Annotated in this window: 48 protein-coding genes and 7 pseudogenes (1 of these 55 only partly in view); 31 read left to right on the top strand and 24 right to left on the bottom strand. The window is 69.1% G+C overall.

The window, feature by feature from the left end; translation table 11 throughout:
- A protein-coding gene (locus ACO0M4_RS29425) for a TetR/AcrR family transcriptional regulator C-terminal domain-containing protein (protein ID WP_430374118.1) crosses the window boundary here: on the top strand, positions 1-313 show its end. The gene continues 641 nt to the left of window position 1, outside the view; only the last 313 of its 954 coding nucleotides appear in the window; the start codon falls outside the window, past its left edge; it ends in the stop codon at positions 311-313.
- A 275-nt stretch (positions 314-588) separates the two neighbouring features.
- Here the strand turns inward: ACO0M4_RS29425 and ACO0M4_RS29420 are convergent, their stop codons facing one another.
- Positions 589-942, bottom strand: coding sequence for a hypothetical protein (locus tag ACO0M4_RS29420; RefSeq protein WP_430374117.1), 354 nt, complete (start codon positions 940-942; stop codon positions 589-591).
- Positions 943-1329: 387 nt separating this feature from the next.
- On the opposite strand from ACO0M4_RS29420, the pseudogene ACO0M4_RS29415 reads away from it, so the two are divergent.
- From ACO0M4_RS29415 to ACO0M4_RS29405, 3 genes and pseudogenes are all read left to right on the top strand, one after another.
- A pseudogene (locus ACO0M4_RS29415) lies at positions 1330-1515 on the top strand (GNAT family N-acetyltransferase); the annotation flags it as partial.
- 73 nt (positions 1516-1588) lie between these two features.
- On the top strand, positions 1589-1840 hold the full coding sequence (locus tag ACO0M4_RS29410; protein WP_430375377.1) for a hypothetical protein: 252 nt from the start codon (positions 1589-1591) through the stop codon (positions 1838-1840).
- 67 nt (positions 1841-1907) lie between these two features.
- Positions 1908-2855, top strand: coding sequence for an ornithine cyclodeaminase family protein (locus ACO0M4_RS29405; protein WP_430374116.1), 948 nt, complete (start codon positions 1908-1910; stop codon positions 2853-2855).
- A 64-nt stretch (positions 2856-2919) separates the two neighbouring features.
- On the opposite strand, the gene ACO0M4_RS29400 is transcribed toward ACO0M4_RS29405, so the two are convergent.
- Positions 2920-3795 (bottom strand): LysR family transcriptional regulator, encoded by an 876-nt coding sequence (locus ACO0M4_RS29400; RefSeq protein WP_430374115.1) that lies wholly within the window; start codon positions 3793-3795, stop codon positions 2920-2922.
- A 59-nt stretch (positions 3796-3854) separates the two neighbouring features.
- On the opposite strand from ACO0M4_RS29400, the gene ACO0M4_RS29395 reads away from it, so the two are divergent.
- Positions 3855-4814, top strand: coding sequence for a dihydrodipicolinate synthase family protein (locus tag ACO0M4_RS29395; protein WP_430374114.1), 960 nt, complete (start codon positions 3855-3857; stop codon positions 4812-4814).
- Between the two features lie 248 nt (positions 4815-5062).
- Here ACO0M4_RS29395 and ACO0M4_RS29390 read toward each other — a convergent pair whose 3' ends face one another.
- The gene (locus tag ACO0M4_RS29390; protein WP_430374113.1) at positions 5063-6799 is read right to left on the bottom strand and encodes a protein kinase domain-containing protein; all 1737 of its coding nucleotides are present in this window, start codon (positions 6797-6799) and stop codon (positions 5063-5065) included.
- Positions 6789-7121: a 1-deoxy-D-xylulose-5-phosphate synthase N-terminal domain-containing protein gene (locus ACO0M4_RS29385; protein ID WP_430375312.1), complete on the bottom strand. Its 333-nt coding sequence runs from the start codon at positions 7119-7121 to the stop codon at positions 6789-6791. Before ACO0M4_RS29385 ends, ACO0M4_RS29390 begins: the two co-directional genes overlap by 11 nt.
- Before the next feature lie 362 nt (positions 7122-7483).
- On the opposite strand from ACO0M4_RS29385, the gene ACO0M4_RS29380 reads away from it, so the two are divergent.
- A complete protein-coding gene (locus tag ACO0M4_RS29380; RefSeq protein WP_430374112.1) occupies positions 7484-8527 on the top strand; it encodes a PP2C family protein-serine/threonine phosphatase in 1044 nt (347 codons plus the stop codon).
- 257 nt (positions 8528-8784) lie between these two features.
- Positions 8785-9708, top strand: a pseudogene (locus ACO0M4_RS29375) (acyl-CoA thioester hydrolase/BAAT C-terminal domain-containing protein); the annotation flags it as partial.
- A gap of 142 nt (positions 9709-9850) precedes the next feature.
- On the opposite strand, the gene ACO0M4_RS29370 reads toward ACO0M4_RS29375, so the two are convergent.
- Entirely contained in the window at positions 9851-10723 is an 873-nt protein-coding gene (locus ACO0M4_RS29370; protein WP_430374111.1) for a helix-turn-helix transcriptional regulator, read from the bottom strand.
- 131 nt (positions 10724-10854) lie between these two features.
- On the opposite strand from ACO0M4_RS29370, the gene ACO0M4_RS29365 reads away from it, so the two are divergent.
- From ACO0M4_RS29365 to ACO0M4_RS29345, 5 genes are all read left to right on the top strand, one after another.
- A complete protein-coding gene (locus tag ACO0M4_RS29365) occupies positions 10855-11883 on the top strand; it encodes an aldo/keto reductase (RefSeq protein WP_430374110.1) in 1029 nt (342 codons plus the stop codon).
- A gap of 280 nt (positions 11884-12163) precedes the next feature.
- The gene (locus tag ACO0M4_RS29360) at positions 12164-12478 is read left to right on the top strand and encodes a hypothetical protein (RefSeq protein WP_430374109.1); all 315 of its coding nucleotides are present in this window, start codon (positions 12164-12166) and stop codon (positions 12476-12478) included.
- 423 nt (positions 12479-12901) lie between these two features.
- A complete protein-coding gene (locus ACO0M4_RS29355) occupies positions 12902-13717 on the top strand; it encodes an SDR family NAD(P)-dependent oxidoreductase (RefSeq protein WP_430374108.1) in 816 nt (271 codons plus the stop codon).
- Between the two features lie 443 nt (positions 13718-14160).
- Complete coding sequence (locus ACO0M4_RS29350) at positions 14161-14991, top strand: alpha/beta fold hydrolase (RefSeq protein ID WP_430374107.1); 831 nt, start codon at positions 14161-14163, stop codon at positions 14989-14991.
- A 242-nt stretch (positions 14992-15233) separates the two neighbouring features.
- Positions 15234-15947, top strand: a complete 714-nt coding sequence (locus ACO0M4_RS29345; protein ID WP_430374106.1) for a GntR family transcriptional regulator — start codon at positions 15234-15236, stop codon at positions 15945-15947.
- A 66-nt stretch (positions 15948-16013) separates the two neighbouring features.
- On the opposite strand, the gene ACO0M4_RS29340 is transcribed toward ACO0M4_RS29345, so the two are convergent.
- Entirely contained in the window at positions 16014-17486 is a 1473-nt protein-coding gene (locus ACO0M4_RS29340) for an FAD-dependent monooxygenase (RefSeq protein WP_430374105.1), read from the bottom strand.
- Positions 17487-17591: 105 nt separating this feature from the next.
- Between ACO0M4_RS29340 and ACO0M4_RS29335 the strand changes: the two genes are divergently transcribed.
- Positions 17592-18203, top strand: a complete 612-nt coding sequence (locus ACO0M4_RS29335; protein ID WP_430374104.1) for a TetR/AcrR family transcriptional regulator C-terminal domain-containing protein — start codon at positions 17592-17594, stop codon at positions 18201-18203.
- Positions 18204-18265: 62 nt separating this feature from the next.
- Entirely contained in the window at positions 18266-18451 is a 186-nt protein-coding gene (locus ACO0M4_RS29330; protein WP_430375376.1) for a hypothetical protein, read from the top strand.
- Positions 18452-19177: 726 nt separating this feature from the next.
- Here the strand turns inward: ACO0M4_RS29330 and ACO0M4_RS29325 are convergent.
- Complete coding sequence (locus ACO0M4_RS29325) at positions 19178-19432, bottom strand: hypothetical protein (RefSeq protein ID WP_208622207.1); 255 nt, start codon at positions 19430-19432, stop codon at positions 19178-19180.
- Between the two features lie 205 nt (positions 19433-19637).
- Here ACO0M4_RS29325 and ACO0M4_RS29320 point away from each other — a divergent pair, with 205 nt between their 5' ends.
- Both ACO0M4_RS29320 and ACO0M4_RS29315 read left to right on the top strand, forming a co-directional pair.
- On the top strand, positions 19638-20072 hold the full coding sequence (locus ACO0M4_RS29320) for a MarR family winged helix-turn-helix transcriptional regulator (protein ID WP_430374103.1): 435 nt from the start codon (positions 19638-19640) through the stop codon (positions 20070-20072).
- A gap of 173 nt (positions 20073-20245) precedes the next feature.
- The gene (locus tag ACO0M4_RS29315) at positions 20246-21844 is read left to right on the top strand and encodes an ISL3 family transposase (RefSeq protein ID WP_430374102.1); all 1599 of its coding nucleotides are present in this window, start codon (positions 20246-20248) and stop codon (positions 21842-21844) included.
- A gap of 91 nt (positions 21845-21935) precedes the next feature.
- Here the strand turns inward: ACO0M4_RS29315 and ACO0M4_RS29310 are convergent, their stop codons facing one another.
- Entirely contained in the window at positions 21936-22583 is a 648-nt protein-coding gene (locus ACO0M4_RS29310; protein WP_430374101.1) for a hypothetical protein, read from the bottom strand.
- A gap of 401 nt (positions 22584-22984) precedes the next feature.
- Here ACO0M4_RS29310 and ACO0M4_RS29305 point away from each other — a divergent pair, with 401 nt between their 5' ends.
- Genes ACO0M4_RS29305 through ACO0M4_RS29295 form a run of 3 tightly spaced genes read left to right on the top strand, consistent with a single transcriptional unit; the run spans position 22985 to position 32649 of the window.
- Positions 22985-30382 carry an SDR family NAD(P)-dependent oxidoreductase gene (locus ACO0M4_RS29305; protein ID WP_430374100.1) on the top strand — a complete coding sequence of 2466 codons (7398 nt, stop codon included), beginning with the start codon at positions 22985-22987 and terminating at the stop codon, positions 30380-30382.
- Positions 30379-31788, top strand: coding sequence for a hypothetical protein (locus tag ACO0M4_RS29300; protein WP_430374099.1), 1410 nt, complete (start codon positions 30379-30381; stop codon positions 31786-31788). The genes ACO0M4_RS29305 and ACO0M4_RS29300 overlap by 4 nt, the downstream gene beginning before the upstream one ends.
- A 36-nt stretch (positions 31789-31824) precedes the next feature.
- Entirely contained in the window at positions 31825-32649 is an 825-nt protein-coding gene (locus tag ACO0M4_RS29295; protein WP_430374098.1) for an SDR family NAD(P)-dependent oxidoreductase, read from the top strand.
- Positions 32650-33167: 518 nt separating this feature from the next.
- On the opposite strand, the gene ACO0M4_RS29290 is transcribed toward ACO0M4_RS29295, so the two are convergent.
- Positions 33168-33467, bottom strand: coding sequence for a hypothetical protein (locus tag ACO0M4_RS29290; protein ID WP_430374097.1), 300 nt, complete (start codon positions 33465-33467; stop codon positions 33168-33170).
- Here ACO0M4_RS29290 and ACO0M4_RS29285 point away from each other — a divergent pair.
- A pseudogene (locus tag ACO0M4_RS29285) lies at positions 33372-33818 on the top strand (GNAT family N-acetyltransferase). The gene ACO0M4_RS29290 and the pseudogene ACO0M4_RS29285 sit on opposite strands and share 96 nt — an antisense overlap.
- 184 nt (positions 33819-34002) lie before the next feature.
- Here ACO0M4_RS29285 and ACO0M4_RS29280 read toward each other — a convergent pair.
- Positions 34003-34503, bottom strand: coding sequence for a hypothetical protein (locus tag ACO0M4_RS29280; protein ID WP_430374096.1), 501 nt, complete (start codon positions 34501-34503; stop codon positions 34003-34005).
- Between the two features lie 643 nt (positions 34504-35146).
- Here ACO0M4_RS29280 and ACO0M4_RS29275 point away from each other — a divergent pair.
- Positions 35147-35875, top strand: a complete 729-nt coding sequence (locus ACO0M4_RS29275) for a hypothetical protein (protein ID WP_430374095.1) — start codon at positions 35147-35149, stop codon at positions 35873-35875.
- A gap of 111 nt (positions 35876-35986) precedes the next feature.
- On the opposite strand, the gene ACO0M4_RS29270 is transcribed toward ACO0M4_RS29275, so the two are convergent.
- The 4 genes from ACO0M4_RS29270 to ACO0M4_RS29255 all read right to left on the bottom strand — a co-directional run bounded on the left by ACO0M4_RS29270 (position 35987) and on the right by ACO0M4_RS29255 (position 41030).
- Positions 35987-36199, bottom strand: coding sequence for a hypothetical protein (locus ACO0M4_RS29270; RefSeq protein ID WP_430374094.1), 213 nt, complete (start codon positions 36197-36199; stop codon positions 35987-35989).
- Between the two features lie 1005 nt (positions 36200-37204).
- Positions 37205-38803, bottom strand: coding sequence for an aklavinone 12-hydroxylase RdmE (gene rdmE / locus ACO0M4_RS29265; protein WP_430374093.1), 1599 nt, complete (start codon positions 38801-38803; stop codon positions 37205-37207).
- Positions 38804-38988: 185 nt separating this feature from the next.
- Complete coding sequence (locus ACO0M4_RS29260) at positions 38989-39669, bottom strand: NAD(P)H-dependent oxidoreductase (RefSeq protein WP_430374092.1); 681 nt, start codon at positions 39667-39669, stop codon at positions 38989-38991.
- Positions 39670-40103: 434 nt separating this feature from the next.
- A complete protein-coding gene (locus ACO0M4_RS29255) occupies positions 40104-41030 on the bottom strand; it encodes an NADP-dependent oxidoreductase (protein ID WP_430374091.1) in 927 nt (308 codons plus the stop codon).
- 151 nt (positions 41031-41181) lie between these two features.
- Between ACO0M4_RS29255 and ACO0M4_RS29250 the strand changes: the two genes are divergently transcribed.
- Together ACO0M4_RS29250 and ACO0M4_RS29245 are read left to right on the top strand one after the other, a co-directional pair.
- A complete protein-coding gene (locus ACO0M4_RS29250) occupies positions 41182-41862 on the top strand; it encodes a TetR/AcrR family transcriptional regulator (protein ID WP_430374090.1) in 681 nt (226 codons plus the stop codon).
- A 163-nt stretch (positions 41863-42025) separates the two neighbouring features.
- A pseudogene (locus ACO0M4_RS29245) lies at positions 42026-43063 on the top strand (lipid II:glycine glycyltransferase FemX); the annotation flags it as partial.
- Positions 43064-43078: 15 nt separating this feature from the next.
- Here the strand turns inward: ACO0M4_RS29245 and ACO0M4_RS29240 are convergent.
- Complete coding sequence (locus ACO0M4_RS29240) at positions 43079-43834, bottom strand: transposase family protein (protein ID WP_430374089.1); 756 nt, start codon at positions 43832-43834, stop codon at positions 43079-43081.
- A gap of 196 nt (positions 43835-44030) precedes the next feature.
- Here ACO0M4_RS29240 and ACO0M4_RS29235 point away from each other — a divergent pair.
- Positions 44031-44712 (top strand): annotated as a pseudogene (locus ACO0M4_RS29235) (transposase family protein).
- 9 nt (positions 44713-44721) lie between these two features.
- A pseudogene (locus ACO0M4_RS29230) lies at positions 44722-44988 on the top strand (IS30 family transposase); the annotation flags it as partial.
- 74 nt (positions 44989-45062) lie between these two features.
- Here ACO0M4_RS29230 and ACO0M4_RS29225 read toward each other — a convergent pair.
- Together ACO0M4_RS29225 and ACO0M4_RS29220 are read right to left on the bottom strand one after the other, a co-directional pair.
- Positions 45063-45281 carry a DUF397 domain-containing protein gene (locus ACO0M4_RS29225; protein WP_430374088.1) on the bottom strand — a complete coding sequence of 73 codons (219 nt, stop codon included), beginning with the start codon at positions 45279-45281 and terminating at the stop codon, positions 45063-45065.
- Positions 45281-46093 (bottom strand): helix-turn-helix domain-containing protein, encoded by an 813-nt coding sequence (locus tag ACO0M4_RS29220; protein ID WP_430374087.1) that lies wholly within the window; start codon positions 46091-46093, stop codon positions 45281-45283. The genes ACO0M4_RS29225 and ACO0M4_RS29220 overlap by 1 nt, the downstream gene beginning before the upstream one ends.
- 191 nt (positions 46094-46284) lie before the next feature.
- On the opposite strand from ACO0M4_RS29220, the gene ACO0M4_RS29215 reads away from it, so the two are divergent.
- Complete coding sequence (locus tag ACO0M4_RS29215; RefSeq protein ID WP_430375311.1) at positions 46285-46602, top strand: hypothetical protein; 318 nt, start codon at positions 46285-46287, stop codon at positions 46600-46602.
- 190 nt (positions 46603-46792) lie between these two features.
- Positions 46793-47035 carry a hypothetical protein gene (locus ACO0M4_RS29210; RefSeq protein ID WP_430374086.1) on the top strand — a complete coding sequence of 81 codons (243 nt, stop codon included), beginning with the start codon at positions 46793-46795 and terminating at the stop codon, positions 47033-47035.
- A 749-nt stretch (positions 47036-47784) separates the two neighbouring features.
- Here ACO0M4_RS29210 and ACO0M4_RS29205 read toward each other — a convergent pair.
- Together ACO0M4_RS29205 and ACO0M4_RS29200 are read right to left on the bottom strand one after the other, a co-directional pair.
- Entirely contained in the window at positions 47785-48534 is a 750-nt protein-coding gene (locus ACO0M4_RS29205; RefSeq protein ID WP_430374085.1) for a hypothetical protein, read from the bottom strand.
- Positions 48535-49068: 534 nt separating this feature from the next.
- Positions 49069-49227, bottom strand: coding sequence for a hypothetical protein (locus ACO0M4_RS29200; RefSeq protein ID WP_430374084.1), 159 nt, complete (start codon positions 49225-49227; stop codon positions 49069-49071).
- Between the two features lie 64 nt (positions 49228-49291).
- On the opposite strand from ACO0M4_RS29200, the gene ACO0M4_RS29195 reads away from it, so the two are divergent.
- The 3 genes from ACO0M4_RS29195 to ACO0M4_RS29185 are packed head-to-tail and all read left to right on the top strand — an operon-like array spanning position 49292 to position 52793.
- Positions 49292-50908, top strand: a complete 1617-nt coding sequence (locus tag ACO0M4_RS29195; RefSeq protein ID WP_430374083.1) for a helix-turn-helix transcriptional regulator — start codon at positions 49292-49294, stop codon at positions 50906-50908.
- Positions 50908-51495, top strand: coding sequence for a transcriptional regulator (locus tag ACO0M4_RS29190; protein ID WP_430374082.1), 588 nt, complete (start codon positions 50908-50910; stop codon positions 51493-51495). Before ACO0M4_RS29195 ends, ACO0M4_RS29190 begins: the two co-directional genes overlap by 1 nt.
- Positions 51496-51554: 59 nt before the next feature.
- A complete protein-coding gene (locus ACO0M4_RS29185; protein WP_430374045.1) occupies positions 51555-52793 on the top strand; it encodes an IS701 family transposase in 1239 nt (412 codons plus the stop codon).
- Between the two features lie 114 nt (positions 52794-52907).
- Here the strand turns inward: ACO0M4_RS29185 and ACO0M4_RS29180 are convergent.
- Positions 52908-53486: pseudogene (locus ACO0M4_RS29180) on the bottom strand (IS5 family transposase); the annotation flags it as partial.
- A gap of 150 nt (positions 53487-53636) precedes the next feature.
- On the opposite strand from ACO0M4_RS29180, the gene ACO0M4_RS29175 reads away from it, so the two are divergent.
- On the top strand, positions 53637-54839 hold the full coding sequence (locus tag ACO0M4_RS29175; protein ID WP_430374081.1) for an IS110 family transposase: 1203 nt from the start codon (positions 53637-53639) through the stop codon (positions 54837-54839).
- Here the strand turns inward: ACO0M4_RS29175 and ACO0M4_RS29170 are convergent.
- From ACO0M4_RS29170 to ACO0M4_RS29155, 4 genes are all read right to left on the bottom strand, one after another.
- On the bottom strand, positions 54826-55197 hold the full coding sequence (locus tag ACO0M4_RS29170; RefSeq protein ID WP_430374080.1) for an IS5 family transposase: 372 nt from the start codon (positions 55195-55197) through the stop codon (positions 54826-54828). The genes ACO0M4_RS29175 and ACO0M4_RS29170 overlap by 14 nt on opposite strands.
- A 332-nt stretch (positions 55198-55529) precedes the next feature.
- Positions 55530-56042 (bottom strand): hypothetical protein, encoded by a 513-nt coding sequence (locus tag ACO0M4_RS29165; protein ID WP_430374079.1) that lies wholly within the window; start codon positions 56040-56042, stop codon positions 55530-55532.
- Between the two features lie 141 nt (positions 56043-56183).
- Positions 56184-56555: a hypothetical protein gene (locus tag ACO0M4_RS29160; RefSeq protein WP_430374078.1), complete on the bottom strand. Its 372-nt coding sequence runs from the start codon at positions 56553-56555 to the stop codon at positions 56184-56186.
- Positions 56552-57301, bottom strand: coding sequence for a hypothetical protein (locus ACO0M4_RS29155; RefSeq protein ID WP_430374077.1), 750 nt, complete (start codon positions 57299-57301; stop codon positions 56552-56554). The genes ACO0M4_RS29160 and ACO0M4_RS29155 overlap by 4 nt, the downstream gene beginning before the upstream one ends.
- Between the last annotated feature and the right edge of the window lie 231 nt (positions 57302-57532).

Here is a 57532-nt window from a genome sequence, read left to right as displayed (position 1 = left end):
GATGCTTGCCACCCTGCACGCGCACGGACTCGACCTGCAGTCCGCCTTCACCGCACATCTCACGCTGCTCAATTACTCCCGTGGTATCGCCGTCAACCTGGAGGCCGAGGCCCACAGCGGCCTCGACAGCGAGAAGTGGATGGACACCCAGGAGCCCGCGCTCCTGACGGTTCTGGACACCGGCCGGTTCCCCGCGCTCTCCCGCCTCGCCACGGCCGGTTACGACTTCGACCTCGACGCCCTCTTCGAGTTCGGTCTCCAACGCCTCCTCGACGGCCTCGCCGCACTCCTCAACGAGAGTTCCGCCGGCTGAACGCAGAGCCCGAGAGGCGCCCCAGCCACAGACACCCCGCCCAGTCACAGACACCACGCCCCAGCCACAGACAGACACCAAAAGAAGCGGCTTCCACATCGGCACCGCAGGCGAAGGGGACCGGGACGCTCACGCGAAGGTGCCCCGGGACGGTCAGGTGCGAATCGAACGGGCTCACCGGGAGGATCGTTCGCCACCGTGCGGACAGCCCCCAACAGCAGTAGGGGCCCGACCCAAAGGCCGGCCCCCCACGCGCTCACCTCAGGCCGGGCTGATCAGCCCTCTTCCCACGAGACGCTGCCCACGCCGGTGGAGGCGATCCCACACCTCCTGCCCGACGAGCCGGACTGGCCAGGGCTGAGCGTCACCCAGTCCCCGTAAACGTCCGGCGCCATCCCGCACACCACCACGACCCGGAAGCCCACGACCTGCGCGGTGTCGTTACGGCACTGAGCCCACCCCTCACGCCCGTCCGGGGTGGAGGTGCTGCAGGACAGAACGTTCTGTGCGCCGACGCCCTTGGTGGTCACCTTCTGCGGCGCGGCCTGGTCCGCGTGCGCGGTGGTGGCGCCCACCATCGGCACGGCGGCTACGGCTAGCGATGCGGCGATTGCGCTGACATGCTTCAACTTTCCCCCTAGAACTTCCAGTTGGCCCGCTACCGGACCAAGTGCCAGGAGACCAGAACACCTCCTGGCGGGGCCAGTGAGCACAGGGAATGGGTGCGGTCCAGTTACACCTCCTGCACACCCGAAGGGCCAGGTTCCGGCCTGCCAGGCCACTTCAGCAGCAGAATCACGGACTGAGGGTTGGAGCCCAAACTGCGCGCCAGAGTGGCCAACTGACGCGCCAAGTCACCACGATGTGACCGGTCGACACAGCTGTCACCGCTTGGACAGCCGACCTGGGCTTCAACGGCGCAACGGTCGCACTCCTTGTCACCAGATGGTCGACCTTGTTCTCACCTGCTTCGAGTTATCACCCCAGTTGCCGTGATGCGCGTGACGTTTCCGCAGGTGCCACAGGCATGGGGACGCGGATACGCCGCCGAGGCGTGCGCGGCGGCGCTTAGCTGGTTCGCCGACGCGCTTCCCGGCGAGCCGGTGGTGCTCTGCACCCAGACCGCCAACGACCGCTCGATGCGCCTCGCGGCGAAGCTGGGGTTCACCGAGGTGCAACGGTTCGAGGCGTGGGGCGCCGAACCCGAGCATCGGCTACGCCGACAGTCCCCACCGGCGCGACGTCAAGGTCAGCCCCGGAGGGCGGGTCGCGGTCATGTGGCACGACGCGGTCCCGGATCCGGGCGAGGAGACGCGGCTGACCGCCACCTCCCCGGCGTTCACGCAGGTACTCCGCCTCCACCGCGATGACAGCAAGTCCGCCGACGGCGATGACCCGCGCTACGTGAACACGGCCACCATCCGTACCGGTCTCAAGCCGGGCCGCTACCCCGTGACGATCGTTTCCCACCACCACCGCGTGATGAAGGTCGGCTACGTGACGGTGACGGCGCGGCAGGTGCACTGACCGACGGGGCAACCCCCTTGCGGTGGAAGGGGACACGAGGCCACGGAATCCGTGACAGCCTCGCGTCATGACCCGGATCCTGACCCGCACCGACCTCCTGGAACTGCTCAACCCCCGCGACTGCATCCAGGCACTCCGGGACGGTTTCGCGACCGCCCCGCGCAGCACGGTGCCGGGCCAGCGGCTACGCACCGACCTCCCTTTCCCCGGCACCGCCACGGCCTTGCTGCCCGGGCTGCTGCCGGGCATCGACGCCTACTCGGTCAAGGTCAACGCGAAGTTTCCCGGCGCCGCCCCGGCGCTGCGGGGCGTGATCTGCCTTCACAGCGGGACAGACGGCGCCTTGCTGGCGCTGATCGACTCAGCCACTGTCACCGCCTGGCGCACCGGCCTCGCCGCGGCCCTGGCCACCGACCTGATCGCCGGGCCGGGCAGCGGCGGTGCTCACACGGTCGGCGTGATCGGCGCCGGAGCCCAGGCCGAACTGACCATCCAGGGCCTGCGCACGCTGCGTTCGTGGAACCGCCTGGTGGTCCAGGACACCGACGGGCAGCGCGCGGCCGACTTCGCCAAACGGTACGGCGGTACCGTGGCGTCCACGCCCAGGCAGGTGGCCGCCGAGGCGGATGTCGTGGTACTGGCCACCTGGTCGCGCCAACCCCTGCTCCAATTACGTGATCTGAGGTCGGGTCACCATCTGACCACACTCGGCGCCGACGAACCCGGCAAGCAGGAACTCGCCGCCGAGGTCCTCAGCCGCGCCCGGCTGATCGTCGACGACGTCGCCCTCGTCGCCACGCACGGCGCTCTCGCCAACGCCGGCCTGCCCGCCACCACGGCCGCGGCCTGCCTCGGCGAGGTGATCCGCGGCGACGCTCCCGCCCGCGACCACAGTCAGCAGATCACCGTCTACGCCCCGGTCGGCCTGCCCTGGCAAGACCTGGCCCTGAGTTGGCTGGCCTACCAGCAGGCCGAGACCACCGGATCGGGAACGACCCTCGACCTCCTGTCCTGACCCGTCACCCGCCAGCCTGAGCAAGTCCCCTGGCGGGGAGGCCACTTAAGCAGGCTCGGCCCGCTCACAGGAGCTCTGGTGGGAGGGTCATGCGCAAGGCGGCGGTGACGGTGGCGACGGCCGGGTGGTTGGCCGCGCCCGCGCGGTGGACGGTGCGAGTGCGGCGCGACATCGCCAGTCGCGTGAGGCTGAGGCCCGGTGGCGGGGCGGTGGTACCGAGGTGGGGAATGAGGGCGACGCCCTGGCCGAGGGCGACCAGGGCCAGGACGGTCGCGAAGTCGTCGACCTCGTGGCGTACGCGAGGGGTGAAGCCGGCTGCCTGGCAGGCTCGCATCGTCATGGTGCGGCAGAGCCTGCCGGGCGGGGCCGTGATCCACGGGCTGGTGGCGTGGTCGGTCAACGAGCTCGGTGTGCGGGCGGCCAGGTACATCGGTTCGGTGAACAACTCCCCTCCACTCATCCCAGGCTGAGGCTCGGCGGGGACGAAGTCGTATTCGTGCACCAACGCCAGGTCGAGTTCTTCGGCCCGTAGCGCGGCCGCTACACCGGCCGGATCGACATCGATCACTCTCGGCTCCAGCGCGGGGTGTTCGCGGGCGAGCGCGGCCAGGGCGGCCGGGATGATCGCACGGGTCGCGGACGGGTAGCTTCCGATCCGTACGGGTCCGGCCAACCCGGTGCGGACCGCTGCCAGTTCGGCGTCCGCCCGTTCCAGACGCTCAAGCACGTCCTCCGTGTGCCGGACCAGGTTCTGCCCAGCCGGGGTCAGCGCAACCCGGCGCCCTGTGCGCTTCAGCAAGGACACCCCGGCCTCGCGTTCCAACACGGACAGCTGCTGGGAGACCGCGGACGGGCTGAAGGACAGCGCCTCGGCAACGGCGGCGATGGTGCCCCGGTGCGCGAGTTCCCGGAGCAGACGCAGACGGCGAACATCAAGCATCGGCTCAGCTTACGAGCACCATCGAGAATGCGAACTGGACCTGTGCAGTACCGGTCACCATGCTCAAGGACATGGAACTGCACGGCATTTACGTACCCGTGGTGACCCCGTTCGCCCAGGACGGGACGGTCGCGCTGGACGCGTTGGAACTACTGGCCCACTCGGTTCTGGCCGAGGGCGCTGCCGGGCTCGTCGCACTGGGCACGACGGGGGAGCCGGCCGCACTCTCACCGAACGAGAAGCGACAGGTGGTGGAGGTCTGCGCCCGGGCATGCCGGGAACACGGGGCGACGCTGATCGTAGGCGCCGGGGGCAGCGACACCAGGCAGAGCGCGGCGGCACTGGATGAGCTGGCAGGGGTCGCCAATGCTGCGCTGGTCCCCGTACCGCCGTTCGTCCGGCCCTCGGCGGACGGGGTGCTCGCGCACTTCACGCACCTGACCGAGCGGAGTCCGGTACCGTTGGTGATCTACCACATCCCGCACCGGACCGGCCAGGCACTCGGAGCGGGCACCCTGCGCCGACTGTGCCGGATGCCCGGGGTGGCCGGGGCCAAGCTCGCGACAGGCTCGGTGGTGGACCAGGACACCGTCGAGCTGCTGGGCGACCTGCCGCCTGGCGTCGCCGTACTGGCCGGGGAAGACACCTTCCTCGTCCCGCTGCTCGCCCTCGGCGCGACAGGCGGCATCCTCGCCTCGGCCCACCTGGCCACCGCGCGTTTCGTCGAACTGCTCGACCACTGGGACAAGGGGAACCTGGCACACGCCCGCCCCCTCGGCCACCGGCTGGCGGAACTGGCCCAGGCGGTCTTCTCCGAGCCCAATCCCACGGTGGTCAAGGCCGTACTGGCAGCCGAAGGACGGATCCCGACACCGGCGGTCCGGCTCCCGTTGCTACCCGCGAGCGAGGCCGCAGTGGCACAGGCACTGACCTGCCTCAACGCGCTCGCCACCGGAAACCGGCACCGGCGAGACGAAGAACACCCGCACGCAAGGCGAGCCGGAAACCTGCCGACGTGACCCGATTCGAGGTGGCCGCGGTGCGCTTCCGGGCGGCGTCTTGAACGCATACACAGAAGGGGGATCCATGCAGCACCGCAGCACATCAAGTTCGCAAACGCCCTTCGACGCCTGGCGCCACGTCATCAACTCACAACGGAACCAGTGGACTTACCGGCACATCAAGGCACAGGCATCGCCAGCCGGCACGGCCCGCAGCTCCCGGGCCGGCCCCGGGGCCGCGGCCCCACGAACGCCTTCCGGATGCGCTAACAGCGCACCGGCCAGCCGCTCTGGCGGATGACGTTGTCGGCGGACATCCAGCCCGCGTTGTTCGTCCCGCCGATGCGGACGTAAAGCCACTTGTGACCGTAGGAGTTCTCGACGGAGCAGTGGAACCACAGCTTCGTGCCGGACTTGATCGCGGCCACGGAGGAACAGACCTCGTAGGGCCCCGTCAGGATGTGGTGATCGCCGGACAGATAGCCGTACGTTCCCGGCTCCGGGTCGTGGTGGCTCCAGCCGCTGCAAGTCGGCGGCGCCGAAGTGGGCTTGGTTGAAGGAGGAGCGGACGTCCTCGGCGTAGCACCGGGCTTGGCCGACGGAGAGACGGAAGAGGAAGAGGGAGAGGGAGAGGGCGAACCGGACGGATCTCCGGATCCCGTGGCCGACGAGGGGCCGGGGGAGTTCACGCCGTCGACCGTTCCGCCGCCGCTCGGCTGAGCGCCGCCTGCCGGGGAGCTGACTCCGGGCGCCGCCTGCGGCCCGCCACCGCCCGCCTCGCCGTGCTGCCCGGCCAAGGCGTACGTGACACCGCCTCCCGCGAGCACGACGAAGGCGGCCGCGCCCACGATGAGGGTACGACGTGGGCGCCGACCGCGGCCGGCGGCGGAGCCGGCACCGGGAGCGTGACTCGCGGTCGGCACGCCGTGCTGCGCAAGGGGCGGCAGGCCGGACGGTGGGTAGCCGGCGTACGGGGGCTGGGAGGTGGGTTGGTGCAACGGCGGCGCGGCACCGAATCCGGGCGGCGGCGCCGGGACGGCGGCCGGGGGAGGTGTCGGGGCAACGGCCTGTGCCGGCGTGGGGGCGGAGGCCACGGGGGCCGGCGGCGCGAGGTTCATCGTGTCGCCCGCGGCCGCCCGCCGCAGCATCTCCCGCGCCTGCTCGGCCGTGGGCCGGCTCCCCGGCTCCTTGGCCATCAGCGCCCGCAACACCGGCGTCAGCGGCCCCGCGCGCCGGGGCTCCGGCAGGGGCTCGGTGACGATCGCCGACAACGTGGACCACACGGACGTGCGGCGGAAAGGCGACGTGCCTTCCACCGCCGCGTACAGCGTCATGCCGAGCGACCAGATGTCCGACGCGGGGCCGGGCGCCATGCCCCGCGCGCGCTCCGGCGGCAGGTAGTCCAGGGAGCCGACGAGCTGACCGCTCTGGGTCAGCTTGGCCATGGCCTCGTCGCCGGAGGCATCCATGGTGGCGATGCCGAAATCGGTGAGCACGACCCGCCCACCGTGCTCCAGCAGCACGTTCCCCGGTTTGACGTCCCGGTGCAGTACGCCCACCCGGTGCGCGGCGTCGAGCGCGTCCATCAACTTGGCGCCGATCGCCGCCACCTCGTGCGGCTCCAGCGTGCCGCGCGCCGTCAGCACGTCGTCGAGCGAAGGCCCGTCGACGAGTTCCATGACGATGACCGGCAGGCCCTGCTCCTCGGTCACGTCGTGCACAGTGACAACGCCGCTGTGCCGGATACGGGCGGCGGCCTGTGCCTCCCGCTGCATCCGGGTCCGCAGATCGAGCAGTTCGGGCCCGGAGGCGTCGGTAAAGGCCCGCAGTACCTTGACGGCGACCTCACGGTTGAGCAGTTCGTCCACGGCCCGGGCGACCACGCCCATGCCGCCCCGCCCGATCGTCGCGGTCACCCGGTAACGGCCCCCCAGGGCCTTGCCTATCAGCTCTTCGCCGCTCGCCCCGGCCGTCACCGCACGCTCCGTTCCTTCACCGCTCATCGCTGTTCAACGTTCGCACCTGGCGCCCCAGGGTAAGTGGATGCCGAACCGGAGACGACCGCGGCCAACCCAGGAGACGATCTCCAGCTTCCGCGCCCGCAGTCCGAGGGAGGCCAGGATGCGGCAGCCCGCTGGCGCCGGTCAGCAGCTTGCGAACGTACCTCTGCTGGCCGACGGCGAAGACGATCGCGCCCTGCGGGCAGTCGAGCACCCGGTGCGGGGCTGAGGCCAGCTCCACCACGCGCAGGTGCGGGCCCAGACGGCCCCGGCCGCACCTACCTTCTCCACCAGAAAGCCCCGCTCGCCCCGGCCACGGCGGCATCCGGCCCGACGGCAGAGCCCGCAGCACCTACGGGTCCGCCACCTCGGCCATCCCCTCAGGCACCTGACTGGGCCCGGCGCGCACCGCTCCCGGTTCCGGACCGGGCGGACCCGCGCGCCGGCCGTCGCGCAACACGGTCCCAGGCGCTGACGCGGCGGCGGGCGAGCGTGAGGGCGGCCCGGGGAGGGCTGCCGGGGGTACGCGCAACGGTGCGACACCACCAAAGCCAGTGGTCCGGCCCGGGGCAATTGGCCGACTCCGATCGACCAGAGCGCTACACCCCCCTTTGTATAGATATTCTGTGATGTGTGATCGAGTCTGGGCGGCCACGGCTCCGCCGCCGCCATGGCCGGGGACAGCTTGTGCGCCTGTCGCCGGTGATCCTGACCGTCGTCATCGCCAGCCTGGCATACGCCACTCCTCCGGAAATGGCCTTCAGCCGCCTCCTGCCCGCAGCGCCGGCCCTCGCCGCCGCCATGTGGCCGGTCCTCCCCACCGTCCTGCTCGGGACGGCCTGCCTCCTTTTGATGATCGGCCTCAGCATCGTCTTCCCCGGCCTGGGCACGTGGTGGACGGCTTCGGGAATCATCGCGGTCACCGTGGCGGCCGCCTACGGAAGCCATGTCCGGCTCCAGCGAGAGCGGACCCTCTTTCAGGTACGGCTCGTCGCCGACGCCGCGCAGCAGGTGGTACTGAGCCCGATGCCCCGCCGCTTCGGGAGCATCGAGGTCGAGTCGCTGTACCTCGCAGCCGCGGCGGAGGCCCGTATCGGCGGGGACTTCTACGAGGCGGTCGACACGCGATACGGGGTCAGGCTGCTCATCGGTGACGTACGAGGCAAGGGCCTGCCGGCAGTGGGGGCGGCCGCGGCGATCGTCAACGCCTTCCGGGAAGCGGCCTACAGCGAGGCCGACATGGTCAGCGTCGCGCGCCGACTGGACGCCAGCAGCACCCGCTACAACGCCGCCTTTCCCCCCGAGGGACCGATGGAGCGCTTCGCCACCGCCCTCCTCGTCGAGATCCCGCACGGAGACAGACACATCGAAGTCCTCAACTGCGGACACCCCCCACCACTGCTCCTGAACCGCGGGAAACTCCGCGCCCTCGAACCCACCAACCCCTCGCCGCTGCTCAACCTCGCGGAGCTGATCGGCGATCACTACCACATCGACGCCTTCGACTTCGCCCCCGGCGACCTGCTGCTGCTCTACACCGACGGGGTCACCGAGGCCCGCGCCCGCGACGGCGGGTTCTTCCCCCTGGCGGCCTGGATGAGCCAACAACCCCCGACCCCACCCCACGAACTGCTCACGGCCCTTCACCGCGACCTCCTCCACTACAGCAGAGGCCGCCTGAACGACGACATCGCCGCCCTCGCAGTGCGCCTGCGCGACACGGAGCCCTAGCCCAGAGATAGGCCACCTTCTTCAGCCGCCACGCTCGGAGGCGGTTGAAGATATCGGGCGGGCCGGGGCAACAGGCATGAGGCGAGGACCGAGCGGGAGAAGTGGCCACGACAGCCCGCAGCCTGCCGTGCCCGGACCACGGCCCGCCCGGCACGAATGCCCGGCCGCGCCCACACCGCCGGAGCACACCAGCCCCCCGAGCAACGACTTGGTGGGCACGCCCGCACCGTTCGGCCACAGCCGAGCACCCGTACACGATGCCTGCACGCCGTGCGGGCCCACAGGACGGGCCCGTCGGGGGCGCCCATAACCTCTCTTCACGTGAATTCCCTGCCGAGAGAGGAGCCCCCGTGATCGTCGTCGAACACGAGCTGACGACCCCCTGGGAGGCGGTCTTGATGGAGCCGACCGTGGGCAACGGCACGGGTGTCGTCGTACTGGCTGGGTCGAGCGGCCGGGTGGACCGCCAACGGGCGAGGCTTCTTGCCGAGCAGGGTCTCCTCGCTCTGGCCATACGCTGGTTCGGCGGACCGGGGCAGCCGGCGGGGATCTGCGAGGTGCCCCTGGAGACGTTCGTCGCGGCCGTCGACCTGCTGAAGTCTCGTGGGGCGGAGCGCGTCGGCATCCTCGGCGTATCCAAGGGCGCCGAGGCCGCGCTGCTCACAGCGGTCCACGAGCCGCGCGTCAACGCGGTGGTGGCCCTCTCTCCGACGTCGCTGGTCTGGTGCAACGTGGGGCCGGGACTCGACGGGCGGGAGCGGCCGTACCGGTCCTCCTGGACATGGCAGGGGCAGCCGCTGCCCTTCATCCCGATGGACGGCGACTCCTGGCAGCCCGTGGAGCAAGGCGACGGTCCGGTGGCGATCCGCGGCTGGTACGAACTCAGCGAGCGGACCTTCGCCCGGCATCTGGACGCCGCCGCGATCCCGGTGGAGAAGACGTCCGCCGACGTGCTGCTCGTCGCCGGTGGCGACGACGCGATGTGGCCTTCCCTGCGGTATGCCGAGCAACTGGCCGCGCGACGCCGAGCAGCCAACGCCCCGGTCCACGTGGTGGCCCACGACGATGCCGGACACCGGCCGCGCTTCCCCGGTGAAAGCCCCGCCGCGCCCTCGAAGACCTTTCTGTACGGCGGGACAGCCCAAGGCGACGCCCTGCTCGGCGAAGCGGCCTGGGCACCCCTCCTCGGCCTGCTCCAGCGGGGGCAGACCAAGGCCAGCACCCCTTGCGCCACGGCCTCCGCCGCATCCCATACCGCAGCGACACCATCGACGAATGCCTGCCCGCCACCGGACTCACCCTGACGACATCACACCCACAAACTCAGTAACCAACAGTGTCTGCGTGGGGTTCGACCCTGCCCGACAGCGCAAGCAGTGCCGCTTGGGACGGCGAGTCCGGCTCGGCCGCGTACAGCAGCAGCGTCAGCTCATCGTCCGGCGGCGGCAGTCGCATCGCCTGGAAGTGCAGCTCCAGCGTCCCGTACTGCGGATGCCGGATGCGCTTGACTCCGTGTCCCTTCCCCTCGACCTCCTGTGACGCCCACAACCGGGCGAACTCCCCGCTGTGCTCCCGCAGTTCGCCGACCACATCGCACAGCCGCTCGCTGTCCGGGATGCGGCCGGCCTGGGCGCGCAGCACCGCGACGACCTCGCGGCGGAGCTGCGCAACCTCCGGGTGCCTGGCCTCCACGTCCGGGTGAAGGAACATCAGCCTGGCGATGTTGCGCTCCTCCGGCGACCGCTGCGCGAAGCCGCACAGCAGTTGCTCGCCCAGCCGGTTGCACGCCAACACATCCATGGCACGGCCGTAGACCAGGGCCGCGACGCCGTCCATCGCGTCGAGCACCGCCCGCAGGCCGGGCCGCACGACCTGCGGTACTTCCCGGACCGGCCGCCGCGCGGCCCCGCCACGCGCCGCCCGGTGCACCACGTTCCGCAGGTACTCGTGCTCGGGCGCGGTCAACTGCAGCCCGCGGGCGAGGGCGTCCAGCACCTCCGGTGAGACGTTCCCGCCACGGCCCTGCTCGATGCGCGTGTAGTACTCCACACTGATCCCCGCCAGCCGGGCAGCCTCCTCGCGGCGCAGCCCACGCACCCTGCGCCGTGCCCCGCCGGGCGGCAGGCCGACGCCGGCCGGGTCGAGGGCCGCCCGGCGGGCCTTCAGGAACGCGTTGATCTCCGGCTCGGCATGCATCGGACCATTCTCCGGCATGTCGGCTCCAGCCTGGCCCTGCGGGTACCAGGACCCGCCGGGTCTGGCTGGTGCGGGGTCCGGCGGGCAGGGTGGATTCCGACACCAGATACACGAAGGGCATGGGAGCAGGCATGAACCGCAGGATCCTCGGCGGCACCGGCATATCCGTCAGTGAGTACACCCTCGGCGCGATGATGCTCGGCGCGTGGGGCACCAAGGATCACGACGAGGCCGTCCGCATCGTGCACACAGCCCTCGACGCCGGCATCAACACCATCGACACCGCCGACATGTACTCCGACGGCGAGTCCGAAGTGATCGTCGGGAAGGCCCTGAAGGGCCGCCGGGACGACGTCGTCCTCGCCACCAAGTTCCACAACCCGATGGGCCCGGACGCCAACCACCGCGGCAACTCCCGGCGTTGGATCGTCCGTGCGGTCGAGGACAGCCTGCGCCGCCTTGGAACCGACTGGATTGACCTCTACCAGGTGCACCGCCCCGACCCGAACACCGACATCGACGAGACCCTGTCGGCGCTGTCCGACCTGGTGCGCTCCGGCAAGGTCCGGGCGATCGGCTCGTCGACCTTCCCCACCGGGGAGATCGTCGAGGCCCAGTGGGTCGCCGAGAAGCGCGGTCATGTCCGCTTCCGCAGCGAGCAGCCGCCGTACTCGATCCTGGCCCGCGCCATCGAACGGGACGTGCTGCCCGCCGTGCAGAAGTACGCAATGGGTGCGCTCACCTGGAGCCCTCTCGCGGGCGGCTGGCTGTCGGGCAAGTACGGAGGTCCCGACGGCGCAGTACCGAGCCAGGCCACCCGCTCACGTTTCCTGCCGCAACTGTTCGACACGAGCCTGCCCGGCAACGCCGCCAAGCTCACCGCGGTCACCGAGCTGAGGAAGGTGGCCGCCGACGCGGGCCTGACCCTGCCCGCACTCGCCACCGGATTCGTCCTCTCGCACCCCGCGATCACCTCCGTGATCATCGGCCCCCGCACCCACGACCAACTCACCTCACTGCTGGACACCGCGGGAACGGTGCTGAGCGGCGACATCCTGGACCGCATCGACGAGATCGTGCCGCCAGGCACCGACCTCAACCACGACGTCACCCACTACGACCCGCCCGCACTCAAGGACAAGGCGCTGCGCCGCCGCTGACCTGGACCGCGGAGCGCCCACAAACCGGACGCTGTCGGCTCATCCGGCCCGTTGCTCCACCCCGTCGATTCTGTGATCGGCGGGGTGGAGTGGCGTACAGGCGCTGGCTAGGAAGAAGCTGCTGTACCACTGGTCGAGCCAGGACTTCGGTAAGCGGGTTGGAGCCGCGCTGGCCGCACGGCAGGCCGACGCCACTCTCGGTGTCGGCCTGACCTGTTTCCCCGTGCCGAGTCACTGTTCCGTTCCTGGCTGGGGTCGGCGGCGCCGGCACCGCCCGCAGATGACCGACGCGTGGCTGGCGGTCCACGCCGAGACCGTCGCGGCCGCGGGCCAACCGGCGCCGGACGCGGGCTGCGCCTGGCCGGCTGCGAAACGGGCATGGTCCGTGGCGCCCGCCGTCGCGCCGCCCGCGCTGGTGCGCGCCGGGTTCGCCCCCACAGGCCGCCGCCGTGCCGAAGGAGGCGGCCCGCGTGGCGCTCGGCACACTGCCGCCCCCGGCGCCGACGAGGTCCTGCCCGAGACGGCCGAGCGCGCCGACGGCAGCCGGGAGCCGCTGGCGTCCTGGCTGAGGGTGCGGGACCGGTCGCCCGTTTGACCCACGCGCTGCGCACCGACCGGCGATCAGGGCCAGCAGGGACGTGGCCAGGTGCTCCAAGTAGGCACGCAGGCATAGGACTTCGGCAGCGGCGAGGATGGTGAGGCGGTCACTGGCTGGACTCCCTCTTGGGCAAGCGGGCCGGTTGCCGGGTGAGGCAACCGCGGTTCAAAAAGCGCAGGACCGCGGTTCAGGAGCAGGACCATCTCGATGCGGCGTGCTTGTGCCGCAAGCCTGAGCCGTCACACCGTTCCAACGATCAATTGCCGCTGTTCGCCGCGGCCGTTCGCTGCGGTCGTTCCTGACCCCGCACTCGGTCGCGGTGCCGATGGCAGCGGCCCCCGGTCGGCCCGGCGGTGCCGGTGCTTCGTATGCTCGCGGTGCGGGGAACCGGAAGCTGACCACCTTCGGAGGCGAACGACCATGTCGGAACAGCGTGTTGTCCTGGTGACGGGCGGGGGAACGGGAATCGGGGCAGCCACCGCCCGGCTGCTGCGCACGGCCGGGCACCACGTCGTGATCTCCGGGCGGCGGCCCGAGCCACTGCGCCGAGTGGCCGAGGAGACCGGAGCGCTGGCCCACCCTTCCGACGCCGCCGACCCCGAGGCCGTGCGCGAGCTCGTCGAGACGACGGTGACGGCCTACGGGAGACTCGACGGTGTGGTGCTCAACGCCGGAATCGGGCGGGGCGGCGCGGTCGGCGACACCACGGTCGAGGACTGGGAAGAGCTGATACGGACCAACCTCACCGGCCCGTTCCTGCTGCTGCGTGCCGCGCTGCCGCATCTGCTGGCGGCCCGCGGCGCGGTGGTCGCGGTCGCCTCGGTCGCCGCGCTCCGCAACAGCGCCGGCAACGCCGCCTATGCGACGTCCAAGGCGGCATTGCTCCACCTCTGCCGCTCCCTCGCCGTCGACTACGGGCCGCAGGGGCTGCGGGCCAACGCGGTGTGCCCGGGCTGGGTGCGTACGGAGATGGCCGACCAGCGGATGGCGCGGTTCGCGGCGGAGGCGGGGCTGGCCGGCGGTGCCGAGGCGGCATACGAGGAGGCGAACCGGCTGACTCCCGCCAGGCGGCCGGGCGATCCGCAGGAGGTCGCCGAGGCGATCGACTGGCTGCTGTCGCCCGCCGCGTCCTACGTCAACGGGGCCGCCCTCACCGTCGACGGCGGGGTGACCCAGGTCGGCGTCGGCGGAGCCGCCTTCGACTACCGGATCGAGGCGCGCACCCCGCACCTGTAACCGACTACCTGGCTCTGCTCACGTCGAAGAGCAGCGTTTCGAGAGCAGTTCGGGAGGCAGCGCCCGCGCCGGATGTGCTACTCGTCATCGCCATGCTCGACGATGACGAACTGCGCATCGCTGACGCCCGCTTCGGGCGCATCACGCTTACCCGCACTCTCACCGAACCGCGCACTGGGACAGACCCTGCTCCGGTGACGAAGCGGAAGACCACCGCCCTCGCTCCCATCTGCCCCCAGAGACACGAACAGCCACGGGCCGCGGCCGTCGACATCTGATCCCTGAACGGCCGCACCAACGCCGGCGGTCGGCCGCGGACGGAGCCCCCTCCGGCGTCCTCTGAGATCTCAGATTGCTTTACAGAGATCTCATGAGATCTACTGGCACCAGACCGCTACCGCACGGCCAAAGATCTCTGTACGTGGCCAGCAAGGACTTGAGCAATGACGATCTTCGAACCGATCACGGGCCGCTACGTCGCGGTCAACGGTGCACGTACCTACTTCGACGAGGCTGGGGAAGGCATCCCGATCGTGTGTATTCACCCGGGGGCCACCGACTCTCGGGTCTACAGGCACCTTCTGCCGTTGCTCGCTGAACGCGGATATCGCGCGATCGCCCCCGATCTTCCCGGGCACTGCCGTTCCTACCCAGCGCAGTGGCAGCCGGGGACTTCTATCCACGACCACGCCGAGTTCGTGCACGCGTTCGTGCGCACGGTGCTGCCTGGAATCTCGCCGTTTGTACTCGGCGCCTCTGTCGGGGGCCTGACGGCACTGGATCTTGCCGCTCACCATGGAGACAGCTATCGAGGGGTCGTCGCGATGCAAGCGGCGTCGTGGACACCGCTGTCGGCCGAGGCTGCTGCGTTGCTGGCAGGTCGGACGAGCCCGCCCGATGCCGGCTGGACGGATCACCTTGAGTATGCGGCGGTGGCCTCGGCGAGCAAGAAGCTGACATCCGGGCAGGAAGTCGAGCTTCGGTGGCTTCAGCGCAGCACTGCCCAGCAGGCTGGGCAGTTCGACGGTCAGGCGTGGGCTTCCCACGATCTGCGCGGCCGGCTCGGCGATGTGCGGTGCCCGGTCCTGCTCGTGCAGGGCACCGACGATTTCTTCGTGCAGGATCAGTTGGTCGATGACACGGTCGCGGAAATGGGCTCGGTGGCACAGTTGCTGCGGGTGCCTGACATCGGGCACTATCCGCCGCTTGAGAATCCGGAGTGGGTTGCGCAGATCGCAGACACTTTTGTGATGCAGACGACGACGGCGGCCTGATCGCCTGTCCTGGGCCCCTTACGTTTCGCCACCCTCAGGCCGACGGATTCGACTGCGCACCCGCGACGTCTACTGAGGAAAATGCCGACGGAGAGGGCCGAGCAAGACAGAAGAGCGGCGGCAACAGGCCGCTGCGCCAGGGGGCGCGGGGCCGTTGGCGAGTAGGGATTTCCTCACCCTGCCTCCCGACCGCTAGGACCCAAGATCTTCTCACTGGGATATCAAATTCTTAGGATGGGTACGTGAAGTATCTGCCCGCCATTCTCAGCGCAGACCACGCCAGCCTGAACGCCACCGAACGTGCGTACCTTGCGATCAAGCGGCGGATCATCGAACTGGAGCTGGAGCCAGGCGCCCATGTCACCAAGTCGGACCTGACACACCTGGCCGGGGCCGGCGCGATGCCGGTGAGGGAAGCCCTGACTCGGCTGCAGCGCGACGGGCTGGTCCAGGCACTGCCACGCTCGGGATACCGCATCCTGCCTGTGACCCTGAAGGGGGCACGGGAGCTCTGCGCGTTCCGGCAACTGCTGGAAACCGAAGCCGCCGGCCTCACAGCCAAGCTCGGCTGCCCGGCCGACGATCTCGCCCGAATGGAAGAACTCCTCGAAGTCACCTACGAGTTGGGCAACGCAGAGAGCATCGACGCCTTCCTGCGCGCCAACCTGGAGTTCGACACGATCATCGCCAACAGGTGCGGCAATGACATGCTGGCGCAGTCGATCACCCGGGTCTTCGACGAGCTGGAACGCATCCTGCGGATCACCCTGAAGTCGCTGCCCTTCTCTGCGTCGGCCGCACATGAGCGACACGCGATTCTGGATGCCATCCGTGAGCGCGATCCTGCTGCGGCCCGCACGGCCATGGAGGCCCGAGCACGGGCCTCGCAAGAGCAGATCACCGACACGCTCATGTCCAGTTCATCGATCACCGAGGCCAGCATCCGGGTCTCTTGAACCCCAGGAAAAGCCCCAGGCGTGGCCGGCCGAGCGGAGCCGGCGGGTGGGCTCATCGAGCGGCGTTCAGCGGCACAGGGTGCGCAGGGTGGTGAGGCAGTCCGCGGCCCGGCGCTGCGGGTCGGTGTCGGTACTGGCCCAGGCGATCCGGGCGTCCGGCCGGATCAGGACGGCGGTGACGTCCCGCCAGATCGCGTGCGCCGCCTCGGTGTTGACGGTTCCTGCCCGCTGCTCCAGGCCATCGGTGAGGCACGGTGTCCGCGTCCCGCCGAGGTCGAGCAACAGTGGTCGGCCGTGGTGCATCAACGGGTGGGCGGTGGGTGCGTCGGCCGTGTCCAGGGCGAGGCCGGCCAGTCGGGTGCCGTGCAGCGGGTGCGCGCCGGGTGTGGTGTCGGCGGGGAGCGGGTCGTCGAAGCCGGCGATCCGGCGGGCCCACTGGCGGTTGGTCTGCGGTTCGGCGAGCGCGGCGGACCAGACCTCGCGCAGGGCGATCTGCTCCGGGCTCGCCGCGGCGAACAGGGCGAGCTGCGCGCGGGTGTTGTCGATGACGGCGCGGGCGGCCGGCCGGCGCTCGGTGTCGTAGCTGTCGAGCAGTCCGTCGGGCGCCCGGCCCTGGAGGGTGGCGGCCAGCTTCCAGCCCAGGTTGGTGGCGTCCTGGATGCCGAGGTTCATGCCCTGCCCACCGGCCGGGAAGAACATGTGCGCCGCGTCCCCGGCCATCAGCACCCGTCCGGCCCGGTACCGCGCGGCCTGGCGGGTGGCGTTGCCGTAGCGCGACAGCCACCGGGGGTTGCGGATGCCGAGGTCCCGTCCCAGCAGCGTGCGGGTCTGCTCGCGCACCTCCTCCAGGGTCAGCGGTTCGCCGGTCCCGCGGTGCATGGTGGCCGTGGAGAGCCCCGCCAGCCGGTGGACGCCGTCGCCGATCGGGGCCGCCAGGAACGAACCGGCCGGCCCGGTGGCGGCGAGCGGCGCGGTGGGCGGATCGTCGAGTTCTACGTCGGCGAGCCACCCGGTCAGCGTGGTGTCCTGGCCGGGGAAGTCGATGCCGGCCGCCTGTCGTACCGCGCTGCGGGTGCCGTCGCAGCCCACCACCCAGCGGGCCCGCCCCGTCCGGTGGGTGCCGCCGGCCCGGATCACCACCTCGACGGCGTCCGGCCCCTGGGTGAGCGAGACGACCTCCTCCCCGCGCAGCACCCGGGCGCCCACGGCGACCGCGTGCTCCTCCAGGAGTTGCTCGGTGACGGACTGACCGAGCGCCAGCATGAAGGGGTAGACCGCCCCGACGGTGGAGAAGTCCAGCCGGGTGGTCGCCGCCCCGAAGTGGCCGGTCGGCACCGGGGTGCCGCGTTCGATGAACCGCTGCGCGAGGCCGCGGGTGGCGAAGGTGTCCAGCGTGCCGGCCTGCATGCCGACCGCGCGCGACCGTCCGTCCGGTGCCGCCCGGCGTTCCACGACGGCCACCTCCACCCCCTGCAGGCGCAACTCCGCGGCGAGCCAGAGCCCCACCGGGCCGGCCCCGGCGATGAGCACGTCGAGCATGACAACCACTTCCCCTCGCTCTTGTCCAATGGACAAGAGTGAGCATGTCTTAGAATTGTCCATTGGACAACAGGGGCGCGGAAGCCGACCGGGAAGGCGCATCGGATGGGTACGACACAGGGCGAGATCGTCGCCGCCACGCTGACGGTCCTCGACGAGCACGGACTGGACGGGGTGACCATGCGCGCCGTCGCGGCCCGGCTCGGCGTGCAGCACAACACCGTCCGCTGGCACGCCTCCACCAAAAGCCGCCTACTCGAACTGGCCTCCGACGAACTTCTCGCACACTGCCTCGACGAGCCGCTGCCCGAGGCGTTCCCCGACCGGTTCAAGGAACTGAGCCGCCGCTGTCGCGCGGCGCTCCTCTCCCACCGCGACGCCGCCAGAATGGTCGCGGGCGTCTTCGCCGCCGAGCCCCGCACGCTGCGCTACGCCGACACCGTGATCGCCACCCTGCTGGCGGCCGGCCACTCGCCGCGCACGGCCGCGTGGACCCACTGGTCGATCTTCTACCTGACCCTGGGCCTCACCCAGGAACAGCAGGCCGCCCAGGAGAGCGCACCGGCACTCCGGCCGGAACAGGTCCCGGCCGGCACCTACCCGGCCCTGGCCGCCGTCCTGCCCCACGTCGGCCCGGACAACTTCGACCAGCGCTTCGAATTCGCCCTCGAATTGATCATCGCCGGCCTTCCCCGGGTCGAGGAGCCAGTCGGCTAGAAGTTCACCGAAGATCAGTGGTTCTGGCTCTGCGTCACGCGGCGTGGAGCCAGACTGCTGGTGTGCAGGGACAGCGGGATGGGGAACTGGTCGGGCTGGACGTGTGGGAGACCTGCCGGGAGCTGATCCCGGTGGGGAGCGTGTTCGCGTTCCTGGCCGAGCACCGGGAGACGCTGTTCCCGGGGCCGATGTTCGCGGACATGCACCCGTCGACGAACGGGCGGCCGAGCATGCCGGGCAGCAGGTAAGCCAGCCGGCTTTCTCCAGCTCCTGCCACCGGCACGCTTCACCCCGGGCACCGGGTCCGGTCATCATCGCGTCACAACCATGGGGAACATCGAGGTACTTGGTGTGCAGGGTCTGGACGTCGGGGTTCTCCTTCCACTGATAGGCGCCGTTCCCCACTCCGTTGACGCGACAGACGATGACGACGTCGGTGATGTAGAGGTCCTGCTCCGACTGGAAGCCGTGTTCGCCGTCGTTGTTCCAGGTTCCAGACCTGGATGGCGGGTTGGGCACCACACGCGGCGGAGGCGCCCGTGACGCGTACGCCGCTGTCGGCGAGGGCACTGCCTGTGGCCAGCCAGGCTGTGAGCACGGTGGCCGCCGCAACCGTGAGGAGCTTCAACTTGGACGATGCCGTTGCGTGTTCCCCGCTTCCCGCTTCCCGCTTCCCGTTTCAAGCGCCGTCGGATGAGACGGATGCCGACGCACTGTGTGGCAGCGGGGAGTTCGGGCATCGCGCGGCTTCGCCATGCCTCGACAAGCGGAGCTGACGGTGGCCTCCTCCGGGGCGGGGCGGCGTCAGGACGACCGCAGGCCCCGTGGGTCAAGCCCGGCGGGACAGCCTCGGAGGGGAAGCTGCGATGGCCGGATCGTCACCGACCAGCGCACCGCTCGACGATTCGACGCCTGACGGGTTCGCAGTGTTCGCTTCCCCGGGCATCAGACGGCCGCCGGCTGCACGCGCAGCGTTACGCAGCCTCGGCGAGGATCCGCTCCACTGCCGGGGAGCGGGGCCGGAAGACGTCGAGGAGGCCGATGGTGCGCAAGGCGGGGGCGAGTTCCCGCATCTGCGTGACGAGGGCTGCGTACTCGGGAGTGCCCTCGGTGAGGTCATCCAGTCGTAGGGCGTTGGCGACGAATGCGGCCACCGAACCCTTGCGGACGGTCAGCCCGTTGATCGCGGTCGAGTCGATGCCCTCGGGCAGGACATCTTCCGGGCGCACGGCGGGCTGGTGCTGGTGTGAAGGCGAATGCGACATGACTGTCCTTTGTGTGTTTGCACGTTGACGTGCGTTGGCGTGCTGGAGCATTTGCGTGCTTGATGTACGTGCTTTCTGCACGCAATTTACGGTAGCAGGACTCCGTGCTTTTTGCACGTATCATCGAGGGGTGAGCAAAACGACACGTGATAGCACGTCCGCCGCCCGCGTGGCTGCAGCCATCGGGGCATTGACCCTGCGGGCCACCCGTGCCGGGCTCTACGGCCGGTTGACCTCCGAGGTGGAGGGCGTGGACGCCACGACCTACCCGGTGTTGTCCGGGCTCGCTCGCGTGGGGCCCGTCACCGCCACCAAGCTCGCCGAGGCGATCGGGATGGACCGCACCGTCACCACCCGCTACGCGACCAGGCTGCAGGAGGCCGGGCTGGTCGCCCGTCGTCCCGACCCCGCTGACGCCCGCGCGACCAGGCTGGTCCTCACCGTTGAGGGGGAGCGGGCGGTCACGGCGTTGCGCGGGGCGATGGAGTCCTTCGTGGCGGAGGAGATGGCGACGTGGCCGTCGGGTGAGGCCGCCGCCTTCGCCATGCGCCTGGAGTGCCTGACGCAGTCGCTCGCTCAGGGCGAGGCGGACCGTTCGCGCTGATGCGGGTCACTGTGGGTTCTCCTCTCCATTGAGTGGCTTTGTTCACGAGAACCGGTTCTGGCGCAGCTTCCGTGCAGCGGACACTCTGAGTGACGACTGAGCGTCGTGGAGCGGCTCCCGAAGTCGCCCGAAATTGAGCCGTGGTCTGGGCGGATGGGCTGAAAGTCCAGGCCGTGGAAGAGGTAGTGCTCCGGCTGAAGGAGCTGTTGTTCCCGTCGATCGCGGACGTCGCGGTGCTGTCGGTGGACGTGAATATCGAGATAGTGCGCGTTGACGCGCAGTGCACAACGGTCGGTGCCGCCTGCCCGGTGTGCAGGGCTTGGTCGACCCGGGTTCACAGCTCCTACCTGCGGTTTCCCGCTGACGTACCGAGTGCCGGACGACGTGTCGTACTCCGGTTACGGGTTCGGCGGTTTCGGTGCCGGAACGCGGCGTGCACGCGCCGGACCTTCGTGGAGCAGATATCTGGTCTGACCCGCAGGTATGGCCAGCGCACCGAGCGGTTGCGTTCGACCCTGGCCGCAGTGGGTCTTGCCCTGGCAGGCCGGGCCGGCGCTCGGCTGGTCGCGGTGCTCGGAGTGTCCGTCAGCCGGAGCACGGTCTTGCGCCTGGTCGACGCGTTGCCCGAGCCGGAAGTTCCCGCACCGCGGGTGGTCGGCGTCGACGAGTACGCCACCCGCAAGGGCCGCCACTACGGCACGGTTTTGGTGGACGTCGAAACCCGCCGTCCAATCGATCTACTCCCGGACAGGGAAGCGTCCAGCCTGGCCGCGTGGCTCGCTCAGCGGCCCGGAGTCGAGGTCGTCTGCCGGGACCGCGCACCGTTCTTCGCCGAGGGCGCCGCGGCGGGAGCGCCGCAGGCGGTGCAGGTCGCGGACAGGTGGCACCTCTGGCACAACCTGAGCGAGGCTGCTGAACGGAGCGTCGCCCAGCACCGCGGCTGCCTGCGGGTCCTGACACCCACAGCACCTCAACCCGAACCCGAGGCCGTTCCGGCAGCGGACCCGTCCGGTTCGCCTTGGCCACGAGGTCACCGGTTCGCCGACCGGACCCGGGCCCGGCACGCCGCCGTCCACGCCCTGCTGAAAGCAGGACACAGCCAACGCTCAGTCCAGCGGCAGCTCGAAATGACCTGGCGCACCGTCAAACAGTTCGCCGACGCCGCGACGCCGGAGGAACTGTTTACCGGGCAGTGGCAGAACCGGCCCTCCATCCTCGACGAGTTCAAGCCCTACCTGGACGACCGCTGGAACAAGGGCTGCACCAACGCATGGAAGCTCTGGGAAGAGGTCGTGCCGCTCGGCTACAAGGGCAGCTACCAGCGCGTTCGCGCCTATCTGCACGACAAGCGGACCTCACCGCGGCCGGTGACCGCCCGGCCGCCCTCGCCCCGAACCGTGGCGGGATGGATCCTCCGGCACCCGGACACCCTCTCCGAATCCGAGCAGCTCCAGCTCAAGGCCGTCCAGGCGCACTGCCCTGAACTCGACGCTCTGACCCGCCACGTCCGTTCCTTCGCGGCCATGCTCACCGGCCGCCACGGCGAGCGCCTGCCGGACTGGCTCGACGCTGTCCGACAGGACGACCTGCCCAGCCTCCACACCCTCGCCGCCGGCATCGACCGCGACCGCGACGCCGTCATCGCCGGCCTCACCCTGCCCTGGAACTCGGGCGTCGTCGAAGGCCACGTCAACCGGATCAAGATGCTCAAGCGCCAGATGTTCGGCCGCGCGGGCTTCCAACTCCTCCGCAAACGAGTCCTGCTGTCATGACGCAGCGGGGGCCGCATCACACGAGCCCAAAGAGCCGAGGGCTGGTCGTGGCGCCTGACTCCCTCGGCTCTCCTCAACCGCCGATCCGCGTCTATGCGGTGGTCTTCTTCAGGCAGGTCTTGAGGTCGGCCCGGGCCGGGGCTACCGCGTCCTGAGCGGAGCGGGCACTGGTCCTGCTCTGCTGGGCCTTCGCCTTGAGGGTGTCGTAGTCCTCCTTGGCCGTCGTAGCCTTCCTGGCCGCTGCCGCGTCCTTCCCAACCGTGTCAACCAGTGCCTGGACTCGGGCAACTTCAAAGGGGTGCCCGCCCGAAGTGTCCTTGAGGAACTGCTTCCCGGCAGCGGTGGCCTTGTCCGCCTCGTCGGCCACCACCGCAGCGTCGCCCCTGTCCACCCCGTCAGCGGCAGCGTCGGCCGCCTTGATGACCACGTTTCGGGACTTCAGCTGCTGGGCGTTTGAGTTGCCTGGCGCGAGGAGGCGGTCCATGGCGTACGAGAGGGCGTACAGGTGCTCGTCCGTCTGGTTGAGCGTCTGCCTGTCCCGTGCCGATTGGGAGAGTGCGTCCTGCGCCGCGTCGGCATCCTTGTCCGCCGCGGATGCCTTGTCCTCGGCGTCCATGTACGCGAGCTGTTCCTTCGCACAGGCCGGTGCTTCCGCCGCGTGCACAGTGGCGGCGACCGGAGCCGTAAGCAGCAGGACTGCTGCAAGGGTGGTGGTACCCCGGGCAAGCGAACGCAACATCATGAAAACTCCAGACACGGGCCTAGGCCGTACAGCCCCCGACACAGCGAGGTGCGGAGGCACGGGCAGTACCTCCCGATAACCAGACATAAACGCCCGCAGTTACGGCTGATCACGGCCAGGCACCCAGCCGCCATCGCATCCTGGTGTCGTTACGGAACGTGATCACGTCACACAAGTTGAGCCAGAACCGGTTCTCGTGAACAAAGCAATCCGATTGACCGCCAATGCAGGACAAGCCCTTGTCCCAACTACTTGACTGCACCTCACTCTCGCATCCCCCATGCAAGTGAAATCATGAATTTCCTCTTGATCAATAACCATATGCCCCTCCGTGGTCCGTCTGAATAGGAGACAGCGGCACACCGAAAAAGCCAGCCGGCGCTGTTGAGGAGCAATTCGTGGCACAGGAACGGTTCCATCCGGCGGAAGAGCCGATCGCGGTCGTCGGTGTGGCCTGTCGGCTTCCTGGTGGCGTGTTCCGGCTGGACGACTTGGCGGAGCTCCTGACGGCCGGGCGGGACGTGATCACCACGGTTCCGCCGGATCGCTTCACTGCGGACGACTTCCTCGACGGCAGCCGTCGCCGGCCGGGCCGGACGTACACCGTGGCAGGTGGCTTCCTAGACGACATCGCGGGCTTTGACTGCCGGTATTTCTCCTGGATCTCCCCGCGGGAAGCCTCGCGCATGGATCCGCAGCATCGGCTGCTGCTGGAACTCGCCGTGGAAGCATTCGACGACGCGGCCATGGACGAAGCCCGCCTCGCCGGAGCGGACGGCAGCGTCTTCATCGGCTGTTCCAGCCGGGACTTCGCCAGCTTGCAGGCATTCCGCCCGGAGATGGGCAACGCCTACTCGGTCTCCGGCATGGCGGCGGGCAACGCCGCCAATCGGATCTCCCACCTGTTGGACTGGCGCGGGCAGAGCGTAACGGTCGACACCGCCTGTTCTTCCGCCCTGACTGCCGTGCACCAGGCGTGCGAGCACCTGCGGGCCGGCAGATCGGGACTCGCCCTCGCTGGCGGCATCAACATCCTGCTCGACCCGCAGGTCTTCAACGGGTTCTGCAACGCCTCGATGCTCTCTCCGACGGGACGGTGCCATGCCTTCTCGGCGGAGGCCGATGGCTATGTGCGTGCCGAAGGCGGCGGCCTGCTGCTGTTGAAACCCCTGGCGGCGGCCCTCACGGACAACGACCGCGTGCATGCCGTGATTGTGGCTAGCGGCACCAACAACGACGGCCGCACGGCCGGTCTGGCTCTGCCGAGTGCCGAGGCCCAACAGGCATTGCTGGAGCAGGTGTACGGGAACGCCGGGATCTCCCCGGACCAGCTCGTCTACTTGGAAGCCCACGGAACCGGCACGGCGGTGGGCGACCCCATCGAGTGCGCGGCCATCGGTGAGGCACTGTCCCGGTACCGGACGGTCGGACCGCTGCCAGTGGGATCGGTCAAGTCCAACATCGGGCACATGGAGGCGGCTTCCGGTGTCGCAGGTTTGCTCAAGGCGGTGCTGGCGCTACGTGACCGGACCGCTCCAGCTACCCTGCACGCTCTGCCGCTCAATCCCACGATCGACTTCGACGGACTCGGCCTGAGGCCGACAGTTGAGCCCGAACCGCTGCCGGTCACAGGGCAGTCCGTCGTGGGTGTCAACTCCTTCGGTTTCGGCGGTGCCAACGCCCATGTCGTGCTCGCGCCGGCAGCAGCACCCGCAGGCCAGTCTGCTCCCAGAACCGCGGTCATCGGCCCGCTACCCGTCGTGGTCTCGGCACGTACCGCCGAGGCGCTGTCCGAAGCATGCGTCCGCATGGCAGACCGGCTCGACGACTGCGGGGTCGAGGAGTTCTACGACGTCGCTCATACCTCTGCTCGGCGCCGCACCCTCCACCCACGCCGCACGGTAGCGGTGGCAGCGACTACGGCCGAGGCCGCGCAGGCCCTGCGCGGTGCCGCACGTGGTGAGCGCCCAGCGCCCGGTCTGGCTACCGCTGAGGCCGTCGCGGACGGCAAGGTGGCGTTCGCGTTCGCTGGCAACGGTTCGCAGTGGGCGGGAATGGGAGCCGACCTACTGAGCGCGGAGCCGGTGTTCAGGGACGCTGTGGAGGAAGCGGACGCCGCCCTGCTCGAACACCTCGGCTGGTCCGTCATGGCGGAGATGGCCGCCGGCGAGGGAAGCTCCCGCATCCGCGCCACGGAAGTGGCCCAGCCCCTGCTCTTCGCCTTCCAGGTCGGGCTGGTGGAACTGCTCGCCGCCCGAGGGGTACACCCCTCGGCGGTCACCGGGCACAGTGTCGGCGAGATCGCCGCCGCTTACACCGCGGGCGCCCTATCCCTGGAAGCCGCGGCACAAGTGGTGGCCTGCCGCAGCCGCGCCCAGGCGCCCACCGCAGGACAGGGCACGATGGCGGCAGTCGGCCTCTGTGAAGAGGACACCCTCAAGGAACTCTTCCGGTACGGAAGCCGCCTGGAGCTTGCCGGCGTCAACAGCCATACCGACACCACCGTCGCGGGAGACGCCGCCGTACTCGCCGTCCTGGGCGAGGAACTCAGCGCCCGCGGTGTCTTCTTCCGCCGCCTGGACCTGAACTACGCCTTCCACAGCCAGGCCATGGACGTCATCGAGGAGCCGTTGCGTGCGTCCCTGGCCGGGCTGCGCTCCGAGAATTTCCGCCTGCCCTTCGCCTCCACCGTCACCGGCGCCCTGCTGGAGGACGACGAGCAACTGGACGCGGCCTACTGGTGGCACAACGTGCGCCGCCCGGTGCTCTTCGGCTCCGCCGCGGACACCCTGCTGGACCTGGGGTGCGACGTGCTGGTCGAGGTGGGTCCGCACGCAGTCCTTGGCCCCTATCTCCGACGTCTTGCACTGCGTCGCCACGACCGTGCCGTGGCCGTCGTACGCACATGCACCCGCCGTGGCGACGGGGCAGCAGCGGTCCGTACGGCAGTGGCCCACACGCTGGCCGCCGGAGCCAACTACAACGCCCACGCTCTCTTCCCCCGCCAGGGACGTGTCGTCAGCCTCCCTGCCTATCCGTGGCAACGGGAGCGGCACTGGAACGGCACACCGAAGTGGTGCAGCTCGATCCCCAGCGACGGCCCCGTGGATCGTCCGCTGCTCGGCCAGCGCGCCGCGGTGGCCGCTCCGACCTGGCACGGCTTGCTGTCATCGGCCCGCATGCCCTGGCTGGATGACCACCGTGTGGGCACCAACACCGCGCTACCGGCCACCGCCTATCTGGAGGCGGCATTCGAGGCCGGCGCCGAGGCCCTGGAGACAGCCGTGCTGGAGACCACGGACCTGCTGATCACGACAGCCTGTGTGCTGCCCGGCGAGGACAGCACGGACGATGTGCTCCTGCAGACCTCCCTGGAACCGCAGACCGGTGCGGTGACCGTGGCGAGCCGGACCGGGCGGACGGGTGCCTGGCAGTCCCACGTCCGCGGCCGCGTACGGCGTCTGCACCGCCCCACGCCCCAGCGCGTCGCCCTCGCCGACATCACGACACGACTCAAGCCAAGGGCGGCGGACGACCACTACGCCGACCTGTCCCGGTCCGGGCTCCCGTACGGGCCCGCGTTCCAGGTGCTCACCCACCTGTGGACAGGGGAGAGGGAAGCCTTGTCCGCCTACCGACTCCAGGCAGACGCCACCGACTACTTGGCCCACCCTGCCCTGCTGGACGGCGCGCTGCAGACCGGAGCAGCGCTCCTGACCGCACCGGACCGCGGCCAGGCGTACCTGCCTATCGGCATCGAGGCTGCCCGGTTGTGGCGACGACCAAGCGAGAAGGGCTTCCTCCACGCGACCGCCCGCACGATCGGTGACCGGGAGGCCGTGTGGGACGTACGGGTGCTGGACAACGACGGCGAAGTGAGCCTGGAGCTGGCTGGCTGTCGACTACGCCGCTTCGCCCACACGGACAGCAGACCATTGACCCACTCTCAGGTCGCCCTGCGTGCCGCCCCTCACCTCGACGAGCCCGCGGCACCGGTCCACCTGCCGGCACCCCGCGATCTGTTGTTGGCCACGCGGGATGAACGGGTACGGCTCACCGCCGCCGCAGACGACCGGTACCCGCAATTCGCGGAGCTGAACTGGCGTGTCCTGGGCCACTACGCTGCTCAAGCCTTCGCCGAACTCCTGCCCCAACATGCCGAGTTCGGCACGGAAGAACTGACGGCCGCAGGAGTGCGTCCTGCATACGCCCCATTGGTCTCACTGCTGGTCCGGGCCGCCCGTGACATCGGTCTGCTCGCCGCGCCGGCCGATGCCGGACGCTGGCGGTTCACCGGCACACGCCCCGACCCCGATGAGCAGGTCCGCGCCCAACTGCGGGAGCTGCCTGACTGGGCGGCGACGTGCGCGGCGTTCAACCTGTGCCGGCCCCGCCTGGCCGACGTCCTGCGCGGTGCCGCCGATCCGCACGAGTTGTTGTTCGGAAACGCCGATCAGCACCTGATGGCTCAGCTGTCCAGCGACGCGCCCCATCTGAGGCTGCACAACCTGTATCTGCGTGGCGTGATCGCCAAGATCGTCGAGTACTGGCCCGCGGGTCGCCCGCTGCGGGTGCTCGAACTCGGTGCCGGAACCGGTGGCCTGAGCGGGGCGGTCCTTCCTGAACTGCCGCCCGACCGCACGCACTACGTGTTCACCGACAGCAGTTCGGCCGTGTTCGCACGTGCCGAATCCCGCTTCGCCGACTACGACTTCGTCGAGTACCAGACCTTCGACCTCAACCATGACCTTGCCGAACAAGGCTATGCGGAGGGCGGTTTCGACTTGGTGCTCGCCGCGAATGCACTGCATAAGGCCAGCGATGTCCGGCGCGCCGCCGAGCGGGTGGCTGGTCTGCTTGCCGACGGCGGACTGCTGCTCGCGCTGGAGAGCCTCGATGCCGACCTACTGGGCTCGTTGTTCGGAGTCCTCGACGAGTATTGGACCTGCGAGGATACGCGCCGTGGTCACACACCCCTGTTGTCGCGCGAGGACTGGACGAACTCTCTGGCGGGCGCCGGATTCGCCAATGTAGGGCACACCGGCGTTGCACCGGACCCGCTCCGGACGGACACCACGCTCATGGTGGCGCGTCGTGGCGTTCGGCCGGAATCAGCGACCAGCGCCCCTGCCGTGTCGCGCACAGGCGGCTGGAGCGTCATCACAGAGCCCTCCGCGTGGCAGTTGGGCGAAGCATTGGCGGACCGGCTGGACACGCCACTGGGCGCCCTCCAAGAAACCGCGCAACTGCCCTCGGCAAACCCCGATGTTCCACCCCGCCTGGTCGTACTCCTGGATGCGAGCCTTTCCGCTGTCGACCCAGACGCACCCGCGAAGGTGGAGGAACTGACGGTCACCCGGGCCATGTCCCTGCGTGCCCTCGCCGCCCGACTCGCGCCAGTTCAAGGCGAGTTGTGGCTGGTGACACCCCCCACCGGGCTCTTTCCTACTCCAGAAAGCCCGCTGTCTGCCGCGGATGCACCGATGTGGGGACTTGGGCGGGTACTGGCCACCGAGTTCCCGGCCGTACAGGTCCACAAGGTCTCGTTGGAGCGCACCGCCGATGTCGACCGCGACGTCGACCGTCTCGTTCGTGAACTCCTCAGCGCCGAAGCCGCCCCCGAGATCATTCTCACGGCCGAAGGACGCTTCCGGCCGCGCATCGGCGACGCGGGGATCCCGGCACGCCACCCCTCCGCGGGCACCGGCTACCGGCTGAAGCTGCGCGACCCCGGGCTCGCGCACCAGTTGAGATGGGTCCACGACCCCGCGCGCCAGGCGACGGAGGGCGAGCTGGTGATCGAGGTGAAGTCCGCCGCGCTCAACTACCGTGACATCATGATCGCCACGGGGCTGGTCCCGGACGAGGACGCCCCCGCCTGCGGCGGACCCCGCCTCGGCCTGGAATGCGCCGGCATCGTGACGGCGATCGGCCCCGACGTGACGGATTTCGCCCCCGGCGACCGTGTCTACGCCTCCGGCCACGGTTGCCTCGCCTCCCACGTCGTCGTCCGCTCCGACCAGGTAGGGCGCATGCCCGACGGCATGCGCTTCACCGAGGCCGCCACCCTGCCCGCCGTCTTCCTCACCGTGCAGTACGCACTGGAAGTAAAGGCCGGGCTGCGGCAGGGAGAGACCGTTCTGGTCCACGGCGGCGCGGGAGGCGTCGGGCTCGCCGCGATCCAGTACGCACAGGAACTGGGTGCCAGGGTCATCGCCACCGCCGGCACGCCCGCCAAGCGGGAACTGTTGCGCAGCCTCGGCGTCGACGCTGTACTCGACTCCCGCCACCCGGGCTTCGCCGAGGCCGTACGGGAGGTGACCGGCGGGCAGAGAGTGGACGTGGTCCTCAACTCCCTGGCCGGGGAGAACATCGCCCGCGGACTCGAATGCCTGCGCCCCGGCGGGCGCTTCGTCGAACTCGGCAAGCGCGACCTATACGCCAACTCGCCGCTGCTGCTCGGCCCGTTCCGCAACAACATCGCCTACTTCGGCGTAGACATCAGCAGCCTGCCCCAGCAGGACCCCGAGACGGCCGCCGCCCAGTTCACGGAGCTGACACGGCGGGTCACTGACGGGCGCTACCGCGCTCTGCCCCACCAGGTGTACGCCGCCGACCAGGTCCAGGAGGCGTTCCAGAGCCTCCGGCACTCCAAGCACTTCGGCAAGGTCGTCATCGACTTCACGCAGGCACCTCCAGTGACGCCCGCCAAAGCTCATCTGGACCTCGATCCCGCCGCCAGCTACCTGGTGACGGGCGGCTTCTCGGGCCTGGGCGCCGCCATTGCCGAGTGCCTCGTCGAGGCGGGAGCACGCCACCTGGTGCTCGTGGGCCGACGAGGCGCTGCCACTCCGGAGGGCTCCGCCCTGCTCGAACGGCTCACGGCAGGCGGAGTCGCCGTATACGCCCACGCCGCGGACGTCGCCGACCCCGAGGCCGTCACCCACATCCTGGCGCAGGCGGAGGAGACCGGACACCCGGTGCGGGGCGTCGTCCACGCGGCCATGCACATGGACGATGCCCCGCTCGCGGAGACGACCCCTGAGCGCTTCGCCGCGGTCGTACACCCCAAGGCCACCGGCGCCCTCGTCCTGGACCGTGCCACGCGCGCACGCGAGCTCGACTTCTTCGTGCTGTGCTCGTCCGTGTCGGCGCTGATCGGCAACCTGAACCAGGGCCCGTACTGCGCCTCGAACGCGATGGAAGAGGCCGTCGCCCGCGACCGGAGCCACGCAGGACTGCCCGGCCTGGCCGTGGCCTGGGGCGGAATCAGCGGCACCGGTTACGCGGAGCGTGCCGGATTGCTCGACCATCTTGAACGCTTCGGCGTAGGAAGTCTCGATTCGAAGGAAGCGTGGGAAGCGCTGCACGAACTGTTCGGCATGGCAGGAACAGTGCTCGTCGGCCGGTTCGACTGGCAGCGCCTCAGTCAGCTCTTCCCTGCCTTCAGTGCCGGGTTCCTGCGAGGGACGGACGCAACCGGGACCGCGGCGGGCACGGAGAGCCCTGAGGACGTACGGGTCCGGCTGGAGACCCTGCCCCTCGAGAACGCAATCGACGCGGTCGGCGAGATCCTTGTCGAAATCGCCGCGAAGGTCCTGCAGAAGTCACGCGACCAGATCGACTGCACCAGCCCTCTTGCCGGGATCGGTCTGGACTCCCTGATGGTCGTCGAGCTATCCGTCCTGGTCCGCAAGCGCCTCGGCTGTGACATGACCGTTCTCGAACTCTCCTCGGTGGGCTGCCTCGACGACCTGGCCCGCCGCGTACTGCCGCTCGTCCGGGAGGAACGATGACCACAACACGCCACACCGCGAACGCGACGCCGGCCGCGTCGACCTGTGACCTGTCGGCCCTTCCTTGGTGGCGCCCCTGCCTCGTCCAGGCCGTGGGCTTGGACAAACACACCAGCCCCGCCCTCTCCTCCTTCGCACGGGAACTGCTCGCCGCCTTCGAGGAGCACGGGCACACGGTGGTGACTCAGTCCCACGGCGACGTCGACCTCCTCCTGGTGCCCGCCCGTATCCCCGACGGCCCTGCCCCACTGCGCGAGCGTCTGCCCGAACAGACGCCACCGGTGGCGGTCACGGCCTGCCAGGCCAACGGCCTGCACGTCGGCTCCCGGCAGGTGGTCGTCCTAGCTGCGGTTCCGGAGCGGCTGAGCGAACTGCCGCATCGGGAGGTCGTGGAGATCGCGCGCACCGCCATGGCCCGTATGGCATCGCCCAAGGTCCTGTTCGTGACCCGCGGTGAGCGCTCGGGCGAGGTCCTCGAGGCCACTTTGTGCACCTTGGAGGGCGGCCACCCCACGGAAACCGACCGTGTCACCGACCGGATGCGGGACCGACTGGTGGCGGCGGCCTGCGCCCGCGAAGTTGGTGACGCCTACGAAGTGATCGCCGACGCCGTTCCGGCGCGGGCGTGGGAGGAGAGCCCCGCCCCGACACAACTGGCCCGGGCCGGCCGCATCATGGGCGAACTCGGTCTGCTACCGCCGCCGGTGGACATCCAACGCTACGTGTCGCCCGAACTGGCCAGGCTGTACGAGACGTACATGGGCTGGAAGCGGATGAGCGAGGGCATGCTCTTCGTCGTCGACCCCGGGCTCAACGCTCTGGTGGTGAGCGCTTCCGGTAGCTGGGACGTCGACAAGCGCGACCTCAGGCGGGAACACGTCACCATCGTGGCACTCGACCCTCCGGACAGCCCCCTGCGTGTTCTCGCCCCGGAGGGGCAGCGCCCCTTGGGGCCCTCGGTGGAGGCATGGGAGGTCCGTGGCTTCCTGCACTCCGTCCCCAGGGTCCGGGTCGGCCGAACAGCACAGGGCATCTGGCAGCCATGCCCGGACGGCGAGCGCGAGGTGCCACTGATCCGGGCCGGTCTGCACGCCCACGTCGGTGTCGTCAGCGCCGACGACACGCACATCGAGACCGTACCGCCGGACCGGCAGACATATCCCTTCGGCTTCGGCTGCGGCAGCGACCTGACGGCCCAGGTGGCCGCCGACACCGTACGCCGCTCGCGAGCCGTCCACCATCCGGGCGACCGGCGTTGCTACGTGCGCTGGCCGATGCTCTACCACGGAGAGATGGCCGTGGAACTGTGGAAGCCCGGCCTGCCGGCCGAACCTCTCAGCGGGCTCCTCGACGTCTTCTCCGGATCCGTTGACTTCCGCGTCGACCACATTGACCAACCCACCTGACGACGCCAACCCATGCCTCGACCAGCCGGACCACCCATGCCCCTCGCGCTTGTGACCGGCCCTACGGCGGGCATCGGCCGCGCCTTCGCTGAGCGGCTTGCCCGCGACGGCCACGATCTCGTCCTCGTCTCACGCTCACCCGACACCCTCGAGAAGACTGCAGGCGAGCTGCGCACCGCACATCAGATTCACGTGGAAACCCTTCCGGCTGACCTCTCCACTGTGTCTGGTTGCCATCTCGTCGAAGACCGCCTCATCACCGGGCAGCCCGTGGACCTGCTGGTGAACAACGCGGGCACGTCCCTGCCCAGACCGTTTCTCCACAACGGCGTCGACGCAGAGGAGCACCTTCTCGACCTCAACGTGCGGGCCGTCCTGCGCCTGACCCACGCCGCCCTTCCCGGCATGCTCGCACGGCGTTACGGGAGGATTGTGAACGTCTCATCGTTCACAGCACTCGGCCCAGGCGGACTGTCGACTGCCTATCCGGCATCCAAGGCATGGGCCCTGTCGTTCACCGAGGCGCTTGCTCGCTCCGCCCAACTGCGCAGCGGGCGTGTGCACATGATGGCTGTCCTGCCAGGATTCACCCGAACCGAACTCTTCGACCGCTCGGGCTTCGACATCGCGCACCTTCCCCGCTGGATCTGGCTGACCAGTGAGCAGGTGGTCGCCAAGGCCCTGCGCGATCTGGAACGTAGACGCGTCGTCAGCATCCCGAGCCTGCGCTACAAAGCGGCGTCCTGGGCTCTTCGCTATCTGCCCCGCCCTCTCCTGCGCCCCACGTCATGGGACTTCTCGGCCCCGAACGGATTCTGGGGTCCACCCTCACCTGAAAGGGAGTACGACGCAGCGGTGTAACGGGGAGGCGTATATCGGGGCGTGCCGGTGTGCGTGGAAGGCGTCGCTGACTTCGTCGGCGAGGTGCTCGACGTTCCCGCATGCGTCGTCGAGCTGGCGAAGGGCGGCGAGCATCCGGTGCCTAAAGGGCCCCTCCACGGCGGCGCCTTGCCGTAGTTGGTGTTGTCCGGAGGATCTCGCGGAGGCGGGCGGCGTACTGGTCGACCAGGCGGGATCGGCCGGCATCCGGCGGCCCGTGGGCGGAGCCGCCCAGATGCTGCAGCATGGCCCACTGTGGGCCTGCTGCCTGCTGCCCGCTGCCCGCTGTGGTCCGCCCGCCCGTGTGTCGCCGCCACGCGGCCTGTCGAACGGTCGGGGTTGTCGCGGCACTCCGGCTCGCGTCCGCGTCTCCCCGCCTTCGTGTTGGCGAAGACGGGGAGAGCCACCGGAGAGGTGTGCGCACAGGTCATCCTGACCGCCTTCGACGCATTCCGCATCTTCGCGTGCTTGACCTGTGCTCCGAATGGCCGGAGCAATAGTCAAGAGTTGTGGATGAGTTCCTTGCTCGTGATTCCTGTCCAGACCTGGCGGGCCAGGGCGGCGTGGGGGTCCTCCGCGCCGTCGACGACGAGGTCGCAGTCGTTGCGTACGGGTTCGATGTGTCGCTCGTGAGCGTCACGTCGGTGGTTGAGGTAGTTCCGCAGGAGGACGTCGAGGGGGAAGCCGTCGCGCAGACACTTGCGCTGGATCTTTCGCGCCAGTCGGAGGTCTGCGGGCAGGTCGACGAAGACGTCGAAGCGGGGGTGCGGCGTCTGCGGATCGGCGTGGCGCGCGAACAAACCGTCGACGACAACTACAGGCGCATGATCGCTGGCGCTCCCGACCCGGCCGTCTCCTGGCTGAACTGGGTGATCCGGCTATGTGACGAGTCCTGCCTCACGGGCACCGTTCAGGCGACAGGCAGCCCCTCCGGCCACGGCCCCATCGCCGAGATCGCCTGGGTGGTGGGGACTCCATGGCAGGGCAGAGGCATCGCCACCGAAGCAGCCCGGGGACTCGTCGCCTGACTCGGCCAGCAGCCGGTGCACACCGTCATCGCGCACATCCACCCCGAACATCGGGCATCCGCCGCCGTCGCCACTGCCGCCGCGCTCACACCCACCGACGAACGGCACGAAGGCGAGATCTGATGGCACCGGAGCATCAGGACGTGTCCGATGGATCTTGCCCGTGCGCGAATTCTCCCTGAACGGGTAGCAGCGGGTCAGCGCCCCACCCCTCCCGCGGACGGGCGGCAAATGCAGCCGGTCAGCACCTGACGGCAGCCCGCTGCCGCTTCGGCGTCTCGCCGGCGGGCGCCTTGTCGTGAGGTGGTCAGGCTGCGGTCCGGGATATGGCCTGTTCGAGAACCTGGTGCATGACGTGGGGGTGCCGGCCCTCGGCCGGGGCCCACAGGGCACGTGCTCTTTCGCCGTCCAGTTGAATGAAGGCGGCCAACAGCAGTGTGTGTGGCCGACGTTGGAAGAGTAGCTGGCCGTGCAGTCCGAGGGTGGGGTCGGCAGAGAGGAGCAGGACGTCCGGGGTGCTGTGCCGCACCGGCCAGCCGAGCACGAACCCTTGACCCTGGGCCGGGCCGAGCTGCAGGCCGAGTGCGGTCCAGCCCTTCGTGAGGGCCTGCCGCGTGTCAGAGGGTGCGTCTTCCAGGACCGTGCGCGCCCATTGCTCGGCGGTGCGGTCCTGAGCCGGGTCGAGGTCGGGGACCAGGGCGTTCTCGTAGTCGATCCAGGCAAGTGTGCTGAGTGCGTGCGCGTCGGGCGGCACCGGGACATGGCACACCCGCTCCGGAGCCCCCGGATGTGACGTGGAATCAACCACGACTACTCCTCATGTGTGATGTTGGGCTGTCGAACGTTGCAGGTGGCGGCGCTCAAATTATCCCGGTGGCCGCCGAGGTCGCGGGCAGGAGCAGGGCACCGAGCGCGCCCGCAGCGCCGTAGATCCGAAGCCTGCGCCGATCATCACGCCGGCGGCTGTGCAGCGCCGTGGTGGGGCCGGGGAGCGGCGGTCAGCAGCTCTCGTCCTGGGCGGCGCTGCTGGGACGTTGCGCCGACAGAACGAGACCTGGACCTGCAGGCCCAGACCGGTCGGGCCAGGGGAGCGGTCACAGGCTGTCCCAGGGCCCAAACGGAGTTCCGCACCCGGGAGGTGACATCATGTTGAGCTGGGGTCGCGTCCCGCACCGAGGTTTTCCCAGGTCCGGCGGGCGGGCAGATCGTGCTCGACTACGGCCGGGGGCCGGCCATACGGCGTACCGGGAGTTCGTACGGAACGAGGCCACAGCGCTCTGGGGTGCCACTTGGGCGTGAGCTTTTCGGCCGGCGGGGAGAGGCGGGTAAAGGTGGCGACCAGGACGAGTCCGGGCGGCGGGACGGACGGGCCGCCGCTGCCGCCACCGGGTGCCGGCCGATCTGCCCGGCGGTCCCCGGGCCGGGCGTGGCTCGGGGGGTTGACGTGGCTCATGGTGGCCCTGATATCGGCAGCGGCCTGCTACGTCGCGTTCGCCGTGGTGCTGCCCACCGACGCCAAGCTGTACCGGGACTACGCGACGGCCAAGCACTGTCCTGCCCACGCGCCGGAGGAGGGATGGGAGAACTGCCTGCGTACGGTCCGGTTCACCGTCGAGCGCACGAGGGTCGACCACGGCGTGCGGAACTCCACCTTCGAGGCGACCTTGTCCGGCGCGCCTTTCTGGAGCAGGATCGTGCGGTTCCGCGGTGAGGAACCGCTGCTGGCGCACCTCCGGTCGGGAGACCAGGTCAGCGGTACGGTCTGGCGCGGCGACGTCGTGGCGGTCGGTAAGGGGGGCCTGCGGCAGGCCACCTCCCGCGAGCCCAGCTACGACCCGCAGTTGACCGCCGCCCTCGGCACATTCACCGGTCTCCTGGCGGCCCAGGGGCTCGGGTTCGGTGCCGTGCGACTGGTCGGGCGCCGCGGCCACGAGCCCTTCACCTGGCTCCCGTATGGCCGGGCGTTGTTCTCCGTCATGGCGCTCCCCTGCGCGGCCGTGGGGGTCCCGGGCTGGTGGCTCGGCTTTCCCTGGTGGGTGATTCCCGTCGTCGCCGTACCGGTCGCGGCGCTGTCGGCCCGGTGGCTCTACCGGTTGTGGCGCCCTCACCGCCAGCCCACGACGGTGGAGCCGTCGAACCAGGGCGGCGGTCCGTTCCGTTACGAGACCGGACTCTTCTGACGGACTGGGCCCTGGGCCGATCGGGGATGGCAGGGGCATCCGGCGCAGGAACGTGAACGCGCACGGCGACCGCCCCGCATCCTCACGGTGGCCGTCGCCGCGTGGTCGCTGTCACGTGGTTGCCCAGTTGAGTCCGAGTTCGGCGAGCGCGGCGAGTTTGTCGGTGACGCACAGCCTGCACAGCCCGAACACCGCGCGCCGGGCGCCGGCTGGTTGGCCGTCCTCGAGTTCGACGATGCGGTGTGCTGCTTCTGGCCCCGGTGCCCGGGCGGGCTTCTGCCCGGTGCCGACGGGCAGGTGGCGCACGCCCTTCTGACCGGTCATCACGACCTGCTCGGCGATCCGGCCCGCTGGCAGCCGGCCGAGGTACGCCCCGGCCGGGGTTGCCGTACCTGTTGCTCGCGGCTTGTTCGCGGCGCCGGCGGTGTGCTGGTCGTGGTGCGCCTGGCGGCCGCCCGGCCCCGGCGCCAGCTCGACTGGCCGCCGTGGTTCGCTTGCCCGGGCTGCTGGAGCGACAAGCCCGGCCGGCCCGCGACCGCCAGACCTCGCACCACTGTGGTCGGCAGTCGCCGCTGCGTCTGCTACTGGGCCAGTCCCTGGCACAGGGTGACGATGTCTGGGCGTACCTGGCCTTCCGCCGCTCGGCACAGTGGCCCCAGCTCCCGCCCTGTCACCGGTGCTGGAGACGGTGCCGCCGGTGTCGACGAGGGCTGAGGAGTCGGCACTGCGGCGACTGGCCGTCGCCGAACGGGGTGCCGCCGGGGCGCGGTTGTCGACGGTTGGGCCGTTGGCCGCCGAGGGCTCACCCTTACCTTCGCCGGTGCCGGTGCCGACGGCCGGGCCGCGGGCCGCCGAGCCGGCCCGGGCCGTCGGTGCCGGTGCTCGCTCGTCGAGGGCGCGCCCCCACGGGTCGACCCCGGGGCCGCTGTCAGCAACTCCCGGCCTGGCCCCGGGGACTGCGACCAGGACGGCGACGGAGGAGGCGAGGTCGGGCCGGGGGCTGCGACCCGCCGACCGTTCGTCGGCGGCCGAGGTTCCACCGCCACGCATTCGCACAGCACCACCAGCGCCTCGGCCCCGACCAGCCACCACATGCCGTGATCGGTGATCACGGACTGACAACGGGGTGTGGCTCACCACGTCACCGTCAGGGCCTCCAACCGGGCCTGGGCGGGCCGGGCGCGGCCGGGGCGCGGCTGGTTCGGCGCCCGCACGGAACGCCATCAGCCGGCCTCCCCGCGGGTCGGCTGCGTGCTGCCCGCTGGGCTGTCGGCCAACTGCCGCCCGCCTGCACCGAGTCGATCCGGTGGGCGCACCGCCGGCCCCCGCCTACCGCGCCAGGACCGCCGTGAGCGCCCGGTGCAGGGCCCGGGCCGGATCGGCCGGCGCTTCGGCGGTCCGCCAGGCGACGACGCCGTCCGGCCGGACCAGGCTGGCGCCCGACGGTCCGATCCCGTAACGGGTGAGGAACTTGCCGGCCGAGTCGGTCAGTTGCTCGCCGATGACGTGGGGCCGCACGGTCGTACCGAGGCGCGCTGCGACCTCGGCGGCGACGCCGGACCAGAATCCGCCCTCGGCACCGCACAGCAGCACGAAGTCACGCCCGAAGAGGTGCACCGTGGACGTCGTGCCGCCGCCGTGGTGCAACCACACGTGCGGTGCGCGGAATCCCGGTCGGCCGCTCGGCCGGTACGGATCCTCGGAGTCGGCGGGGTCGTGGTCCTCGATGAGCACCGCGGACGAGCGGTAGTGGAAGCCGAGCGTCACGGGGAGCGTGCCCTGTTGGTCGGTGGCCGGCTCGGGTTCGGTGTCCTTGCCGGCCGGTGCGGCCCCGCGGCCGGCGAGCAGCTGCAGCGCTGCGGCGACGACCCTTTCGGCCATCGGGCGGCGCTCGGCGTCGTAGGAGTCGAGCAGCCCCGCCCCGGCCGACGAGTCGAGCACCGCGGCGAGCTTCCAGGACAGGTCGTAGGCGTCGCCGATGGCGGTGTTGCCCCCCAATCCGCCGCTCGGAGGGGTCACCTTCGCGGCGTCCCCGGCCAGCAGCACCCGCCCCACCCGGAACCGGTCCGCCACGGTGGCCGCCATTTCCCACGGCTGCACGGCCTTGATCTCCGGTCGGAGGTCCGGCAACTCGGTGACCCGGCGGACCAGTTCGGTACAGCGCTCGGTGGTGAAGTCCGCCGGTGACGGACCATCGGCGGGGTCGTAGGCGACGCTGTAGAGGTGTCGGCCGGCGGTGTGGTCGAGGGTGAGAAAGATGCCGCTGGCCCCGTCGCCGTGGAGCACGTGCAGGGTCGGTTCCCGGTCGGCCAGGTCACCGAGGTCGGCGTCGAAGATGATGCTGATGTTGTGGCCCAGGCTGCCCGGGCCGTGCCGGTCGACGCCGAGTGCGCCGCGCACGCCGCTGCGGTTGCCGTCGGCGGCCACGAGATAGTCCGCCCGCACCCGGCTCGGTCGCTCACCGCAGCGCCCGCGGAGCACGGCGGTCACGCCGTCGTCGTCCTGGTCGAAGGAGACCAACTCGGTGTCGAAGCGCAGTGCGGCACCGAGCTCCTCGGCGCGCCGGCGCAGCAGCGGCTCCAGCACGTCCTGGCCGGCCGTGCCCAACGCGGCCGGGGAAAGGGCGTCGAGGTCCGCGGGGTCGGCCTCCGAGCGCTCCTCGTGCAAGGTCGGCCCCCGCAGACCGGCTGCGATCCTGACCCGGAACGTGGGTTGGCCCGGCGTGTGCGTCGGAACGTCGTCGGCGATCCCGCCGAACCCCAGGAGCTCCATCGTCCGTTGGTTTTGCCCCACCGCCCGGGGGAACAGCGAGGTCCCGGAGCGCCGCTCGACCAACAGCACGTCGACTCCGCGCCCCGCCAGGAACATCGCGCTCGCCAGGCCGGCCAGTCCGGCCCCCACGACCAGTACGGACGTCCGCTCCGCCACGGCCCTTCCCCCTTGCGCGATGCCCGCTTGTGCGCGGGACGGATTCCTGTCAACTGCCCTCCACTCTAGGGGCGTTGTCGAAGAATGTGCGGTCCGTGCGGGAGTCGGAAGGGGAGGGTGGGCGTCCACCAGTCGGGGAGGCGGTGGGGGGTGAACTACCGTGCGCGTGCGGTGCGGTTCGGGGATCAGTGCGCGGTGGCTCGTGCGGCCGTCGCGGTGCGCGCGACGGCCTCGCGGACCGTCTCCAGTGCCGCGGCGCGGTCCTGCTCGGTCAGGTGGGCCGGTCCGTAGGTGATCACGGGGTCGAGGACCTGGTAGCCGACGAACTCCAGCATGCCGCGGTGGATGTGGAACAGGAAGTCGTCCATCGCGCCGAGGGCGCCGCCTGCCTGGAAGGACTCGCTGGGGCCGCCGGTGGTGAGCAGCAGCATCGCCTGCTTCCCGGCGAGCGCGGCGTCACCGAAGAGTCCGTAGTCCCCGCCGAAGACTCCGCCCATCACGAAGACCCGGTCCACCCATCCCTTGAGGATGGCGGGCAGTGAGAACCACCAGAGCGGGAACGACAGCACGAGCAGATCGGCGGCGAGCAGCCGGTCGAGGTGATCCCGGACGGTCGCGTCGAGTGTCCCGTCCTTGATCGCGCGCTGCTGCTCGGCCTGCGGCTTGAAGTGGCCGTCCACCGGCGCGAATTCCTCGCGGCCGAGGACCGGGGCCCAGGCGTCGGAGTAGAGGTCGAGCACGTCGACCCGGTATCCGGCGTCGCGCAGGGCCCGGGTCGCGGTGGTCATCTGGGCGGTGCTGAACGAACGGGCCTCGGGGTGGGCGTGCACGATCAGGGCGGTGGGCGCAGCAGCGAAGGTCGACATGACCTCATCATATCGACGTATCGCGATGCGTCAATCGGATAGTGATGTCGATCGCCCCGGTCAGACGCTGGCGTCGATCGCCCGCGCCACCTGGGTCAGTCGCGCCTCGTTGCGCCGGTAGTGGGTCCACTTGCCCACCCGGGTGGGCAGCACGAGCCCCGCCCGTTCGAGCGTGCTCATGTAGCTGGAGACGGTGGACTATGCGAGTCCCGCCTTCGCCTGGATGCGGGTGACGCACACCCCGACCGCCTGGCGGTCCGCGATTGAGTGGCTGACGGCGGGCACCGGTCAATGCGGGCTATGGCAGTTCGGGTCGGTACGGCGTGGTGGCCAGCGCCAGTGCGCGGTCCGGCCCAGGTCGCGCTGGCGAAGGCCACCGCAGCCGTGGCCGCCTTGCTGCGGACCGCTGGTTGCGGGCCGAATCGTCCGCCATGTCAGGGCACGGTGAGGACGATCTTGCCGCGCGCGTGGCCGGTGGCGCTGACGTCATGAGCTGTGGCGGCCTCCTTCAGCGGGAACACGGCGTGCAGCGGGACGGTGAGGCGGCCGTGGTCGGCGAGGTCGGCCGCCAGCGGTAGTCCTGCCCAGCCCGGCGACTCTCCAGCTTCGGAGCGGAGGTACCGCACTCCGTGCCGGTCGGCGTCGAAGTCTGCGATGGTCACCACGCGGTGCGGGTCGCCGGCGATGGCCACCAGTTCGGCAAGAGAGCCCTTACCGGCCGCGTCTAGAACCACATCGACACCGTGCGGAGCCAGTGGGGCAAGGCGATCGGCCAGCCCCGCCCCGTAGGTGACCGGTACGACGCCGAGCTGGTCGAGGAAGCCGTGGTTGCCTTCGCTCGCGGTGCCGATCACGGTGAGGCCGCGGGCCTGGGCGAGTTGCGCGGTGATGGTGCCGACGCCTCCGGAGGCGCCCTCGATCAGCAACGTCATGCCGTCGGAGGCTCCCAGGGCCTCCAGTACGCGCGTGGCTGTGTCGATGTTGCCGGCGGCGCCGCCCGCTTCTTCGAAGGACCACGAGCGCGGCTTGGGTGCCCATGCCTCCAGCACGGCGTACTGGGCCGCGGCGCCTCCCTGATCCACGAAGGGGACGAGGCCGAAGACCGCATCGCCCGCGGCGGTGCCGGTCACCCCCTCTCCCACCTCGTCGACGATTCCCGCGGCATCCATGCCGGGTATGTGGGGGAAGTCCACGGTGGCGATGTCCCGCAGCATCCCTGAGCGCAGGTACCAGTCAGCAGGGGTGACGCCGGTGGCACGCACCGTGATGCGGACCTGACCTGGCCCGGCGTGTGGCTCTTCGGCCTCCTCGACGCTAAGGACCTCGGAACCGCCATAGCGGTGGTACTGCACAGCAAACACGGACAACCTCCGTACACATGCACGTCGTTCAGCAAGAGAACTCGCAGCCGCTCACCTCTGCGGCAGAGAGGTGACCGCGGGGCACCGCGGCACCAAGTCACGCTAACCCGCTAAACGGTCGACCCCTTCCGTTTGTGATTAAGTGGGAGACATGCCTGGCCAACTGTCTCGGAACGCGCCCCCCTCCACCTCCGGCCCGCCCGCACCAGGGCAGAGAGCCGACGCCCGGCACAACCGCGCCCGGCTCCTCCAGGCCGCCCGCGAGGCGTACGCCCTCAACGGCACCGACGTATCTTCCAGCGCAATCGCCCGCAGAGCGGGCGTGGGTGCCGCCACCCTCTACCGGCACTTCCCGACACGCGGCTCGCTGATCGCCGCTGCGTTCTCCGAACAACTCAGCCAGTGCGTCGCAGCCCTCGACGAGGCCCTTCAGGACGACGATCCCTGGCGCGGACTTCGCAACGTCCTCACCAAGGTGTGCATGATGCAGGCCCAGGACCGCGGGTTCAGCGCCGCGTTCCTCGCCCAATTTCCCGACGCGCCCGACGCCCATCGTGAGCGTGCCCGCGCCGAGGCATGCCTCGCCCAGCTGGTACAGCGTGCGAAGGACACCGGACAGCTGCGCAAGGACTTCGACCCCAGCGACGTCACCCTCCTACTCCTGGCCAACAACGGCGTCGTTCGAGAGTCCCCGGCGGCCTCCATGGCCGCATCCCGCCGCCTGCTCGCCTACTTCCTCCAGTCCTGCCTGCCGACGGACGGCACCCCCCTGCCCCAGCCCGCGCCACTCCGCCTTGACGACCTCTACAAGCCACCGCATCGAACGGAGTGACCGCCAGCGTCCGCCAGGGGGCACGCGCCCTGACGTGCATGTTCCTCAGACTCCACCACCGGCACTGCCGCCATGTCTGCTCGACATCTCGGAGCCTCATGATCACCAACCGCCTCCGAAGACCGTCGACAAACGCTGTTCCTAGAAATCAACGAAGCCACACCTGGCCTTCATTACGGCCCAGCCCTCGGCGAGTCACATACAGGTTCCCTCCTGGGGATGTGAAGCCGGACTGGCCGGCGGAGAGTCTGGGCTGGTTCGATGACAACGACCGTCTCGTCGGCGCGGGACTGGTGCTTTTCCGGCCCTCACCGAAGCTCAAGCGGTACCTCGCATATCTGCCTGAAGAGCCGGTCATTGACTGGGCTGCACCAGATCTTGAGCGGTGGCTGGAGCCGATGCTCGCCTATCTCAAGGCCCAGGGAGCGTTCTCGGTGAAGAGGGGCCGCCCGTCGTCGCCCGCCGCTGGAGTGCGGAGGCGGTCAAGGCCGCGATCGCCGACCCGCAGGCCAGGCGGCTGCGGGAAGCCGAGGCCACCGCGCACGAACCGCGGGCTTTCGACATCGCTGACCGGCTTCGGCGGACGGGCTGGCAGCAGACCGAGCCCGGCAGCGAGGACGGGTTCGCCGTCAGCCAGCCGCGCTATGTCTTCCAAGTCCCTTTCACCGGACGATCGCTGGAAGATGTCCAGCGCAGCCTGAACCAACAGTGGCGCCGCAACATCAACCAGGCAGAGAAAGCAGGTGTCAAGGTCATCCTCGGCGGCTTCAACGACCTGCCCGCCTTCTACGACATCTACGTCGAGACCGCCGAACGCGACCGGTTCATCCCACGCCCGCTGACCTACTTCCAGCGCATGTGGACCGCGCTGACGGCCCAGGACCCCAACCGCATGCGCCTCTACCTCGCCCACCACGAGGGCGAAGCGCTCGCGGCGGCGACGATGCTGACTGTCGGTGAGCACGTCTGGTACTCCTACGGCGCCTCCCCCAACCGAAAGCGCGAGGTCCAGCCGAACAACGCCATCCAGTGGCGGATGATGTCTGACGCCCACGAGCTCGGCGCGAGCCTCTACGACTTCCGAGGCATCACCGACACCCTGGACGAGAGCAACCACCTGCTGGGCGTGCTCCGGTTCAAAGTCGGCACCGGCGGCCAGGCCGTGGAATACCTCGGCGAGTGGGACTTCCCCCTCAACAAGGAGGCTTTTTCAACCTCAGGTTGTGGCGTGGTGGAGGACGAGGATGGCTTTCACGATGTCGGTGATGCGGTTGGTGCTGCAGCGGAGTTTGCGGAGCAGGCGCCAGCCTTTCAGGACGGCCATGGCCTGCTCGCCGACGCAGCGGATCTTGGCGTGGGTGGTGTTGTGCCGGCGCTTCCACTGCTTGAGTCGACGGCCCCGGAACGGGACCCGGAGCGGGTGGCCGGCTCTCTGGTAGGCATTGTCCGCCCAGTACTTCACCTCTGCTTGGGCGAGCGCGTCGATGATCCCGTGAGTCCGTGCGGCGGTGAGGTCGTGGGTGGAGCCGGGCAGTGCCGCAGACGCCCACAGCAGTCGGCCGAGCGGGTCGGCCAGCACCTGGACGTTCATGCCGTGGCGCTTGTGCTTCCCGGAGTAGTACGGCCGGTCGGCGGCGATCCGGTCGATCGGCAGCAGCGTGCCGTCCAGGATTACGAACGCCTTCGTCCGGGCCGACGTCATCGCTTTGGCCAGGGATGGGGCGCTGTCGGCCAGGACGTCAAGCGTCTCGCGTATGTAGCGGTACACGGTGGCGATGCTGATGCGGAACCCGGCGGCGAGCTGGGCGTAGGTGTCACCGCACCGCAGGTGGGCCAGGGCCAGCAGGGCCTGGCGCCCGGCGGGCAAGCGCCGCCACCGCGTCCCGATGGAGCGCTGCCGGGCCCGCAGTTGCCCGGTGAGGTACCGCAGGGTGCGGCTGGACAGATCGATCGACGACGGGTAGACAAGCACGCGAAGCTCCTGGCAGCACGGGCGATCTTGGTCGTGGACCCGTCTACCAGGAGCTTCCTCACGTTGTACAGCAGCCCAGCTGGACTGCAGGCACATCAGGTTGGAAAACCCTCATTAGCCTCACCTGCGGAGATGCCCCGTGTTCTCCTGTCCTGCCGCATGCGACCTTGAGGAAGAACTCCTGGAGTTGGTGACGATGGTGATCGTTGCTTGTGGTGGTGACCGTTCTTGCGCGTTGCGCCCGTATGACCGAGCTCGATGTGTCTTGGTCTACCTGCGAAAGCACGACACTCTCGAACAACTCGCGGCCGGCTTCGGGATCGGTGTGGCCACAGCCTGGCGCTACGTGCACGATACGATCGGGTACCTCGCCGCATTCGCGCCCACGTTGACCGAGGCGCTCACCAGCCACCAAGCCACGGCTACCTACTGCTGGACGGCACCGTCGCCGAGACCGACCGCGTCACCGCCGACGGACACTTCTCCGGCAAGGTCCGTCGTGAAGGTGTGAACCTCCAGGTCGTCACCACGGACGAGGGGAAGCTGCTGTGGCTCTCCCCGGCGGTGTCCACGACATCAGGGCCGCCCGCGAGCACGACATCGTCACCACTTGTGCCGCATTGGAGCTCGAAGTACTCGCCGACAAGGGGTACCAGGGTGCAGGCGGCACCGTCATCACACCGATCAAGCGCCGCCCGGGCACCGAACTCCCCGACAAACACAAGAAGTCGAACAAGGTCCACGCCGCACTGCGGGCACCCGTCGAACGGACCATCTCCCGGATCAAGCAGTGGCGGATCTTTCACCACGCCCGTATCAGCCCGAACAGGCTCACGTCAGTCGCTGCAGCCATCCTCACTCTCACGATCTACACGTGAAAAAGGCTTCAGGGCAGCGAAATGGGCGCCCACGGCGCCTTCACCGTCGCCACCGACATCCCGGTCTACTTCTGCGACCCGGACAGTCCCTGGCAACGCGGCACAAACTAAAATACCAACGGCCTGCTGCGGCAGTACTTCCCGAAGGGCACCGACCTCTCGGTCCACACCCGCGAGCACCTCGACGCCGTCGCCACCGAACTCAACGGCCGACCACGCAAAACGCTCGGCTGGGAAACCCCAGCCGAGCGCCTGCATAAACTGCTCGCGGCCTGATCAAACTAACCCCGTGTTGCGACGATCCCTAGAAACCGCCGTGATGAGGGTGGCCGTTAGACGTCTTGCGTGCACTACGCCGTGAACTGGTCATCCTTTACTGTTTCGATGAATGCCGACCACTGCGAAACCGGGAAGATCAGCGCCGGTCCGGAAGGGTTCTTCGAGTCACGGACGGGGATGAGTCCGGATTGGCTAAAGGTTCGGGTGAACTCTACGCACTGCCCACCATTTCCACCACTATAACTACTCTTGACCCACTCTGTGTTAGAGAGGTTCGGGGTTGCGCTCATTACTCGTATTCCTCCGTTAGCTTGGCGATGAAGCCTAGCGAGTCGTCCGGCGAAAGCGCGACGGCCCTCAATCGATCGAATGCATCTTGCGCTTCGGTTATGGCTGCCTCAGAGTCCGCGACATGTCCGCGATATTGCGTTTCTGAATACAGCGCGACAGATCCGTCCGGCTGTTCTAGCAGGGTAAACGGGAGATGAGATGGGGGTGCTCCGGCTGAGAACTTGAGAACCTGGATCGTAATGTGTGGCGATTTCACGAGGTGCAGCAGAAATTCAAGCTGTCCGCTTAGTACCTTCCGCCCGCCGACTTCTGTTCTGAGGCACGCTTCATGCAGGATGACCCAAAGCAGGGGCGGGTTCTTTTGCTCCATCACATGACGCCTGCCCATTCGGGCATCTACCGTGACTTCGATCTCGCTTGGTTCCTCGCGCGGATGGGACGCCCGAACGACCGCCCTTGCGTATTCGGGAGTCTGCAACATCCCCATGGGCAAGGTTGACGAGTAGTCCAGAATTGCGGTCGCTTTGCGCTCCAGGTCAACGTACGGCCCGAACCGCGCCGGATGGTCTTCCTTCCCCTTCGGATGTAGGCGTTCGAATAAGCCGTTCGTTCCGAATACGTGATCGCATCCACGGGCGAACTTCTCGCTCGGCATCACCTTCCCGGACTCGACCTTGCTCACGTACGCGATCGAGTAGCCGGTCCCCGTCGCCAGCCGCGACTGAGTGATCTTGCGGCCTCGGCGGACCGATTTGACCTCGAACCCAAAACGTTGAAGTGGATTCAAATGTTCAGGCTGATTGTCAGCCACCACGCCCCTGACCTCCCCTGATGGCGGTCCCCATGAGCCGTTCAACGCTCCTCATTTTTGAACGGGAGTCGTTCAACAAGTCCAACAGTACCTGGACTGTGGTGAGTTGATGAACCACCAGAACGCCAAAGACCCCCGCGACGCGGCGAACGTCCGGGGGCGTGGCCTTCAACCCTGGGAGGTTGACGACAGTGCTTCACACTATCCGAACGATCTTCGAATCGCTGTTGGGGCTGTTACTGCCCTCACGTGGGCGTCACCGGTCCGCCGGCGCCCCGCCCGCCGCTGAGCACCCGGACACCCCCACCCTCGCCATCCCCCGCGTCCCCGTCGAGCAGCGGTGGCTGCGGGGTGAGGACGTGGCGTTGATCCGGCCGTACGTCCTGACGCCCGAGCAGCGCCAGGAGCGGCGGTTGCAGCGGGGGCGGCGCCGGGCGTTGTGGCTCTCAGTGCACGGGATCGACGCGGGGTCACGTTGGATTCACGGGGTGGAGGTGGGGTGCCGATGACTGGCATGAGCGACCCGGTTCACCTGCCTGACCCTGGTGTGGTGTCCGAGCCCAAGCCCGTTGGTGGGTGCGACGTGTGCCGCGCTCTGGCTCAGCAGCGTGAGCGAGCGCGGGCCGTTAGGAACTGGTCGGGGGTGAGCGACTGCAACGTTGAGTTGCGTCGTCACCCTCACCCCTGGGCGGTGCGTGCATGAGCGCGGACGCCTGGACGCGGTGGCGTCAGCAAGTGGCGGAAACATTGACCCGGCACCGTGAGTTTCCGGAATTGGATCGCCAACTCAACGCCATGCACGCGGACTTGAAACTTCGCGCCTGGGTGGATGAGCTGACGGACGAAGAGGTGCAAGAGATGCTGCATGGTCTCTCCGCGTGCATCGACGCCATACAGGGCTCGGCCGGGGAAGCGTCGGAGCTTCCGGAGAGCACGTCATGACGGGGCGTAAGAGGGGGCAGCAATGGGCGCTCCAAATCGATCCGGACTGGAGCGTGAGGCACGTGGGGAAGTGCCTTATCTGCGGGGAGTTCTGTGTCGATACTTCCTCCCCTGGTGAAGCCCGAGAGTGGTGTGTCAGTCACGCACGTGACACCGGTGATGATCGCTTTGAGTTGGCAGCGTTTGAGTACATCAGCGCCATCTCGGCCGAACATCCTCCGTCGGTGAACGGCACTTCACCGAGTGGCTAGTCTCGTACCTGCGTTCCTGGCAGACGGAGCTGTCAGGAACGGATGGACCCGTTAGCGTGGGGCTGACGGGTCCTTTGCTTTCAGTGCGGGGTTTCCCTGTTGATGTGATGCCAGGTTCGGTACGCAATGGAAGGATGCGGCGGCTCGCAGGGCGAACGCCGCCACCTCCTCGACATCGCCCGCCCGTTCGCGCTGCTCCGCCAGCCACGATAGGGCTTGACTGTCTCCGGCGTCGGCGGCCAGAAAATACAGCCGCTCCGCGCCCTCCGTGTCCCCCTGCCCTCTCACACCGCCGCGCCAGTTGAGTCAGGGCCTGGGTGTTCCCGGCTCCGGCCACGCGCAGCGCAAACCTTTCCGCGCCACGGCTATCCCCGGCCTTCTCGTACAGCCACGCCAGACTCGTCAGGACCTGGGTGTACCCGGCGTCGGTGGCCCGCAGCGCGAAGGGTTCCGTGCCGCGGACGTCCCCGGCCTGAATCCGCAGCCACGCCAGCTGATTCAGTGCCCGGGTGTCTGTGGCATCAACGTCGGCAGCCCGCTCGTACAGAGCGGCGGCGACGCGGTAACGGCCCCGGAAACGGGCCGCGTCCGTGAGCGCGTCCAGGTCCGCCGCACCCGCCGCGTGGTCGCGGACGGCGCGCCAGAAGGACTGGGCGGGACTGTGCGGCGGCGGGCCGCGCGGGTGTGGGGGCCGAGGTAGTCGCTGAGGCGGTAGATGCCCGGGAGGGCACACATGCGGTCGGGAGTCGCCACGGGTTCCAGCGCCGAGGCCACACCCCTGACCTTCTCCCGCGCGTAGTTGAGGGCATGAGCGAACCAGGCATCGGGCGCGGCGGCGCGCTGCTCCTCGGTCAAGTAGGCGGGGGCGGCGGCTTCGAGGAGCGCGGCCGGCAGAGGCGAGGCGTGGCCGAGGCGGCGGGCGTCCATGGCCGCGGTGATGATGGCGTGTCCGTACGGGCCATCGGGTTCGGTCGGCTGCTGGTAGTGGTCGACCAGTTGCGGGCCGACCGCGAGGGTCTGGGTGATCCTGCCACCGGTGATGGCGGCGAGAGCCGCGGCCAGTGAGGGATCGTGGCGCACCCGCGGATCGTCCAGGGACTCGGGGGTGAAAGCGGCCGGGACGTCGACCAGGACGGCCTGGTCGAGCAGTGCCCGGGCGTGGGGATGGGCGTCGGACCCTCTTTGGCTGGGCCGAGGGGTGGCGGCGAGAACGTGGTGGTACTCGGGCCACAGCGTGCCCAGGAGCACAATGGGGCCGGGCTCCTCGTCCAGGCGGCTGCGGAGCGCGCCCGAGGGACCCGGCGTCGAGCAGGGCCAGCAGCCCTTCGCAGGTCTTGGGGAAGACGAGCTGCCAGCCGGGCAGGCAGGCCCGGACAGCCTCGAAGGCGGTACGGGTTTTGCCGGTGCAAGACGACCCGCGCACGAGCACGACGGCCGCCTGCTCGCCGCGGGCCGCCGTGCGCAGGTGGTGGCGCAACCGCCGGTCGTGATCGCGCTCGACGTACACCGGCAGCACGAACATCCCATCGCCGGCGCGGGTGTTGGCGCCGTGGATGGCGGGGTGGACGCCGAGTTGCTCGGCCTGCCACTCCTCGACCGGACGGGGCCTGTCGGGCCGCAGAGTGCCCCGGGCTCGGGGCAGGTGCACATGGACACGGTAGGCCCTGCCGATGGCGACGCTGCCGCCCTCAGCGTGGGTGACCACACCTCCAGGTGGAGGCGTGAAGGAAGACAGGACGGGAGGTGATTCCGTCGTGGTGTGCTGTTCTTCGCCCGGTCCGTTCAGCCCTGAGACGGATACGGCGCCGAAGGGTGGCCGATCTGCACACCCCCGTTCACCACCCCAGCCGCGATCGAGCCCTCTTCGGCGCGGACGATCGCGTCGCCGCCAGCGGCTTCCCGGTCGACGCCCTCGGGTGCTGACAGTGGCTCGCTCGTCAAATTGTTGACTATTCTTCGCCGAAAAAAGGCCCAGTACATGCCTAGATTGCGGTAGCTTTGAGGTATGAGCGATGGTCAGCTGGATGATGTTGAGGCTTTGCTGGAAGAAGCGCGGCTCATGGCGTGGATGCCAGCTCCCGCTGAGCGTCTGCGCCTGCGTGAGGCGGCGGGGTTGTCGCGGGCCCAGGTGGCGGCCGCGGTCGGGGTGGGTCGGCAGACGGTCGCCAACTGGGAGTCGGGCGAGACGGATCCGCAGCCGCCCGGTCGGGGGAAGTACCTGAAGCTGCTGAAGGGCCTCGCCGAGATCCACCCCGTCCCTTCCCCTGAGGCCGCCGAGGTCGCTGAGGTCGCCGCACCGCACGCCCCCGTCGCATCGGCAGCTCCGCGGCCGCTGCCCTCTGCCGCGGAGCTGCCGCCGACCGCGTTCCGCCCCGACGGCCTGGTGGTGCAAGGCGAACCCGAACCGTGCATCCGCTGCGGCGTGGTGACCCCGTTCAAGGCCACCGACGGCCGTTCCCTGCACCCCGGCGGCATGTGCCAGCCCCCGACCACCCCACCCGCGCCTGCAGCGCCCCACGCCGCCGGGCCCCCGGCGGCCGCTGCGCCCGTGGTCCCGCCGGCTCCAGCCGTGCCGGCGCGGCCGTCGCCGACACCTGCTCGGGTGTCGTCGCGACCGCAGCGCCGGGCCCAGTCCTCCGCCCGCGCTCAGGCCGAGACCCACAGCCTGATCGCCGGTGCGGTTCATGAGGAGTTGGAGCGGGCGGAAGGCGATGCGGATGCCGGGCTGCAGGCGTTGGTCAAGCGGGCGATCCCGGACGTCATGCGGTTGTTCGAGGAGACCCGGGCGACCGCGCGCTACCAGTACACGGCCTACCCCTCCCTGCCGGACATCCTGCACAAGCCCTCGAAGCGGGAGCCGGACCTGATCTGGGAGGCCCGCCCCAACTTCCACCACCCCCACTACTCCCTCAAGGCCCCCGGCGACGTCCGTGTCACCGCTTTGGACGCGAACGCCGCGTACCTCTCGGCCCTCAAATGCTGGTTGCCGATCGGCAAGTTGGAGCACCACACGGGTGACGACGGCGTCGATGCGAAGCGTGCCGGCGTCCACCTGATCACCCCGGCCCCGTGGCAGCACCCCCAGCTGCCCGACCCGCTCGGGGACCGCGAGGAGCCCGGCGCGCTGTGGATCACCGACGCCACCTTGCGTCTGCTGCTGCGCTTGTCGGGCCCGAAGTACGGCCTGATCGAGGCGCCGACGGTGCACGAGTCGTGGACGTCGGGTGCGACGGAGAACTTCCTCGACGCCCTGCGCAAGGTCCTTGCCGCCGCACGGGAGGATGCCCTGGCGCAGGACGACTGGATCACCGAGGGCTACGTCAAGGCGATGTACTCGAAATTCATCTCGACGATGGGAGAGTCGATCCACAACCGCGAGATCCAGCGCCCGGACTGGATGCACATCATTCACAGTCAGGCCTACGCCAACCTGTGGGGCAAGGCGTACAAGGCACATCAGGCCGGCCTGGAGGTGATCGCGATGATGGGTACCGACGAACTCCACGTCACGGGTGACTGGCGGCAGGTCTTCACCGAGGGTCGCGGCCTGACCCAGATGAAGATCAAGCACAGCGACGCCAAATCCTCCGGTGAGTACACCGTCGGCCAGGTGATGCGCTAATGGCGCTGGATTCGCGGTGGCGCAGGATCGGCCACTACGGCGCTCGGGCCCTGCCCGGCTGGGTCTCGGTGGCCGAAGGCATCGACAGGATGGTCACCGGCATCGAATCCCCCGTCACCTCCGAGCGTGGTCTGTCCGCCCGCCTGCGTTACTTGACCGCCTCCGACGCCGGCTACGAAGCCATGGACCGCGCCGGCATTCACGTCCGCCCCCGCACCCTCATGGCGTGGTTGGCCGAGGAACGCACTCCGAGCAAGGCGAATCTCGCGCGCCTGGATGTGGCGTATTGGGACCTGCGGCGTCGCAACGTGGTCGCCGACCTGAAACGTCGCCTCGCCAACCGTGGTCGCGGCACCCGCGTCGAGATCGATCCCGCCGACCAGTCCCAGGTGGATCCGCGTCACCGCCGCGAGGTGGAGACGCGTTCTATCAACGTCCGCGGGCTGATCTGGGACCGGGCCGTGGACGCATGGATTGCGCATGACGCCCGTGAACTCGAAGCGATCTGGGACGAGATCATCCAAGGCGGCCTGGGCACTGACTGGGACGCCTACACCTACGTCTCCTCCGTCGGCTGGGCCGCCTAGTACTCCAGCAGCGGTTCGTGTCCTGAGCTGTAGTTCATCGTTGACTGGGCATGGTGGGGATGACGGATGGTGCGGCCTGGGCCGCTGAGTTGGAGTCGGTGTTTGCTCGGGTGGCGGGTCGGTTCGCTCGGGCGGATCTGCGGTGGCGGATGCGGGACTACCTGCGTGGACTGCTGGCTCCGGTGGCCCGCAAGAACGGCTGGCAGCTGGCTGAATACGCAGGTCACCGTAGCCCGGACGGATTCCAGCGGCTTTTGAACTCGAGCGTCTGGGACGCGGATGAGATCCGTGACGATGTGCGGGACTACGTTGCCGGGAAGCTCGGCCCCGGCGGTGTGCTCATCCTTGACGACACCGGATTCATCAAGAAAGGCACCACGTCCGCGGGCGTGGGGCGGCAATACACCGGCACATCCGGAAAGATCGACAACTGCCAGATCGGAGTCTTCGCCGCCTACGCCACCGAGCATGGACGGGCCTTGGTGGACCGGGAGTTGTATCTCCCCAAAGCCTGGACGAGTGACCGGGAACGCTGCCGGGCGGCGAAGATCCCTGACGAGAGAGGGTTCGCAACCAAGGGCGAGCTTGCGAAGTCGATCGTGATCCGTACCTTGGCAGCGGGCCTGCCTGCCCAGTGGGTAACGGCGGACGAGGCCTACGGCCAGGAGTGGAAGTTCCGGCGCTTACTTGAGGAACTCGGTGTCGGCTATGTGGTCGCGGTGCCCAAGTCGCAGCAGGTCAAGTCCCTGGCGGGCTCCTGGAGGATCGACGAGCTCATCAGGCAGGCTCCGGAGGATGCCTGGCAGCGGCTCTCCTGCGGCAACGGTGCAAAAGGCCCGCGCCGTTACGACTGGGCGAGTGCCAGACTTCCGGCCATCAGCTTCTTCGACGGTGATGAGCCCACCCATCACCGCTGGGTCCTGGCCCGCCGAAGCCTGACCCGCCCGGACGAGATCGCCTACTACTTCGCCTACGCCCCAGTCGTCTGCACTGTCGCTGATCTGGCCCGGGTCGCCGGTATGCGTTGGACGATCGAGGAGTGCTTCCAGGCCGCGAAGAACGAATGCGGCCTGGACGAGTACGAAGTCCGCCGCTACGTGGGCTGGTACCGCCACGTCACCCTGGCCATGCTCGCCCACGCCTTTCTCGCCGGCCTCGCCGCCGACGCCTCAAAAGGGGCTGCAGAAACGACCCCACCAGCAGAACCATCCCACTCACCGTGGCGGAGATCCGCCGGCTCCTGGAACATCTCCTGCCCCACCGAACACCACACCGCCATCCACGAGATCACGCACTGACCTGGTCCCACTGGCGCAGACACCGCCAGGCAACCGCCCAACACTGCCACTACAAAAGAAGAAGCAGCTCAGGACACGAACCGCTGCTGGAGTACTAGGAGTTGTCTTCAAATGTCACGCCCACATCAGGAGCGAGGCGAGAGCGACGGCTGCTTGGTAGGACTCGGCGGTCTTGTCGTACCGGGTGGCGATGCCGCGCCATTGCTTCAAACGGTTGAAGCAGCGTTCGACCACGTTGCGCCGCTTGTAGAGCTGCTTGTCAAAGGCGGGCGGGCGCCCGCCTTGGCTGCCCCGCCGAAGGCGGTTGCGTATCTGGTCGGCTCGTTCGGGGATGGTGTGGGCGATGCCCCGTCGCCTGAGCCACGAGCGGATGGCTCTGGAGCTGTAGCCCTTGTCGCCCAGTACGTGGGCGGGACGGAGGCGGGGCCGGCCCGGGCCGATCCGTGGCACCCGGATCGCGTCCATCACGGCGGTGAACTGGGTGCAGTCGTTGGTGTTCCCGCCGGTGACGGTGAAGGCAAGCGGTCGGCCCAGAGCGTCGCAGGCGAGGTGGATTTTGCTGGTCAGGCCGCCTCGGGAGCGTCCGAGCGCGGGGCTGCCGAGCCCCGTTACCGTTTTCGTGGCCTCGCAAGGAGGCTCCCGGCCTTCGGCCCCGGTATGACTTGAGCCCCCAGTCGAGATGATCGAAAAGGTGGTGTCGCCGGTGTCGAAGGCATTGGCAGACCGCTGATTAGGGGCACGAGCGCCGATCCCGGAAGGGTGAAGCAGTCTCTTCGTAACGTGGATGCCGGCACGCTGGTGCCGCAGGTGAGGCCGGGGAGAGCGGGAGTTGGGAGCAAGTACGTGACCGGTGACGGCGGCATCGACGTCTTTCTGGGTCTGGATGTCGGCAAGGGCGAGCACCATGGGACGGCGCTGACTCCGACTGGCAAGAAGGTCTTCGACAAGCGGTTGCCCAACACCGAGCCGAAGCTCCGTGAGGTCTTCACCAAGCTCCAGGCCAAGCACGGCACCGTTCTGGTGGTGGTCGACCAGCCCGCTTCCATAGGCGCGCTGCCTCTGGCCGTGGCTCGTGACACGGGCTGTCGTGTCGCCTATCTACCGGGCCTGACGATGCGACGGATCGCCGATCTCTACCCCGGCGAGGCGAAGACCGATGCCCGCGATGCCTTCGTCATCGCGGACGCGGCCCGCTCGATGCCGCACACGCTGCGGGCCATCGAAGCGGCCGACGAGACCCTGGCCGAGCTGGAGATGCTCACCGGCTTCGACGATGACCTGGCCACCGAGGCGACGCGGACCAAGAACCGCGTGCGGGGCCTGCTGACGCAGATCCATCCGCCGCTGGAGAAGGTCCTCGGCCCCCGTCTGGACCACCCGGCCGTGCTGACCCTGCTCGAACGCTTCGGCTCTCCTGCCCGGCTGAGGAAGGCAGGGCGACGCAGACTCGTCACGCTGCTGCGGCCGAAGGCACCGCGGATGGCCGAGAGCCTGATCGAGGACATCTTCACCGCACTCGACGAGCAGACCGTGGTCGTTCCCGGCACCGACGCCGCCGCCCTGATCATCCCCAGTCTCGTCTCCAGCCTCGACGCCGTACTGGACCAGCGCAGACTCCTCGCCTCCCGGATCGAGGAACTGCTGGAGGCCCACCCTCTTTCCCCGATCCTGATCTCCATGCCCGGCATCGGGGTCAGGACCGCCGCCCGCATCCTCATCGACGTCGGTGACGGCAGCGCCTTCGCCACCGCCGGGCACCTGGCCGCCTACGCCGGCCTGGCACCCGTCACCCGCGCCTCCGGCTCCTCCATCCGCGGCGAACACCCCGCCCGGCGAGGCAACAAACAGCTCAAACGCACCTTCTACCTCGCCGCGTTCGCCTCGCTCTCGCGACCGGAGTCACGGGCCTACTACGACAGAAAACGCCGCGAAGGAAAGCACCACGTCGCAGCCCTGATCGCCCTCGCCCGGCGACGCATCGACGTCCTCTTCGCCATGCTCCGAGACGGCACCTTCTACGAAACCCCGACCCTCACCGCGGCTTGACGAAGACCATAGGGGCACCTTTTCGGGCCCCTGAAGCGTGCTGGTGGGCGCGAACAACGGTGGAGTCGACCGAGACCAGCCAGTCGATGTCCCCGGCCGCGTCCGCCTGCGCCTGAGCGGTCCGGAGCATCCGCTCGAAGGTGCCGTCCAGGGCCCACCGGCGGAAGCGGGTGTGCAGCGTGGCCCACGGGCCGTATCGCTCGGGCACGTCCCGCCAGGCCACCCCGGTCCGGAACTTCCACACGATCCCGTTGAGCACCGTGCGGTCGTCCAACCGCTTCCGCCCCCGCAAGGACTCGGGCAGCAGCGGCCGAACGAACTCCCACTCTGCATCCGACAGTTCATGGCGACGTATCACCCGACCATGATCTACCACTCAAGATCATTTGAAGACACCGCCTAACCGCGGTCGAGCCGGCTCCCCTACGACCAGGGCCTCCGGCGATCACGGCCCGGAGAGCCACCCCGCCCATCCCACACAGCAGCCGTAACGCCACTGGGAGGAAACCGTGTCGACGACCACCGCACCGCCCCGGCCGCGCTTCGAGTCCTGGCGGGACGTCCCAGACGGCATTTACGCCACCGAGACCCAGCTCAAGACCATGGACCTGCCGCGCCGGCCCGGCCCGCCGACCGCCACCGTCAAGGCCCGCGGTGGCACCCCTGCCCACAACTCGGTGCCACCAGATTTCAGTGCGCTGCGGAAACGGCTGCCTGCCGGTGCTTGGGGACGCTGCAGTTGTGCCGGTTGCAGACTGCACCGTCGGTCTTAATCGCTCGGCAGAACGCGGCGTGCTCCTTACAACGGTCGTCCCCCGGGTTGGGCGTGCTGCGGCAAATCCGTTCTGTATCGGAGCCTGCCCAGGTACAGCGCCCGAGGTCTACGGCGCGCTCAGGTTTGTGCAGTTCGCAAGGCGTGCCCGCAGCCTTAACCGGGTTGAAGCACCACCGCTTCGGCATGCTGTTGGTGGTCAGAACGGCGTCCAAGGGTTCCATGCAGAGGGGGTGCGAGAGCCGGTCGAGTCTGTCGGCCAGTTCGTGTGCGTCCTGGCTGCGCGCCAGCTCGGCCAGGGCAACCAAGAGGGACGGGGTTGCCTCGACGTACCACTGGTCGTAGTCGTCGCCGTTGATGTAGCCAGGAGAGGGAAGCAGTCGAGCAGCGGCTTCGAGGGTCGCCACGACAGCATCGGACATCTTGTTCATCGCTTTCGGTCTTGTCAGGATGAGTCGTCGGAAGATGGTGCGGCTGCCGAACACACGGCCTGACCTCACCGTCAACGAAGCGGGCACCCACACACGCGTGCAGGCAATGGCGAAGAAGCAGCCAGTGGGACCGCTGCGGATTCAGTTGCCAGCCAGCGCGCCATCGTAGGCAACATCAACGCGGTGCGCCTTGATGTAGGCAGCGTCCCGGACGATGTCGAACCGGCGGAGCTCGGTCGCCTCGCAGTCGATGGCATCCGAGGTGTCGTGAAGCGTGCAGTGCTGGGCGAGCCAGCGGTCGGCGTCAGCCGTCTCGATCCGCCTGGGGGTTCCATACGCCTCGACGTAGCCGGCGGCCCCAAGTTGGAACTCGTGGATGCCGAGTACCTGTCCGTACTCGACTGGGTTTTGGCAGCGGCCGCCCTTCTTGGTACGTGCGACGCACTGCAGGTCGTGGGCGTCGCCGCTGGGGTTGACCCAGAGGCGACGACGCAGCACGACGAGCTGCCTCACGACTCCGCTCCGTCTGTTTCTGCGCGTGTGCAGATGTGCGCGGAAGGGCAGGTGGAGCAGCCTTTCACCTTCGCCAGCTCGGCAACGGCTGCGAACAGCTCACGAGCGCGTTCAACGGAGCCGATGTCCTTGTGATCGGCGAACTCTGCGGGATCAGCAGTGGTCCCGTTCGACATGTGCATCCTGATGAAGCCCAGCGCGGCGAACTCATCAGGTGCCAGGTCCTCAGGCCGAGAGGGGATGCACGTTTGGGGCACGATCATTTCCTCGGCATCGCCGGGGAAGATCCACTTTCCTCCAGGGCGTTGCGGCGGCTGGCTGACAATCCGAATCACAGGAGTGTCCTCACCCTCCACCAGGATGCCGCCAACTGCATGGAGCCGATGAAAGCTCTCCCGCACATCCGCGTCGTCTGGCACTGCTCCCGCCAAGGACGCGACGGACTCTACGGGCAAGAGCTGTGCGCTCTTCCCATCCATGCTGATGGGGACATCACCCGTATCGAGAAGCATGTCAAGCTGCACAGCTTGCATCGGGATTCGTCCGCGATACAAAGGCCGCAGCCGGGCGATCCGTTGCATGAGATCGGCGGCCTCCTCGCCAAGGCGAGGATCGCGTTCGGCTGTGTCAGCGGTGAACTGCTGGGAAATGTCGAACCACTCGTCGTAGCCGGGCGGCTGCAACTGCTGCAGCGTGTAGGTCGCACTGCGCCGACGCCGTGGCTTGCCAGGCTTCGTCCTACCCACGGGAAGCTCCTCTCCGCTGAGCTGGGCATCGTCGTCGACATCGCCGCAACGCCCCTGATGCCTACCTAACGCACCCAGCGCGCGGACGAATCGAGGGTCGGCTCCAGTTCCCGCGTTCGGCCCACCAGGGCACCGTGTCGACGGGCCCGTAGCGCCCAGTGGTCCGCCGGCCACGCCCGTCCTTGTATCGCCAGGGGCTGCTCGCCAGTGACGCGAGCAGCCCCTGGGCCC

Origin of the sequence: Streptomyces sp. RGM 3693 (assembly GCF_050471125.1) — a bacterium.
Taxonomy (GTDB): Bacteria; Actinomycetota; Actinomycetes; order Streptomycetales; family Streptomycetaceae; genus Streptomyces.
This window is presented reverse-complemented; position numbering and strand designations above follow the sequence as displayed.

Bases quoted from the DNA above. Each gene is read 5' to 3' on its own strand.
- ACO0M4_RS29410 (WP_430375377.1), top strand. From the start codon at position 1,589: ATGTGGCACGACGCGGTCCCGGATCCGGGCGAGGAGACGCGGCTGACC.
- ACO0M4_RS29310 (WP_430374101.1), bottom strand. From the start codon at position 22,583: ATGTTGCGTTCGCTTGCCCGGGGTACCACCACCCTTGCAGCAGTCCTG.
- ACO0M4_RS29210 (WP_430374086.1), top strand. From the start codon at position 46,793: ATGAGCGCGGACGCCTGGACGCGGTGGCGTCAGCAAGTGGCGGAAACA.
- ACO0M4_RS29370 (WP_430374111.1), bottom strand. From the start codon at position 10,723: ATGCATGCCGAGCCGGAGATCAACGCGTTCCTGAAGGCCCGCCGGGCG.
- ACO0M4_RS29300 (WP_430374099.1), top strand. From the start codon at position 30,379: ATGACCACAACACGCCACACCGCGAACGCGACGCCGGCCGCGTCGACC.
- ACO0M4_RS29350 (WP_430374107.1), top strand. From the start codon at position 14,161: ATGACGATCTTCGAACCGATCACGGGCCGCTACGTCGCGGTCAACGGT.
- ACO0M4_RS29385 (WP_430375312.1), bottom strand. From the start codon at position 7,121: ATGCCGCCGTGGCCGGGGCGAGCGGGGCTTTCTGGTGGAGAAGGTAGG.
- ACO0M4_RS29225 (WP_430374088.1), bottom strand. From the start codon at position 45,281: ATGAGCGCAACCCCGAACCTCTCTAACACAGAGTGGGTCAAGAGTAGT.
- ACO0M4_RS29260 (WP_430374092.1), bottom strand. From the start codon at position 39,669: ATGTCGACCTTCGCTGCTGCGCCCACCGCCCTGATCGTGCACGCCCAC.
- ACO0M4_RS29250 (WP_430374090.1), top strand. From the start codon at position 41,182: ATGCCTGGCCAACTGTCTCGGAACGCGCCCCCCTCCACCTCCGGCCCG.
- ACO0M4_RS29340 (WP_430374105.1), bottom strand. From the start codon at position 17,486: ATGCTCGACGTGCTCATCGCCGGGGCCGGCCCGGTGGGGCTCTGGCTC.
- ACO0M4_RS29365 (WP_430374110.1), top strand. From the start codon at position 10,855: ATGAACCGCAGGATCCTCGGCGGCACCGGCATATCCGTCAGTGAGTAC.
- ACO0M4_RS29395 (WP_430374114.1), top strand. From the start codon at position 3,855: ATGCTCAAGGACATGGAACTGCACGGCATTTACGTACCCGTGGTGACC.
- ACO0M4_RS29165 (WP_430374079.1), bottom strand. From the start codon at position 56,042: ATGAACAAGATGTCCGATGCTGTCGTGGCGACCCTCGAAGCCGCTGCT.
- ACO0M4_RS29295 (WP_430374098.1), top strand. From the start codon at position 31,825: ATGCCCCTCGCGCTTGTGACCGGCCCTACGGCGGGCATCGGCCGCGCC.
- ACO0M4_RS29405 (WP_430374116.1), top strand. From the start codon at position 1,908: ATGACCCGGATCCTGACCCGCACCGACCTCCTGGAACTGCTCAACCCC.
- ACO0M4_RS29190 (WP_430374082.1), top strand. From the start codon at position 50,908: ATGGCGCTGGATTCGCGGTGGCGCAGGATCGGCCACTACGGCGCTCGG.
- ACO0M4_RS29360 (WP_430374109.1), top strand. From the start codon at position 12,164: ATGACCGACGCGTGGCTGGCGGTCCACGCCGAGACCGTCGCGGCCGCG.
- ACO0M4_RS29355 (WP_430374108.1), top strand. From the start codon at position 12,902: ATGTCGGAACAGCGTGTTGTCCTGGTGACGGGCGGGGGAACGGGAATC.
- ACO0M4_RS29270 (WP_430374094.1), bottom strand. From the start codon at position 36,199: ATGACCGGTCAGAAGGGCGTGCGCCACCTGCCCGTCGGCACCGGGCAG.
- ACO0M4_RS29275 (WP_430374095.1), top strand. From the start codon at position 35,147: ATGGTGGCCCTGATATCGGCAGCGGCCTGCTACGTCGCGTTCGCCGTG.
- ACO0M4_RS29185 (WP_430374045.1), top strand. From the start codon at position 51,555: ATGACGGATGGTGCGGCCTGGGCCGCTGAGTTGGAGTCGGTGTTTGCT.
- ACO0M4_RS29335 (WP_430374104.1), top strand. From the start codon at position 17,592: ATGGGTACGACACAGGGCGAGATCGTCGCCGCCACGCTGACGGTCCTC.
- ACO0M4_RS29390 (WP_430374113.1), bottom strand. From the start codon at position 6,799: ATGAGCGGTGAAGGAACGGAGCGTGCGGTGACGGCCGGGGCGAGCGGC.
- ACO0M4_RS29400 (WP_430374115.1), bottom strand. From the start codon at position 3,795: ATGCTTGATGTTCGCCGTCTGCGTCTGCTCCGGGAACTCGCGCACCGG.
- ACO0M4_RS29195 (WP_430374083.1), top strand. From the start codon at position 49,292: ATGAGCGATGGTCAGCTGGATGATGTTGAGGCTTTGCTGGAAGAAGCG.